This is a genomic window from Rhodospirillaceae bacterium (assembly GCA_002728255.1).
Taxonomy (GTDB): domain Bacteria; phylum Pseudomonadota; class Alphaproteobacteria; order UBA7887; family UBA7887.
In genome coordinates this window covers 1-57,671 of record PBWV01000006.1, presented here as the reverse complement: position 1 = coordinate 57,671, position 57,671 = coordinate 1, and the positions used below count along the sequence as shown (strand labels likewise).

Genomic DNA, 57,671 nt, shown 5'->3' with positions numbered 1-57,671 from the left:
GTATCGAATAACATTGCNCACTGCCACCTGCCGTAACTGATTGGCAACCTCCAATACCCTTTGGAAGGTTCCACCCCTAACTTCAAACAACTGAACAACTTCGTCAGTGGACAGCCGCATACCATTGCATGCCCGGGATAAAATATTCTCCAACTCGCCCGACACTTCGGACACACGAGAATTACCTTGCAGCACAGGTACCGGAGACGATGCCCCGGGAGACCAATGGCCCTCTCGAGAATATCCTTCAGAATCAGAAGCATCCAACACTGCAGCCACAAGTTCAGGGTCTAGCCATTTCCCTAATTCCTTCACGTACTCTGGGTATATCGCGAGCCGTGGCACCAGCGTTTTTCCAGCCGCATACGTAGCCTGTTCCAAATTTTGCACCTCCGGCCAAGGAGCTTCTGGATTCACATGATCAGGGGTCACTGGAGAAATTCCCCCCCAGTCGTTGATCCCTGCATTTAGCAGCTTGCCGAAAACGGTAGGGGTCAAATTGGGAGGCGCCTGAATGTTCATGGCTGGGCCAAAAGCAATACGGGCTAAAGCAATAGTCCACATAAGTTCATNCAAATCAGGCTCACAGGCATCCTCCATTTTAGTTCCAGTTTTGGCCCTAAAATTTTGTATGATGATTTCTTGAAGATGTCCGTAGCCTTGGTGCAACCGGCGCAGAGCCAGAATGGAGGTGATACGCTCATCTCTGGTTTCCCCCAAACCGATCAAAATTCCGGAAGTAGTAGGAACCGATTGCTCCCCCAAAATTTGGAGAGCCNGCAATCTTACGGCTGGNTTCTTATCAGGCGAGCCATAATGGGNNCCCCCTCTCTCNCATAACCGCTCCGATGCACTTTCAAGCATTATCCCCTGCGAAACGGTCACACGACGCAACTCGGAAACCTCCTCCGAGTTAAGAACTCCTGGGTTAGCATGCGGCAATAAACCGGTTTCTTTGCGGACCAGTNGGCACATTTCAACAAGATACGAAATGGTGCTTTTATGCCCCAACTCCCCAAGTTTTTCTTGAGCCACCCGATACCGCAACTCAGGCTTATCCCCGAGGGTAAATAGCGCCTCNCGGCAGCCGGCAGCCGCTCCCGCNCGGGCNANCNCCAGNACTTCCTCCGGGGTCATATATGGNTCCTCGCCCTTTATTGGTGGGCGAGAAAAGGTGCAATAGTGGCAAACATCCCTGCACAAGTGCGTGAGCGGGATAAAAACTTTCGGCGAATAAGTTTGAATTTTGCTCCGCGCTTCATCCCGCAAAGCACCCGCCCAGTTTACCAGCTCCGCGGTCGTTAATTTCACTGAAATTGACCGCAGCTCCTCCTCAGAGATCAGTTTCTCGTCTTTAGAAGCGGCTATAGGAGATATTAACTTATCCACCATCCCTGCCTTTCGTTGTTATATGAGGCTTGCCCATAGAGTGCCATATGACACTGTACCTTCTCATAGCAATTCTTCCGCCAAAAATCTCAGTGTTTCCCGATCAGAAGCGGGGACNACCATTGTACCAACGTGCTTTCTCCTGGCCGCATCACGCCACGCACCCAACCTATCTCGCACCCGGTCTTTGCTCCCAACCAGGGCAACTTTGTCCACTAATTCATCAGGCACAGCACCAATCGCCGCCCCCTTACGTCCACCCAAGTACAAATCCTGAATCTTAACAGCTGCCTCCTCAAACCCCAGTCGCTTAATATGGTCGTTATAAAAATTCTTTCCGCGGGCACCCATGCCGCCGCCATACAAAGCTAAGAACCTTTTGGTCGGCAAACGACACGCCTCCAGATCATCCCCAATCGTAACTTGCACTAAAGGTAGAATCTCAAAATTCTCCAGGCTCTTTAGCTCTCCAGTTCTAGCGAAACCTTCATTGAGCGGTTGTTCAAAAACACTAAAGTTTTCTGGATCACTAAAAAAGGGGAAAACCCCATCTGCCACCTCAGCACTTGTTCTGAGGCCGCTAGGCCCAATTGCAGCTGTATAAATCCTCAAGGAAGGATCGCCCTTAATGATACTTTTTAAGGGTTTAGCAAGGCCCGTAGCGTCCTCGCCAAAGTATGGCAGTTGATAATGCTCCCCCTTAAATTGCACCGCCTCTTTACGATCAATAATCTGACGCACGATAGAAATATATTCTTTCGTACGCGTCAGCGGTTTACCGTACGGGACACCATGCCAACCTTCAACAACCTGCGGACCTGATGGACCCAACCCCATGATAAACCGATTCCCAGAGAGAGCTTGAAGGGTTATAGCTGTCATAGCCGCCATAGCCGGAGTTCGGCCCGGCATTTGCATGATGGCAGTACCCGCCTTGATGCGACTAGTGTTTGCTAAAACCCAAGTTATTGGGGTAACCGAATCCGAACCATAGGCCTCCCCAGTCCAAACTGAGTCAAACCCTAAGGCTTCCGCCTCACGGATGAGATCCAAGTCTATGGAAAAATCTGGCCCCGCTAGGCTCAACTGCAGTCCCAATCGCATTGCTCTACCCTTTNNTCCTTTCCAATACCTAGCCCATTCAATCGTTTAGTTTTCTCAGACAGGATCCCAATCAAATACATCCTGCGACCTATCGAGCGGGAAAAAATGCTTAGAAAGAGCCGGTATTGCATGCCCCGATATTGATTCTGGATCCCATCCCTCGCTCCTTTGAACGGAACGCAACGGCCGGCTCTGGCTCATAAGAAAAATCTCGTTGTTTCTAACTGCAAAAATTTGTCCAGTCACATTTGTGGCGGCATCACTCGCNAGGTAAACCGCCATGGGGGCTATCTTCCCTGGNGTCATCTGCTTCAGCTTTTCAATCCGCGCCGCCTGTGTTTCATCCTGAATCGGTATAGTNCCAATCATTCTAGTCCAAGCAAAAGGTGAAATACAATTTGAACGCACATTAAAGCGTGCCATATCCAATGCAATTGATTTGGCCAAACCAACAATCCCTAACTTTGCGGCGGCATAATTTGCTTGGCCAAAATTTCCAACCAGCCCTGATGTAGAGGTCATATGCACAAAACACCCCGACTTCTGCTCTCGAAACACCGTCGCGGCCGCCCTGCTGACATTAAAACTTCCTTTTAGGTGCACNTTGATAACGCTATCCCAATCCTCCTCCTCCATTTTATGGAAGATCACATCACGTAAGATCCCTGCATTGTTCACCACTACATCAAGCCGCCCAAATTTAGCGATTGCTGTACCAACGATATCCTTGGCATCTGCAAAATTNGCAACACTCCCAAAATGAGCCGCTGCCTGACCGCCCGCATCATTAATTTCAGCAACAACTTCCATTGCAGGAACCCGGTCTGAACCGTCTCCTCGCTCACTTCCACCTATGTCATTGACAAGTACTTTTGCTCCATGCTCCGCCATAAGGAGCGCCATTTCTTTTCCTATTCCTCTCCCGGCCCCAGTGACTACCACAACTTTATCTTTGACCATCTGGTTCATACCAACGTTCCTATCCACAGTTATTCCCAATTCATTATCAGACCTGCGCCATCACTTCGTCAGCAAACCGTTTTACGTTTTCCACAGTACCCTCGATACGATCAGATAGTACCATAATCGACAAATGGCTAACCCCAACATCCTCAAGTTTTTTTACATCGTCGATAAGATCCTGCGCCTGCCCAGTAAACAAACGCCTGTCCCCAGCGACGCTCTCAGCCACACCCGTCCACGGCCGCATTGCCCAGTAGGCAAAGTCAATTGATGCCTTATCGCGCCCCTGATCGATTGCCAATGCTATAACATCACTCTGAGCCTCAACATACCTCTCTAGCGTATCCAGTGGTATTTTTGGGTTGCTTCCAGTCGGGTACCAACCATCTCCCAATTTTGCTGTCCGCCTACGAGCAGCGCGACTTTCGCCACCAACCCAAATTCTAGGCCCATTCTTTTGAATAGGCTGCGGGGCAAATATTATATTCTCAAAGTCGACATACTCTCCATGAAAGCGAGGGTCCTGCTCTGTCCACAAAATGCGAAAAGCCTCAATATATTCATCTGTAACCTTTCCCCGTCCATTAAAATCTGGGGCACCCACGGCTTCAAATTCTTCGCGCATCCACCCGGCCCCTACACCCAAAATTAATCTTCCACCNGACATCACATCAAGCGATGCAATCATTTTCGCTGCAAGAATCGGTGGCCGGTAAGGAATAACCAAAACCGATGTCAGNAAATTTATTTTCTTCGTAACTCCCGNTAAAAAGCCAATAAGGGATAAAGGNTCTAAAAAATCTCCGATTCGACCAGGCCAACTCCCATCATCTGTGTATGGGTAAAGAGATGCTACGTCTTTGGGNACCACAACATGGTCATTCACCGCTATGTAACTGTACCCATAGGATTCGGCGGCAGCTGCTATGTTGGCCATACCTTCGGGATCCGCTCCCGGGCCACGCACCGGCACGGTAAAACCAAATTCCATTATCAAACCTCCGTCGACATACTATTTTCATTTTATCTTTTCACAGATTGGCGTGACGTCAATACTTCATCACCATTATCGCTTTAACTCTCTATTTGCTGTTCTGTAAACAACTTGTTTTAATAGCGAAATACACAACGTCTATTAAAGGAACCAAAGTCATGGCTAGCGTGCTTCTTGAAAGTTTATCTGATGGGATTTCCACTTTAACAATGAATCGCCCCGAAAGCCTGAACGCCTTGTCGGGAGAAATGATAGAGAATCTATTAGAAGCCCTCCCTCGGCTAGCCAAGGACCCAAATATTGGGGCCGTAGTAATTACCGGAGCGGGAAGAGCCTTCTGTGCCGGAGGTGATGTCAAGGCAATGGCAGAGGGTACGGAGTTTAAAGCCGAAACGCTTGAGGCTAAGGCGCAGGCATTAAGCGCAAGCATGGATATTTCGCGCTGGCTGCACCAGATGCCAAAACCCACCATCGCCATGGTTCCAGGAGCTGCCGCCGGCGCCGGCCTATCTATAGCACTCTCATGTGACATTCGAATTGCAGGGGAAAGCGCTAAATTCACCACGGCCTTTGGAAAGGTGGGCTACTCGGGAGATTTTGGCGGCAGCTATTTTCTCACTCGACTAATTGGGACAGCGAAAGCAAGGGAATTGTACTTTACATCTCCCGTCCTGAGAGCCCAGGAAGCTGCTGATTTAGGCATAGTCAACCGGGTCGTTGCTGATGACAGTTTAGTAGACGAAACTATGAAGATGGCGAGCCAAATGGCGAATGGTCCACAGATAGCTTTAGGCTACATGAAAAAGAATCTGAATGCCGCAGAGACTGGGAAGCTCGANGATGTCTTTGAATTAGAAGCCTGGCACCATACTCGTTGCGGGATGACCGAAGACCACAAAGAGGCAGCACAAGCGTTTCTGGACAAGCGACAACCCACCTTTAAGGGAAAATAACGTTACATTCATAGGCGTCGCTGAAGGGAATACCTAAATTTCTACTTCACCTCTTTCGCGCAGCCTTGGGTTTTAGCCAGTTCTCCTCCAAATTATGGACGAGTGCCGGGCTGAGGTGGCAGTTTACCTGTTCACGACAATACACTGCCATGTATCGTCTGACATCGTCGAGGGTCTCTTGGCAGACCCTGAGGGCCTTACGATTGCCGGCAGCACTTACCACACCTGAGCTCGTTAGCTTTTCAACCGTCGCGGACAGAGCCTGGTCCATTTCCCCATCAGGAATGATCTGGTCTGCAACTAATCTGCCCTCAGGGCTGCTAGCGTCTATGCGCCTATCGAACATAATTGCCTGCCGACTGAGTCGATCTCCAACAAGACGAGGCAACCGCATATTTGCCAAGCCAGGAATAATGCCTTCTTTCCGCGCGGGCAGAGTAAAATACGCGCTCTCCTCTGCCAGTGTGTGGTCCATTACCAACAAATATTGGCAACCGCCCCCTATAGCAAAGGTCTCCACAGCCGCTATCCACGGCTTCTCTGTAGTCGGCATNGGGTCCCTTGGATGACAAGATGGGGTCCAAATCCCGTGCGCCATTTTATTAACAAACCCTAAGTCCCGCGTTATATACCAGAGATAAGGTATTGCTCCATTGTAGAGATGGGTCAAATTGATCCCACTACAAAAGACACCACGACCCTTGTATCGGGGATGAGCAGATTTGGTACCACGCAGCACACAAACCTGACTTTCGGAATCTAGAAGAGCTACATCCACTGCTTGCTCCATTGGATGAAGAGTCTCCGTGTCCTCAGCGTTCAAATACTGAGGGTTGTACATCCGTACTTCCACGGAAGCACCATTTCGCTTCACCAGAGCAGTTCCTAAATCAAGCGAGCCATCCTTGCGAAACTTCTCCAATAACTCCAGTGAGCTAGGTAAGGGCTGAAGCATGGTTTGAATAAGGTGATTGCCGGCATCCGAATCATCAAAAATGTGGGAAAGAAAAATACCGATAGAACGTTCATAACCAACCTTATCTTTTAGGGCCCTCCCCGCATCTTCCTTGATCTGATCCATACTTGATACTAAGCCATCATATTTAACCGAAACCTCTTGAACTAAATCTTCCACACGGATTGATTTCTCAAAATTTTCAGTCAAATCTGCATATATAGTGGCACGATGGGTTAAAAGAAATTGGTGGCGCATGTCAGCCAATACAGAATTAATAAATTTTAATCGTGCATCTCCGTTCTTATCTGGCGCGCTAAACCTATCTTTAGACTTCTGAAGTTCTGCGCCCTCTTTCAAAAACTTACAGACAGTCTCTTTTTCTCGGGGAAAGTCCTCAGACCGAGCTCCAATCTTTGGAGCCCTGAGCGCCCACACTGAGCACTCTTCTGGCACCTCTGAATAACCCGGGTGGTTTTTTAGGTTCATTCCAATACCTGAGCAAGTAGTGGGTCAAAAACTGGCCAGCGCTAGGCTTCTTTCTAACCGATAGAACACAAATCGCCAACACCGAAAAGTCATGCTAATCTTATGGGATAAGGGCGTTGGGTTGGTTGAACTAATTTGATCCCTGCGGTGAAATGCATGATTTATTCCTTGATCGGTAAGATGAGAAAATCGATCCTATGAGGCCACATCTTAAAGAAAAATGGTTTCAACCACCCGTGGNGCAAGCTAAAGTGGCAGATATATGGGCCAATCGGGGTTTTACCTGTTACCTATACGTCGATCCGCCAGGCCAAGAGTGGAATGATTTTGTCCATCGCACCAACGAACTGGTAACAGTTATCAACGGCCAGCTAAACCTTCTGGCCGAAAGAAAAAACTTTGTACTCAACGTAGGCGATGAAGTCTTCATTCCTTACGGAGTTAGACACTCCGTCAAGAACACATCCTCTGGGAATACTTCTTGGCTGTTTGGCTACGACGATTCTTGAGTCATCGCACTAAGAAGAATTAGCAGACTGTTCCTCTAGATATGTTTTGGAATAACCTACATACACGTCCGTTCCACGCTGGAAGTATGCCAACTCCTCGGATTTCACTGGTCTAAATTCTGATGCGGGCCGCCCAGCCCATACATAGCCTTCCTTAACTATGGTGCCGGACTCCACAAAAGCCCGCGCACCTACGATTGCTCCATCTTCAACAACAACGTTATCACAAATTTCTGATCCCATCCCAATTAGACAATGATCTCCAATTTGGCACGACCCCATCCGCACATTGTGTCCAACAGTAACCTCTTGACCGATGGAAATAGGACCGCGGTCTGCACTAGCCACTAAAATTGAGTTGTCCTGTACATTACTATTTTTGCCAAGAGTTATCGATGTCCCCGCCCCTTGCATTACCGTGGAGAACCAAACACTAGTACCAACAGAAGTCCTAACGTCCCCTATTACTGCTGCAGTTGGGGCAACATAACCCTTGGGATCAATCTGAGGGCTTTCGCTGCCTAGAGAATAGAGCGGTCCGCTCCCAGCGGCCTGATTCAAAAAAAGGCTCATATCTAACGATGGCATTTCACCACGCAGGTTCACTGGAGTATCCCCATCCTCGACCAAAAGCCCCTTTCTCCATCTTTCTAGCTCATTTGCTGCAATCTCCCGCACAGGCTTAGCCGGGCTTCCTTCGTATAGCCATCCACCTTCTAGGTTCTTGCCAGGAGGCACCAAACTTCCTGCAGCAATAACGGCGCCCTCCCCGACATGGCTATTATCCATCACTACAGCGGCATCTCCAAGGATACAATTGTCCCCGATAGTACAAGCATGAACGAGAGCGTACCGGCCGACATAAATATTACGCCCCATCTTAGTAGGAAATACTCCGTCGGCAATGTGAACTGTGGAACGATCCATGAAAATGCAGTTATCTCCAATATCGATAAAGTGGCCATCGCCCCTTAAAGCAGACCAAGAGCCTATTTTCACCCCCTCCCCCAACTTAGCTCGTCCAATAAGTGCCGCCCCTTCGCCAGCCTGAAAGCCTGACCCCCAACTTGGCTTGTTCCCTTGGAATTTTATAACAGAAGGCGTTCCCATAATGCTCTCTAAAAGTTTCTCAAATTACTGGCTGTTCACGATAAGTACCCCAAATACCCTTTAGCTTTTCAACTATCTCACCCATAGACGCGCGGGCCTTAACTAAATCAATGGTAAGTGGAATAAGATTTACAGAAGGGTCACCCGCTTGTGTAACCAAATCGTTCAACAGCTTTTCAACCAAAACGTTATCCCTCCTTTGACGAACGGCCACCAAACTAGCAATCTGACGTTCCTCTGTCCCTGGATCATAAGGGTGCAACGGAATGTCTGGTTCACCCTCCTTTTCCTGTACGTATTTATTTACCCCTATCACTGGACGCTCCCCTTTCGCCTTAGCTAGAGCAAATTCATAAGCTGAGTCAGCAATTTCTTTTTGAAACCAACCCGCCTCGATCGCTTTTATGGTTCCGCCCATTTCATCAATTTTCGCCAGAATGGCAAAAATATCCTCCTCCATTTTAGTGGTTAAATGCTCCACCATATAAGAGCCACCCAAGGGATCTACAACAGAAGTTATGTTGGTCTCATCTGCAATAACTTGCTGGGTCCGCAGGGCCAACTGCATAGCTTCTTCACTTGGAATAGTAAAAGCTTCATCCATTCCATTTGTATGCAGACTTTGAGTTCCACCTAAAACTGCTGCCAAGGCCTGCAATGTAGTTCGCACTACATTAACGGTATGCTGCGGCTTGGTTAGGGTTGCCGCCGCTGTCTGAGTATGGAAGCGTAGCCTCATGGACTCAGGGTTCTTAGCACCAAATTTGTTTTTCATAAGTTTCGCATACACCCTGCGAAGAGCCCGAAATTTTGCTACTTCTTCAAAAAAATCCGCCTGGCTAACAAAAAAGAACGACAGTCTGGGTGCAAAAGAGTCAACATCAAGCCCTGCCCTGGTAACCTCTTCTACATAGGTGATGGTATTCGCCATAGCGAAAGCAGCCTCCTGAACAGCAGTCGCCCCAGCTTCTGAAATATGGTAGCCAGAAATATTAATGGGGTTGTAGCGCTTCATTTCCTGGGCGCCGTACATAATACAATCTCTCACTAACCTTACGGATGGCCTAATTGGGTAGATCCACTCCTTCTGAGCCACATACTCCTTTAGGATATCAGCCTGTATCGTTCCTGAGAGTTCGTTCAAATCGTAACCCCTAGCCTGGGCAACAGCTATATACATACTGAAAAGAATCCAAGCTGTCGGATTAATAGTTAANGACACCGATATGGANGTTAGNTCAATNTCTTCGAANAGGGCCTCCATATCGTCTAGAGTGTCNATTGCCACNCCCTCGCGCCCAACTTCCCCGTGNGCCATCGGATGATCTGAATCGTAACCCATCAANGTCGGCATATCAAAATCNGTAGAGAGCCCNGTTTGNCCNGTTTTAAGTAAAAANTTNTATCTTTCATTNGTNTCCGAACCTGTGCCAAATCCAGCNATCTGNCGCATGGTCCAATTTCTNCCNCGNTACATGGTTGGATATGGNCCGCGNGTAAANGGATANCGACCAGGCAACCCGATNTCACTCTCCGGNNTGCNNTCNACATCCAGNNGGCTATANACCCGTTTCAANGGGGTNCCGGCAGCCGTCTCATAACTCTTTTTNNTTTCGGGNTGACGCTTGAGCNCNTGCGCNANCTCATTNGACTCCCAATCGGCNATNGTCTCTTCTAACCCNGANAGNCCNGCCNTNNGGCCAACCNTTCCATTANCACTAGCTTCTTNNCCCATCACCAATCCATCTCTTTCATACTTTTCAGAATTGCGGCCGCCGCGGCGAAGGGCGCAATCTCTCTCCGCACAGCCTGATCAACCAATTCTCGCACCCCAATATGCTCCGCCGATGCAAATTTACCGCGAAGCATACTTTCTGCAATCCTAAGTATACGATATTCGGTAATTTCTCGAGTGCGTTCCTTAATTTTATCACTTTCGATCAAATGATTGGAGTGTTCTAGTATTTGCTGCACCAGTTCCCCCAAACCATCTCCAGAAATAGCGCTCACTGGACTCACGGGTGGCACCCAGTCTTTTTCATAGATAGCGCCTAGGCTTTGGGTTAACATTTGTTTTAATTCCGCTACTGTCTTCGCAGCATCTTCCCTATCCGCTTTNCCAACCACATGAATGTCTGCGATTTCCAATATCCCAGCCTTAATAGCCTGAATATCATCCCCTAAGCCCGGAGCTGAGACAACGACGGTTGTATGGGAACCACGAACAATATCGATTTCGTCTTGACCAACGCCAACTGTTTCAATGATGACCAAATCAAAGCCTGCCGCATCCAAAACATCAACAGCATCGAGTGCGGCATTCGACAATCCGCCCAACGCTCCCCTTGTGGCCATGCTGCGAACAAAAACACCAGGATCAGAGGCAACATCCAACATTCGTATTCGGTCACCAAGAATAGCCCCTCCAGAGTAAGGGCTTGATGGGTCAACTGCTATTATTCCCACAGTCTTCCCTCTATCTCTAAATTCTTCTACTAGACGACGGACAAGGGTTGATTTGCCGCTTCCCGGCACTCCAGTAACCCCCACAATATGTGCCCGACCCGTTTTCATATAGACCTGAGCTAGCGTATCTCGCCGTTCTGGGGTTCCACCTTCTGCCCAGGTGATTAAACGAGCTATAGCTCGTTTGTTCCTTTTCAACACCGAATCGATAAGATTTTCGACATTAGTCATGCAAGATCACCCACTCGAGCCCCGACAGCAAATAAGCCTCAAAGGGCCTCCCGAAGGCCACTAAGAACTTGTACAGAAATACGAACTAGAATTAGTTCAGATACTAAAGGTAGCCGCAATATTCTTGGAAAACCCACTGTAACGCCTGGAATAGCAATAACAACTCAAATTAGAGTCTGTTCAAACAACAAAATTTTTGGGATGATATTATATTAAAAAACCATGAGAATAAAAAGTTTTGAGAAGTGCCATACACGCTGGATTATCTTAAATGAAGGCTAAAGTAGCTCTCGTAGATGACGATCGGAATGTTCTAACTTCCGTCAGCGAAGCTCTGGAAAATGAAGGGTATATGGTTTCAACATACTCCGACGGGGAACAGGCCTTAGCAGGAATGACTGCTAACCCCGTTGACGTGGCTGTTCTAGATATAAAGATGCCGAAAATGGATGGAATGGAACTTCTCCGGCAGATCCGTAAAAAATCCAACCTCCCGGTTATTTTTCTTACCACCAAAAATGAAGAAATAGATGAGCTGATGGGATTGCAAATGGGTGCCGACGATTACATCACCCAACCCGCATCCAACCGGCTCTTAATCCAGCGAATTAATGCACTCGTCCGACGTATTAAACTTCTANAGGAGACCACCGACACGGAGGAAACTNGCCTGCAAATACGTCGTGGCTCTTTATTGTTAGATGAGGCTAAACACTCCTGCACCTGGAAAAACCAACCTGTCACCTTAACAGTAACCGAGTTTCTCATCCTCAGTTCCCTGGCCACTCGTCCAGGTCACGTTCGCTCTCGTGACCAACTTCTAGATGCTGCCTTTGATGGGGAAACCTATGTGAACGACAGAACTATAGACAGCCATATTAAACGCATAAGGCGCAAGTTTGAGGCAATTGACAACAATTTTTCTAATATCGAGACGCTATACGGAATCGGCTACAAATATAGCGACGGGTCGTAGCGGAGGTCTGAAAAGGACCATCAATAAGAGACTTTGCTGATGCAAAAAGAAAAAATAGGCCCCTGGCCCATTGCTTTCTCTAAGTTAACCCGACGGATCTTGGCAATTAACATTGTGGCATTGGCAATCATTGGAGGAGGCATTCTTTATCTAGACCAAAATCGCCATGCTTTAATGCAAGACCGTCTTAAAACCTTACAATCCGATGTGCAAAGTAAAGCGGATAACCTAAGTATGGATTACTTGTTAGGGCGCATTGTTGCTTCGGAACAGGCCCAGGACAATCAAATACTTGATACAAAAAGGTTAGAGCTGTTACTGGAGGAGGCTGCGTTGGGCACTACCAATCGCTTACGTTTATATGATCACTCAAATAAACTCATTGCGGATACAAACACCAGTCCACCACCAGCAATCGAGCTAAGTGAGTTGCCTCCCCCGGGAATAGAAAGTTCTACAAAACACCTTGAAAAATCGGATAAACCTTTTCCTGAGCAATTTCTCGACAAAATTTCGCAACTTATTAGCATATGGCTAGCTCCCCTGGATGGATCGTTCCTTAACAGAGGAACCAACACGTCAGAGCTGTCTAGCAAAGGACAATGCAGCCTGGAACCACCTGTATCCAAAAAGCAAGATGGGCATAGGATTCTAAATGTTTCTTCCCCAGTATTGCCATGGGAATTTGAAGCAAAGCTACTGGTTATGGAGAGGTTGGCCAGAAGAACGGTCTATCCGGATTACAAGACATTAACCGCTAAAGCCGCACTTATCCCTCCCTTTACAGGCTGTCTATTACTAACAGCTAGCATATCCGATATTACTCAGCAGGTTCAAAAAGCTCGGATGGAATTAGTCTGGTTATCCACAATCGCACTATCGATCACTCTCTTACTATCACTCTATTTGGCTAGATCTATCATACATCCCATCCGACAACTTGCAGCAAGTGCAGAAAAAGTGACCCGCAAGCCAACTGTCGAACATAATATCCCTGATCTATCGAGCCGTAGTGACGAAATAGGTGACCTTAGCGTCGCACTCCGCCAAATGGGAGACTCCCTATCAGAAAGGATAAATGCCATTGAACGATTTGCTGGCGATGTTGCTCACGAACTTAAAAACCCTTTGGCCAGTCTCAGCAGCACAAATGAATTATTAGAACGCTATGGAGACGACAATGATTTCAGAAGACATTTGGCAAGACAGGCAGATGATATAAGCAGGATGGACAGACTCATAAGCGAGATCCTAGACGATGCTCGTCTCGAATCTGAGCTGGCCNACGCTTTAACCAAAAGGGTGGAGCTCGATAACCTCCTCAGCACCCTCACCCAAGTATATAATGAAACCGGTTTAGTTGGAAAAACTCGACTAGTTTTCAAGAATGAGGCTAAAACTGCATCAGTGGTGTATGGAGATGAACAGCAATTAGCGCGTGTAATCCAAAATTTAGTAGATAACTCCATAGCTTTCAGTCCTCCGGATGGACTGATTTTGATATGTCTATCTCATCAGAATGGTAACGTCCAAATTCTAGTGGACGACCAAGGCCCCGGAGTGCCTCACGATAATCTCGAAAAAATATTTGAACCATTTGTTACACAAAGCCCAGAAGGCGATAAGTTGGGACACCACTCTGGCCTCGGCCTAAGCATTGCTAAGAAGATAGTTCGGCGGCACAATGGTACAGTTTGGGCAGAAAATAAATACACCGTCCAGGGCGATATTAGTGGAAGCCGCTTTGGAGTGCGGATTCCGGCAGCCCCTTAACAACCATTGGAAAGCTAATCCAAGCTCTATTCATTAGTTTCAATATCAATTCTGCGCGGCTTTGTATCGGGAACCGGGCAGGCAACTGCAATATGTAAAATCCCTTTAGCCAACCACGACCTCACCACCTCAAATCCAGCTGCAAGAAGGAATGATCTCATAAACCGACGGCCAGCAATTCCTTGATGGAGAAAAACACGTTCTTGTTGTTGATCGTCCTGGATGTCCCCTGATACCACTAATCTGTGTCCCTCAACCCTAACATCCAGGTCATTGCGCGCAAACCCAGCCACTGCAAGGGCTATTGAAAACTCTGTCTCAGACAAACGCTCAATATTGTAGGGGGGATACCCATCAGATGATATATTTTCAAGGTCTTCCAACATCCTCTCGATAGCTTCAAAACCCACTAGAGCCGGACTAGCAAATATTCGGGAGCGGGCCATACTAAACTTCCCATCCAACTAAAATATTCATAGCGAATGTGGGGCTTAACCCACTGGGATCAACGTCCACTAACATAGCCCTCCCGCCTAGGATCNGCGGCACCCACCAATTCCCCCTCTACTCGGATTATACCATGTAGCCCACTGTTCATGTCTGCAACTTTCACATTATGTCCCATTTCCTCTAAAACAGCTTTCATTTCCAGAAAAGCACTCCCGGATTCNATCTCGCTAACCGCACCACGATTGCATAAGTTTCCGTCCGAAATAGCGGCCCCTATGTTAGTCCCCCAACCTAAAACATCGATTAATACTTTTGCCACATAGCATATGATCCGGGAACCCCCAGGTGACCCAATAGCCAAAAGTGGATCTCCCTCAGAATCAAAAACTATCATTGGCGACATCGAACTGCGGGGACGCTTGCCCGGCCATACCCCATTAGCCACAGTCTTGCCATCACGAATTGGGTTAAACGAAAAGTCTGTTAATTGATTATTTAATAAAAAGCCTCGCACCATTATAGCCGAACCAAAGGCAAATTCGATACTACTTGTCATTGACGCTACATTGCCCCATCTATCAACCACACTTAGATGAGTAGTAGAAACTTTTTCCGAAGAATTATCATCTCCATCGAAGCTAGANATCAATCCAGGAGGGCTGCCCGGNAAAACTTCCGCAGCCACCCTCGTTCTATCAATGAGCTTGGCGCGGCCATTGAGATAAGTCTCGTCAAGAAGCCCCGATACAGGAACATCTACAAAATCGGGGTCCGCTACATAACGATTGCGGTCAGCAAAAGCTATTCGGCTTGCCTCCATAAATAGGTGAACGGCTTCCGGTGACCACCGTTCTAGATCTTTTATCTGCAAGCGCTCAACCAAACCCAATATCTGCAACACAGCTAGACCACCGGAACTTGGAGGCCCCACACCGCACACATCAAACCCATTATAACCTAGACAAACCGGCAAACGCCGCTTTGCCTCATATCTGGCAAAATCATCAAGGCTTATTTTACCCGGATTGATAGGGTCATTCTGCACCATTGCCACTATGTCGTTTGCTATAGGGCCCTCATAAAAACCTTTTGAGCCAGAACCTGATATAATTCGCAGAGTTTTAGCAAACTTCTTATTTATCAGCTGAGTTCCCGCCGTCTTCGCTAAACCACCATCATCAAAGAAGTAGTCGGCCGCTGAACCCGAACGAGCCAACGTGGGCACCTTGGACACAAGAGCGTTGAGCCTCGCACTAACGGTAAAACCCCCATCAGCCAATTCAACTGCAGGCTCAAACAAGTGAGACCAGGGCAGCTTTCCCGACGCTTCGTGTGCCATCTCCAACATTCGCAGCAACCCAGGCACACCGACACCTCTTCCACCTTCCAGNGCCTCAATGTATCCAGGAACGCTTCCATCAGCTCGCAAAAACATACCAGGAGTAGCTCCCGCGGGAGCCGTTTCCCTCCCGTCGTAAGAAACTAAGGATTTGGCAGCAACGTCAAAATACAACAAGAACGCTCCGCCGCCGATACCCGAAGATTGAGGTTCCACAAGATTTAGCACCAGCTGAGCAGCGATTGCGGCGTCAATCGCACTACCCCCGTCAGCCAAAATCCTAGCCCCGGCCCTTGCCGCGTAGGGATTGGCCGCGGCTACTAACTCTCTCTCGGCACTGCTTACCACACCCATTGAGGACCCGCCTGTTGGCTCTGGGGCAAGCCTCTCCTCAGCAGCCAACCCAACTCCACACATCCCCACCAAAACCCACATCACAGAGAGTTTCTTAAACACCCATCTATTCCTTATCCGCCTCATCCTCAATATTTTATCTTTCTGTATTGCTGGCATGGCCATAACTAAACAAACCACTTCAACAGGATATAGAAAAGCAAAAAGTTGACCTATTCTAATGTCGGACTTAATTTGGCAACTTCCTAAAAACCCAAGCAACGATTCCTTGACCCATGGCGAAGATCGTTCGAACGATAGATACATTACGGGAAACCGTTAGAGCCTGGCAAATGGTTGGGGAAACCACGGCCTTAGTCCCTACCATGGGCTACCTGCACGATGCCCACCAGGCCTTGATCAAGGCCGGAAGAGCACGATCTGACAAAACCGTGGTCAGTATTTTCGTTAATCCAAAACAATTTGGGCCTAACGAAGACTTCGAAACTTATCCCCGGCAAGAAAAAAGAGACCTGGAAATAGTAGAAGCCTGTGGCGCTGATCTCGTATTCCTGCCTGCACAAGAAGAAATGTATCCTTCTGGTTTCTCTGCAACTATCGACATACCCGCTTTTTCCAATAAGCTTTGTGGTATCGGACGGCCCGGTCACTTCTCTGGGGTAGCCACTGTTTGCACCAAATTATTTTTACAATGCATGCCCGACATAGCCATTTTTGGAGAAAAAGATTACCAACAACTTCAAATTATTCGAAGGCTGGTAAAAGACCTAAATATAGATGTAGATATTTGTGGCATCCCTACTGTCCGGGAAGAAGATGGCTTGGCTATGTCGTCAAGAAATGTATATCTCAACCCTGACGAGCGCGCCCGCGCTAGCAAAATTAGTGCTGTATTAGCCGCCAGCGCAAGACGGTTGAGTAATGGGATACCAGTCGACCAAGAACTGCACAACGCTTTTATCAAGTTTGCTTCGCTGGTAGGGGAGACCCCGGAGTACCTAGAATTGTGCGATGCTCAAGATCTAGAAATCATAAAACAAGTCCAAAAGCCTGCCCGCCTCCTGGCTGCAGTAAAAATTGGCAAAACACGCCTAATAGACAATTGGCCGGTATCCCCCATCAACTCCTGAGCCGCCAAGCCCATATTCTTGGACACTATCACTAAGGGAAAATAAGGCCGCAAAACCATCAAAACTCATAAGGCTTGGTCGCCCAAAGCCGTCACAATGCATCCATTAATTAACCATCGGCCATCAGACTGAAGCTCCATAGGGTACTGAGCAAACCAGGCCCCACCCTGCTCATCAGAAATTATTACCCCTTGAATCCAGATACCCTCTATTTCTGTCAACTTCACAAATTCAGAAGTTCGCGAACTATACACTGCCGGATAATATTTCTGCACCATGGACAAGAACTTAGAAGGTGTTTCAAACTTCGCCCGTATAGCTGGCGCGGCATAGGAAAACGCTTTGTCCGCATCCCCAGCCCGAAACGCTTCTAACTGGGCTCCAATCACTGACCGTATCCGAAGTTCTTGTTCTTCGCCAAACCCATTGGCAGCAACGGCCTTAGCTGGCCAAAACTCCCCCGCTACAACACACAAAATAAACGACCAGATAGCGAGCCTAAACAGTCCAGCCAACCGACCAAACCTGCCACATCCCACGCCTAACGGTGATCTATATCGTCGTCTCTCTGGAACGGCTACCTCACCTGATGTAGACCCGAACCTCATTGGCCAGGGCTTGCTCGCTGGTTGACGAACTTAAATTCAATCTGGTTGCCGGTAATCCCATAGCCAGTAATGCCCTCATCACCTTCTCCGCACTCTTCTTTGCCGCACCGGAGCTAGAGGCCACCTCACTTGGCCCCCCTCTATTCGGCGTCACAGCGACTACATCGAACAAAGCAGAAGGTCTGCGTTCGATAGCTTGACTGACAGCTGCATAAAGGGCGCCCTGGTATTCGACATTAGGTTGATCGAACCGTATTACNACTAGCGGTAGTCGCGCCCCTGGACCAGCAGCAACTGAAGCAGACGGCCCCGATGGAGCATGNGCCAAACGGACAGCCTCGTTAAAAGCGAAGGTGCTCAAATTGGGGCCAAAGGCCTCACCATTACTAATAGCCAAGGCGAGAGCTGTTAAATTCCGACGCTCAGCTGTCGCGTAGTTGTTTTGCCGAGCTATAGTCTCATTTACTTCATTCAGTAAACGGTCTATCGAAACAACAGTCCTGCTCACATCATCTTCCAATACCGACAGCTGCCTATGATCCTCGTCCACCGCACCCTGTATGCCGAAAGCAGCCCGGGTTGCCTCTACCAAATAATTTGCAAGTGCCGAATTAGCCGCAACACGATTAGAAAGCTCACTTAACCGAGAAGTATCCTGGAACACCCGGTCCAACTCTGCCTGTGCACTCTGCCATTGGCTATTGAGCACCGGATTCCCTGGGGTGGTACCAATCTGAAGGCGGGCACTAATGGCTGCAATTATGGCATGATAGCGTTGAGAGTTTTGCGTCGTCGTATTCAACAACGCCTGAAACTCATTATTCTGATTGCTCAGTGTCGCTTTTAACACGTTAAGTTCGCCGCTAAGGCTGCTGATTTTACTGCCCACATACGTGCCCGTTACGGGACCCGCCTGGGACTGCATTGTTCTCAATGGCACTACTTCTGGTGCCCCCGGTAATGCATCAACTTCCCTAGTCTGAGTACTAGCAATTGGTACTTCGCTTCGAATTTCCTCCGCTGGCACTGCAGGACTAGCTGCCGGCAGTGCCTCCTGCGTCCGAGTGATCCTGATCGGTTCAGGGTCCTCCCCCATCACCACAGGCCATAACCCTTCATCAACTACGGAACACCCACCCAGAGAGATTGCCGCCCCTATCGCAGTCAAGATCGCTATCTTCCTCGCCATCTTTTCTAATCACCCTCTTGTTCGATTGAAACAATCCTGCCGAATTAGCCAGCGCCGAGCCAATTACAACGGGCCTCGCATTTGGGCAGCTGACACACTACCCAATACTATAGAATGGCCAAAGTTGCTACAAGTCGGATTTCAACGGCGACCAAGTGGACTACTTTCCTCCTAAACTCACCCCTCATCAGGAAACTTGCCACCAACTAGCATTTCGGGGAGAACATCATTAAAAGTTGTTTTTTCGATCTATTTTCGCATTATATTATTTTTTTGTGGTGTTTATGGTCCTTATAACAGCTATTTTCCTGCCCATCACCGAAGTGGGCCTGAGGCGCTTAAGATCAGGTTATAGACCCAAATAGGCAGCTATCACTCAGGAAATTTGAGCAACGTTTCCGTGCAGATGGACCAACGATTGTTTCAGTTAAGGTTCAATTCTTTGGTTTTCAATTGAAAACGTTGATGATAACTATTGCTCGTAAGAGTGCGCCCGTAGCTCAGTTGGATTAGAGTACTTGACTACGAATCAAGGGGTCGGGGGTTCGAGTCCTCCCGGGCGCGCCACTTCACCCAGCGGGCCGTAATGGCATAGAGCATTGATTCCTGGAAACACATGACGCATGAACGATCGGTATTCTGAAGTAGNCTCCACCAAAACCACAACAGCCAAGTTGCTGGAATGTATCCCCAATCTAAGGCCAATAATTCTTAGCTCTTCAGAAAATATAGAACGGGACCGCCAATTACCCGGCCAATTACTAGATGCGCTGCATCACTACTCCCTTTTTCGAATGCTTCTTCCAAAAGAGTTCGGCGGCCTTGAAGTATGTCCCCCTGCCTTCTTNGCTGTCATCGAGGAAATAGCTGCNTTGGACGCTAGCACCGCATGGTGCCTATGCCAAGGCAACGGTTGCGCTATGGCTGCAGCGTTTGTCCCCGATGCCGTAGCCACTCAAATATGGAAAAACGATAACCACTCGGTCCTAGCTTGGGGGCCAGGAACTGGTCAAGCTAAACCAGTCAAAGATGGCTTTCTCCTGACGGGGCGCTGGTCCTTTGTAAGTGGAGGCAAGCACGCGCGATGGTTAGGTGGCTTCGCAGATATACTGGATGAAAATGGACAACCGCGCTTGGATACCACAGGAGAACCCCTACAACGAACGCTCCTGTTCCCTTCGGATAAAGGCAAACGATACGAAACATGGAACGTCATTGGCCTTCTAGGCACAGGGAGCGATGACTTTGCCGCTGAGGACATACTAGTTCCAAGGACCCACCTTCTAGCTCGCGATGACCAATCCACCCGTATCTGCTCAGCTCCACTTTACGCCTTCCCAGCCACCAGTCTCTATGCAACAGGCTTCGCAGGGACGGCTCTTGGCGTGGCACGTGGAGTTTTAGAAGCTTTCGTTAAAACTGTTGCAGGGAAAATACCGCGGGCCCAAACACATAAACTCCGAGACAACAATGCCATTCAAGCTGATGTTGGACGTTCCCAAGGCCGGCTGGCCGCCGCCCATGCATTCCTAAAGCAAGAAATCACTGAAATCTGGGAGGCGGTCTGCACCTCCGGNACCCTCTCTATCGATCAAAGGATGCGTATTCGACTTTCGTCAACTTACGCCATTCATGAAGCCAAAACCGTTGTCGATACTCTCTACGACCATGCTGGCGCCACAGCTATATTTTCGAGCTCCCCTTTCGAAAGACGCTTCCGGGACATCCATACAATCTCTCAGCAAATTCAGGGAAGGCAAACACATTTCCAAACTGTGGGGTCATTTTTACTCGGAAACGAGCCCGACCTTCGCTTAGTATGAAGGTTGTCCACATCTGTACGTTTTGGGGGAGCATTGCCGCACGGGGAACTCTGGAACAAATGTCCCTAAATTATTGACTGAAAAATAGTATAGGAGAAGAAAGTGGCTGGCATTTTAGCAGGAATTAGGGTTCTAGATTTTGGCCGATATATAGCAGGCCCCTATTGCGCCACCCTTCTTGCCGACTTTGGTGCTGAGGTTATCAGGATAGAAAAGGTAGAAGGTAGCGAAGATCGTTTCTATGCTCCCATTTCCACAGAAGGAGACTGCGGCGCGACATACATGCAAATGGGACGTAATAAGCTCGGCCTCACGCTTAATCCTCGGACTGAGGAAGGCAGAAAAATCGTGCGGGAGCTGGTAGCAACTGCCGATATCGTTGTGGCTAATCTTCCTCCTCAAACGCTGAGTTCGATGGNACTTGATTACGAAACCTTAAAACAGATAAAACCTGACATTATTCTTACCACCAACTCCGCTTTCGGGTCGGGTGGCCCGTACAGCGAAAGAGTAGGGTTTGACGGAATTGGGCAAGCGATGTCGGGAGCCATGTATTTATCTGGGTGGCCTGATCAGCCACAGAAAATTTATCCCCCTTATGTAGACTTTGGAACGGCACTCTACTCTGCTCTGGGAACAATGGCAGCGCTCCGCGAACGTGATGCTACAGGCAAAGGTTGTAAAGTGGAGACTTCACTATTTGGAACAGCAATTTCATTTAATAATGCCGCCCTGCTCGAGCAGGCTACTATGGACCTAAATCGCGTGGGCACCGGGAATCGAGGACAGGTGGGCGCACCAATTGACGCCTTCAAAACACTCGATGGATGGATTTTGATACAAGTGATTGGCCAACCCCTGTTTGAACGTTGGGCCCAGCTTATGGGAGAAAGCTCTTGGCTAGATACTGAAAAATATAACACGGACGAGAAACGCGGTAACAACCGTGATGAAATTTGTGAACGAACTCAGACATGGTGCAAACAACGCTCTACTGAAGATTGCCTAAAACTGCTTGCAGAAGCCAGNATACCCTCTGGGCCAATTCTTTCGCCAGAAGAAGCCATCCGCGATAAACATGTTAACGATATGAATTTTCTCAAGCCTTTGGACTATCCAGGATTAAAAAAACCGGCCCCGGTATCTCCGCTACCAATAAAATATAGCCGTGGAGATATTAGTAATAAAACGAGCGAAGAAGCCGCACCCTTCAATAGGCCTCCAAAACTTGGCGAGCATACTGACTTTATTCTTAAGAAATTGGGTTATAATTCGGACAAAATTAAAGACCTCCGGGCAAAAGGAGTTATCTAACCAATCCACCAAAACAAGATGGGGACCCAACTGCGCTCCATGGGTACTACTTTTTTCCGAAGGAAAAATGGTTGAGCCTAACCCCCTTGGTACAAGTCTTATAGCGACAGCTAAAATTCAGTATCCAAGCCTCATTCTATGCCAGGCAGTGCACAATCCGGTGTACATTCGCTCGGGCAGCACCTACAGCGCCAACCATCACTTGTTTAATCGGGAGAAGTTTTTGCACTCTAACAAGTCACAAATTGACCGCCTCAGCGATATGTTGCAAATGTCCAAATGTGCCGTGATTTTTACCGGAGCTGGCATTAGCACGGAATCAGGAATTCCTGATTTTAGGAGTCCTGGTGGGCTTTGGACTGAAAACAAACCCATCCCATTTCAAGAATTTATCCAATCTAAAGAAGCGCGCAAAGAATCATGGAAACGTAAGTTTGCCGTGGATTCTGTCATGGCAAATGCTAGCCCTAATGCCGGTCATATAGCGGTCGCAAAACTCGTTGATCAAAATAAGGTCCACTTGATTATCACACAAAATGTGGATGGCCTTCACCACCTGTCAGGTGTCCCTCAAAGTAAAATTGTGGAGCTCCATGGCAACGCAACCTACGCCAATTGCCTGTCATGTCACCAANATCACTCGCTAGATAAAATTAGAGAACAATTCAAATTAAATAATGAGCCACCGACCTGCATCAGCTGTGGTGGAATCGTAAAGACGGCGACAATCTCTTTTGGGCAACCTATGCCAGAAAGAGAAATGAAGCTGGCAGAAGCCAGCGCCAAGGCATCTGATCTTTTTATTGTCTTGGGATCGTCCCTGGTTGTATATCCTGCTGCAGCACTCCCAGTTTTCGCAAAAACCGAGGGGGCCAAGTTAGTTATAATAAACAGGGAACCGACAGAATTAGATCAACTAGCTGACCTAGTCATTCACGCTGAGATAGGCCCTACCCTTTCGGCCTTACCCCAGCCTTAACTGAGTTACATACAAATAACGGAGGTCGGGTCCGGGATTGGCTGGCTATCTTAAAAGGTCTTCTATTACAGCCACAACGGTTTCCTCTGGTACGGTTCGTTGTTCTCCAGACTCCATATCCTTGATAGTGATTTCCCCCACCGCCTTCTCATCTGGTCCCTGCACTGTAACTAATCTCGAACCTCGCTCATTAGCAAGTTTCATCTGCCTACCTAACTTTCCGGCCTCAACATCCATATCCGCAATCAAACCTTTTCGACGTATACGCCTACAGAGCGCCAAAGCGTCTTCTACATTGCTCTCATCCCAAACAGTGACGTAACAACCAGACCGGGCAGCGGGTTTATTAGCGGCTTTATCCGATAAAAGCAGGATTATCCGCTCAATACCGAGTGAGCCACCGCATACTGGCACACCTTCCTTCATAAATAGCTTTGATAAATCGTCGTAGCGCCCACCTCCAGCAATGGAGCCAACGCCACCTTTAGCAACAAACTCAAATATAGGACCTGTATAATAGTCTAAGCCCCGCGCCAAGAACGGGTCCACTATAATAGATGCCTGGCTGCCCAAAAGAGGGGCAACTCTATCCCTAATAGAGTCAACAAGCGCTATACCATCGCGGCCCTCTTCAGTCCCTTGTATACGTGACCTCAAGGCCAACTCAGGATTCGACATTCTAATATCCGCCACTAAATCGCTCATAGCGCCAAAACCTGGGTCCAACTCAAGCAAGCCTTCCGCTACTCCCTCAACACCAATTTTGTCCAACTTATCCAACACCGTTAGTACTGCTGCATGGGAGTCGACCGGCAGGCAATATGCTTTCATTAGGCCACGCAGCGCTCCGCGCGAATTTAAGCGAATTGTGAAGTCATCTAATCCCAGTTCCTCCAGGGCATCGCTGAGTGTGAGAAGAACCTCAATATCTGATAATGGAGCTCCACCACCTATAATGTCCACATCGCACTGGCAAAATTCCCGGAACCGACCCCGCCCAGGTCGGTCCGCCCGCCAAACAGGCCCTATTTGATACCGTTTTACAATGCGCGGCAGTTCATTCCTACGATGCGAAAAAAGCCTCATCGTCGGAACCGTAAGATCATAGCGAAGAGCCATATCCGCCTCTCCTGAGGCTGCTTTGTCACCGCGCTTTANGATCTTATATATAAGTTTCTCTCCCTCATCGCCGTACTTGCCTGATAAGGTTTCCAACCTTTCAAAGGCGGGCGTTTCAAAAGGTTCAAAGCCATGGCGAGCNAAAATTGTTCTAACAGTCGAAAAAACTTGGGAGCGGAATTTTGCCTCGCCAGGCAAAAAATCTCTCGTGCCTGAGGGGGGTTTCAAGGTTGGTCTCGTCACGCAGTTACCTCATTTTAACAGCTTAGTACTAACGTAAGCGCCTATAAACTACACTTGTTAAGCAGACTTAGCCAGTNGTGCAAGAAAAGCTACACCCGTGTAAGTTGCCATCGGAACTGGAGCGGGCGAGGAGAATCGAACTCCCGTCGTAAGCTTGGGAAGCTTCTGCTCTGCCATTGAGCTACGCCCGCTCTTTTGACAAAACATTCAAACCAATAGCCTATAAATTATCCTGTGGCCATAAGAAAACATTGCTTGATACCCCCCTTGTCTGTAGGACTGAAGCTAATCTTTCAACTAGGATCCTGCATAATCTGACTATGAAAAACACTCTAAAAACTGAATGTTTTGATAATAAATTCGTGAACCCCGAGTACACTGCGGAAGGAGAACCACGTGCGCAGGTGACCCTATCTGAGCTTAGCACACTTTGGTTCAATACTGGCACAATCTGTAATTTGACTTGCACAAATTGCTTCATGGAATCGAGCCCAGTTAATGATGACTTATCCTTCCTTAAACTTGACGAAGTGGAAACTTTTCTTAACGAAATCGAAGACCTAGGCCTCCCTACTCGCGAAATTGGATTTACTGGCGGAGAGCCGTTTATCAACCCGGATCTAATTTCTATGTTAGAGCTTTGCTTAAGTAAAAAGTTCCGTGTCCTAGTGCTAACTAATGCTATGAAGCCCATGATGAAAACTACATCCGCATTGGAAAAACTGCGGCAAAATTTTCACGATAATCTGGTATTTAGGATTTCAATAGACCATTATGACAAGAAAAGACATGAAATGGAAAGAGGTATAGGCACGTGGGAAGCATCCATCAGCGGCTTAATTTGGTTGTTAAATCAAGGGTTTGAATGCCGAGTTGCGGGAAGACGCACTACCCTTGAAACAGAAGAACAAAGCCGCCTTGGATATGCTAAGTTGTTTGCTGCTCACTCCATTCATGTCAATGCACAAGACCCAGAGAAGCTGGTCCTCTTCCCGGAAATGGATTTATCAAAACCAACACAAGAAATAAGCACCGCCTGCTTGAGTAATCTGAATGTGGAACAGGATCAGTTGATGTGTTCGAATTCTCGGATGGTGATTAGACGAAAAAACACGAATAAGCCAACTGTAGTTGCGTGCACCCTCATAACCCAAGATCGACACTTTGAATTAGGCTCGGATTTGGCTAGAGGCAGTAAAACCATCGCTTTGAATCACCCATTTTGTGCGCAATTCTGTGTTCTTGGCGGCGCGACTTGTTCAAATGGTTGACAACCGGCTATATTAATTTAATTAACTGATTTCATCGTAAACAAAATTCCAATGCGTTGTATCTAGTCTAAACTCAAGTTCGATAAGTCTAGTGAGGGCTATCCCTCCTATAGCGAGGAAAGAAAATATATGTACGAGGAGACCACCAGGTCGATTCGAATAACTGTAAAATCCTTCTTTTTGGATGAACGGTCGTCGCCTGAAGACGAGCACTATGTGTTTGCCTACCAAATAAAGATTGAGAACCAAGGTGCTGAGACAGTCCAGCTTCGTAATCGGTACTGGAAAATTACAGATGGGTATGGGCAACAACAAGAAGTTAGAGGTGAAGGAGTAGTGGGCGAGCAGCCTGTGCTAAACCCCGGGGAGTCTTATGAGTACACCAGCGGCACCCCTCTCGGAACACCTTCAGGAATNATGGTAGGTAGCTACGAAATGGTAACGTCGGAAGGTGAGAGCTTTGATGCTGCAGTTCCCGCCTTTTCCTTGGATAGTCCATACACCCCCAAAAGACTACACTAGGCTTCTCTGCCACTTACAAACTTACTGCTAAAGAATGGAAATTTCGCTCCCATGAACAGGTCAGATACCCACAAGAGGTCCACAAGAACTCCGGGAGAACCAACCGCCACTCGCGAAGAAGCTGAGGAAGCGGTTCGCGTCCTTATGCGCTGGGTCGGGGAGGATCCAGCCCGGGAAGGGTTATTGGGAACACCTTCAAGGGTTGCCCGAGCATACCGCGAACTATTCTCTGGGTATGGTGAGGATCCAAAAGAGATTTTGCGCCGCACCTTCGACGAGGATGAGGGGTATGATGAGATGGTCGTCTTACGGGGCATACGATTTGAATCACACTGCGAACACCATATTTTACCCATCATTGGACGTGCCCATGTTGCCTACCTCCCGAGCCGTCGGGTTATAGGTATCAGCAAGCTAGCCCGCATTGTCGACATATACGCCCGTAGAATGCAGATCCAGGAGAAGTTAACTGTCCAAATTGCGGATACAATTGATGAAGTGCTGAGACCTAAAGGTGTCGCAGTGGTTATAGAAGCCTCCCATGAATGCATGACTACCCGAGGAGTTCACAAAACTGGAGTAAGCATGGTAACAAGCCGTATGACTGGTGACTTTAGATCTGACGCCCGGACGAGGCGGGAGTTTTTGAATATGATTGGGAACCCCACTCACAAGGACTTATAAAAAAATGAAAAGGCTCCGGAGAAGTAGATTTTTAACGGGGTCCCCACATCAGGGAAGTTTGAGATTATAGGTATACTNTGGCTAATATCCGCTCTACCTTCTTCGTGGTTGGCCTTCTACTCGTAATTCTATCCATATCCATGGCGATACCAGCTATTGCTGATGCAGCCTCTGACGGCCAGGNATGGCCCTACTTCCTAATTTCAACAGCCATGACCCTTTTTAGTGGAATGGCTTTAGTGCTGGGAGCCCGAGGAGGTTCCCTGGTTGTCGGAGTTAAAGAGGCATTTATTTTAACCTCCGTCAGTTGGATAATTGTAACAGCATACGCAAGCCTTCCCATCCTCCTATCAATGCCAGAATTAGGCTTTGCTAGTGCGTTTTTCGAGTCAATGTCTGGCCTTACCACAACAGGCTCTACAACACTTACTAACCTCGATAACGCTCCCGTCGGGATATTACTCTGGCGCGCAATTCTCCAATGGCTGGGTGGAATAGGTATCATCGTGATGGCAATAGCTGTGCTACCTGTCCTAAGCGTAGGCGGGATGCAGATCTTTCGCACAGAGCTGTCTAATCACTCTAAAAAACTCTTGCCAAGGGCAGCACCCACTGCAGCATGGATCGCTATTACCTATGCCACTTTGACTCTAATATGGGCAATAGCCCTCTGGGTCGCTGGCATGAAACCCTTTGATTCCATCTGTCATGCGATGGCCACAATTGCCACAGGCGGGTTCTCCACATCGGATGGATCTATCGGATCATTCAATAGCCCTGCGATAGATTGGATCATTATAGCGGGAATGTTGGTTGGAGGCTTGCCGTTTATGCTTTATCTGCAAGCCGCACGCGGGCAGCCCCTTGCGGTACTGCGCGATAGCCAAGTTCAATGTTTTATTGGGATTTGTCTAGTAGCAGCCGCTTTAGTAACGGCCTGGATAGTCCACCAACTGGATGCGCCATTCTCAGCGGCTATCCGCTACGCAACATTCTCCACCACATCCATAATTACGGGAACGGGGTTTACCACGACACCATTTGACAACTGGGGAAGCTTCCCCGTAACCATACTATTCTTCCTCATGTTTGTGGGAGGTTGTACAGGAAGCACTACTGGGGGCATCAAAGTATTTAGATTTCAAGTATTGTTTGGAAATATCACCTCAGAGCTCTCACATTTTGTTCGGCCACACATGATAACTTCCCCTCGCTTCAACGGCGAACCTATCCCAGATTCCGTGGTTAACGCAGTAAAAGCTTTCTTCTTCGTGTTCATTCTTAGCTTTATTTGCACGACCCTACTACTTAGCCTTCATGGTTACGATTTTTTAACTAGTGTAAGCGCTGCTGCCACTGCCATCTCCAATGTTGGACCGGGCCTCGGACCAATAGTAGGCCCGGCAAGCAATTACGCCCAGATGGAAGATTCGGCCAAATGGATCCTATCTGCAGCTATGCTTCTTGGCCGACTAGAACTCTTTACCATACTGCTGTTGTTCCTGCCGCGATTTTGGAGAAGCTAANCCAAAAACTTTCGTAAAATCTGCCTGGATAGCAATTAATGCTGGAACAACAAACAACACAAGTATTGTTGTTGCGGCCAAACCAGAAACAATGGTCAGAGCCATAGGCTTCAAAAATTGTGCCTGAAGACTAGTTTCCGATAAAAGTGGCAACAAACCCCCTATAGTTGTTAATGAAGTCAAAACTACAGCTCTAAGTCGATCACACGCCCCACCCACTATAGCATCATCAAAAGCTTGCCCCTGCTTTAGTCGGTCATTGATCGACGTCACTAGAATTATAGAACCATTAACTACGATTCCAGAAAGTCCTAGGAGCCCAACCAAGCTAAGAATTGTTAAATCATAGGCGAGTAACCAATGCCCAAACACTGCCCCAACAACCGCGAAGGGAATTATCGACATAACTACGAGCGGCCGAAAATAACTCGCAAAAACCCAGGCCAAAACAATATAAATCGAGATCAACCCCACAAGGGCTCCAACCCCCATATCTGACAAAGTATCTCCCTGCTCTTCTGCCTTACCAGCAAACCTATAATCTACATCATAGCGCTCCGCTATCTCTGTCAGGCCCTCCTCACTTAATCTCGCAACTAATTCCGTCGGATTAATGATGTCTTCGTCCACCTCAGCTGTAACGGCTACTTCCCGAACCAAGTTTTCGCGCCTTATCATGGCAAACCCTTGACTGTTCTGTATAGCGACAACCTCCGAAAGAGGCACTCGCAAACCCTCTTCACTCTGTATGTAAAGTTCACGTAACCGCGCGGAAGATATAACTGTGCGTGGGAATTGCACTCGAACTTTTACTTCCTCTCCGTGTTTAACAAAACGATGGGCAACTCGCCCATCAAAGGCATCACGAACCTGGGTCGCCACCGCTTGTGTGGTAAAACCTAAAAATCTCCCATAGTCGTTGACCGAAAAAACTAATTCTTGCTTACCCCACGGCAGATCATCAGCGATATCGCGTACACCCTCAAATCTCTTGATTAACTCTCTTGTTTCAAGAGCCGCCTGTTTTAGTGCACGTGCTTCACCTCCATACAGTCGGATGTCTAAATCTCTCCCGGGTGGCCCCCCCTGACGGGCACGGATAGTAATACCATCAATACCCTGAACCTCTTGGATATTGGACCTCCACGTCTCTATAACTGTTCCTGTCCGGGTATTTCGATTTTCAGATGGGGCTAATTCGACCATCATACCTCCCATATGGTCTCCCCACGCCTTATTCCACTGAGCGAAGCTACCTACAGGAGACCCTACGATACCCAATGCAACTCGCACCAACCCTTCTTCCTCACCAAAACCTTCCTGAACTTCCGAAAGCGCGCGCGAAAGTTCAGCAACCATCTCTTCAGATTTTTCGCGAGGTGTCCCCGGGGCGAATGAAAAGTTACAATAGATGATATCGCTTTCCGGCGAAGGAAAAAAAACGAACTGAACCCTCCCGCCTAACATTAGACCAATAACAACTATAAGGGAGCCGAAAACACAACTCAGAGTAGTATATCTCCACTTGATAGCGGCTTCTACCATCTGACGAAAATGCGTGTCCCGGAACTGCACGTATAGTTTATCAAAACGTTGTCTAAAACTCGAGACGTGTTGGCGTCCCATACTAAAGGCCGTACGCATATGACCAGGCAGTATTAAAAAACATTCCACTAAACTAGCAAGGAGAACCGCAACCACAACTAGCGGGATGGCTACTATTATCTCCCCTATAATACCTGAAATCATCATCACTGGTAGAAAAGCAGCTATAGTGGTTAGGCTAGCAGAGACAACGGGCTTCATCATATATTGTGCACCAGCTACCGCAGCATCTGAAGGTTGAAGACCGGAAGAATATTTCACCAATGCNTGTTCTCCAACAACGATGGCGTCGTCAACGACGATCCCAATCATCATGATCATCGCAAACAAGCTAACCATATTTATGGTTTGGCCCGTTACCAGCATGATGGCTAGTGAACCTAAAACAGCTATAGGGATACCGACAGCNATCCAGAAGGCAACCCGGGAATTCAAGAAAACAAACAGAATACCAAGAACCAAAATTAAGCCGCCCACGCCATTTCTAAGGAGCAAGCTTATGCGTTCTCGAATCAAGTCAGCGGCAACGTCAAACTGCAATACCCTTAAGNCCTCCGGAAATTTGGAAGAGAGCNCGTCCACGTACTCGCTAACCTTATCCGCCAATAGCAACGCATCCTGACCAACTACTCGTTGAATATGCAGTTCGACCGCAGGAAGACCATCGAAAACTAAGCTTGGGCCGGGTTCCATCGCATTCCTTAGCGATGCTATATCGCCTAGGTAAACCTTTTTACTTCCTGTCCTTGTCGTAACCTTAAGACTTTCTAGATCGGAAACGCTTTCTCTGAGCCCTACACCCCTAAGCTGGCGGTCTGAAAGCCCCTTAGTATCCCCCGATGGCAAATCTTGGCTATCTGCTCCAATTTGAACGGCTATTTCACCTAGGGTCATTCCGAGCCCTATTAAAGTAGATGGATCTACGTCTACATGAATCTCTTCAGAGCGCGAAGGGAAAATAGTTACTTTGTCAATGCCAATCGCTAGCAAATCATCCCTAACTCGCCTGGCCTGCCGCTTAAGCTCANCCTCGGAAAATGGCCCATACAGCACTAAACGACTGATAGTGTCATAGCGCACTACTTGGGTAATAACTGGACGTTCAGAGCCTTCTGGTAGAGTAGTTACCTTGGAGACCGCACTTTCTACGGCCCCCAAAGCCGCTTGCATATCAGCACCCGCCTCGTACTCCACATACACTCCTGCCCATCCCTCCCGAGCCGAAGAGGTCACCTTGGCAACACCGTCAAGAAAACGCACCTCAGCCTCTAAGGCTTTCACAACATTGTTTTCCATATCCTCAGCGCTGGCTCCCGACCAAACCACCGATACTGTGACAATATCAATGCCAAAATCCGGGAAAAATTGGGTATTCATGCGGGTCAACGACAACAATCCCGCAGCTAACATAATAACCATCAACAGGTGAGCCGCGGTTGGATGAACTACAAAGCGTTTAAGCACTCGGCTACCCCTCGCATACTAGGGTTGCATCTTGACCGCAAGCCCGTCCATGGTACCATCAAAGCGAGTTACTGCTACAAGTTCNCCCTCCACTAATTCGCCTTGAACAAGCACATGATTATCGTCACGGCCCACCAAAGTTACACTTCTTCTATTCAAGCGCCCTCCGGCAACAACATACACTGTTCCATCATTGTGCAAAACTCCTTCAGGTAACCGTGCGACTTGTTCGTAGAGCCGATCTTGGGCCAAGATATTTACTACCGCTCCGGGTCTCAGCAAGCCTTCCGAAGCTTCTCCGCTGAGGCGACCATAAACATGCACCCCCCCAAGCGAACTATTAATTTGGCTCTCCATTCGATCAACAACCGCATCGAATATAAATTCTGTACCCCCAACATTCCACGTTACCTTCAAAGGTAAGAAAATAGGCGACNCAGAAAAAGCTCTGCCAAACTGAGCGTTGCTTAAAAATACCTTTACTTCCAGACGTTCTGCATCAATGAGCTTGGCTAATGGATCCCCTATATTCAAATGCATCCCTTCAGCGGCCCTTATATCGGTTAAGTAACCATCAAAAGGAGCAAAGACTTTAGTATCCTTTAAGTCTTCCTCTGCGCGCTCCATAGCAGCACGATACCTATCAATAATTGCCTTCTGCTGGTCAATTTGCGCACCTATTGAGAGTAATTGCTGATCCCGCGCTAAGAAGCTTTCCCTTGCCCTGCTGACAGCCAAACGCTTCTCGTCCATTGTTTGTTCTGAAACTATACCAGTCTTAAGTTGCTCATACCGCCTAAAATCACGCTCTATTATATCTAGCTGCCTCCTGTCTTCTTCGAGAAGAAGTGCAATAGATTTCTGAGCAGCAGACAATTCACCATTGCGGGCCCTGGCCTCGGCCAATAGAGCTTTTTGCTCGGAAAGCCTACGACTATGGGTAAAAGAATCTACGAATAGGAGTTTCTCTCCCTCCCTTACACTGGCGCCATCCACAAAGTTAGCCCCCACAGAAGCAACAACGCCCATAGATAAGGACCGCACATTTATTTGCCGGCCAGCAACAACTTCTCCATAAAGGCGCAGACGTGGCCGAACATCCTCTATCTTCACTGGAACAACGTCTACGGACCAGGCTCGCTGTTCATGGCTACTGATACTTGCGTCCTGCTTCGTCGCCTTGAGCATCCCTGCTGTCAGGATAGATAACAAGAGAATACCCAGAGGGATTAATAACTTTTTATAGGGCACTGGCCTATCCACTCCCCCAAATTTGTTCCTACATTAATCGTGGCGCAGCCTCAGAAAGCTACTTAGTTTTCCAACTGAAATTAACTAACTACACTTTTCCTTCTTAAAGTAATTGGTAGATGCATCTAATAGTCTTCTTGTATAGGGGCTAAGGGTTGGCCCTTCCATAACAAAGTTTACAGTTCTTTGCATATCAACCAGTTGCCCCTCTTGCACTACTACACACCACTCACATAACTCATTGATAACCGCAATGTCATGGCTAACCACTAGGAATGTTAGTTGCTCCGTTTCCCTCAACTTATTGAGCAACCCAATAACCTCCTTTTGGGCCAACATATCAAGTCCCGACGTAGGCTCATCCAGAAGCAGAGTTGTTGGCTTAACAACCAAGGCCCGTGCCANGGCAACCCGCTGCCGCTGCCCTCCCGAAAGCTGGTGGGGATAACGAGACAACACCCAACTGTCGAGCCCCACTTGATTAAGCACATGCATAATTCGTGTGGACACCTCAGGAATCCGATTTATTTTTAGTGGCTCTTCGAGAATAGTANTAATTAGGTGCTTGGGATGCAGCGACGCGGAGGAGTCCTGGAACATTAGCTGTACTTTCCGGCGAAAGATCTTGTTAGAATTCTTATTAGGCGTTTCCCCGTCAACTTTTATGGTCCCTGTCCAATTCTGGTTCAAACCTGCTATCGCATGAAGTATGGAAGTTTTGCCACTACCACTTTGACCCACTAGACCAAGGCTCATCCCAGACCCAATACGAAATGAAACCTCCTGAACCACAGCTTTATGGTAGCGTCTTCTTCCATAACCAACGCTGAGATTTTCCACAACGATCACGTCAAACAGCTCCATCCACTCGGTTCAATAAGCGCGGTTGTGCGGCCAACAAAGACCTAGTGTACGGACATAATGAGTCGTCCAATTTACTTGCTGGAAGGGTTTCAATATCCTTGCCATCCTTGATAACCACCACCCTATCACAAAAATTTTTTACCACGCCAAGATCATGACTAATAAGTAGAAGCCCCATCCCCCTTGATTCAACTAGCTCATCCAGTATTTCTAAAACTGCCTGTCGCGCCAATACATCTAGGGCCGATGTGGGCTCGTCCGCAATAAGAAATTGGGGGTTACATGCTAACATTAGGGCTATCATGGCNCGTTGTGCCATCCCTCCTGAAAGCTCGCGGGGATAACTGTTCCACATTAAGGATGGATCGGTTATGTGAACCGCCTCTAGTAATTTGAGACCATATCTGCGGGCAGCAAGCGTTTCATGACCTATGTGCCGTTTATATGTCTCTGTTATCTGGGAGCCAATTTTCATTATGGGATTCAAGGCAAGATGAGGATCCTGGAAAATCATAGCAACCTCCCGCCCTCGCCAAGAAGCTGCGGACTTTTGGTCGCATTTTAGTAGATCACGACCACCAAAAGACATTTCCTTTGCCGTGATCGCTGCAGTATCAGGAAGTAGCCGCATTATGGCCCTGCCTAAGCTCGATTTTCCTGAGCCAGAAACACCAACGACCCCTAGCTTCTCTCTACCACACGTCAGGCTTAACCCTTTTAAGCCATTTACCATGCCCAAGTCCGTCCTGTACCGCACACTCAAATCCTTAATTATCAGCATAACTCAGATCCTTGGGTCAAACATATCCCGGAGCGCATCACCAACCAAATTGAATCCCAAGCTCACTGCCAAAATTGCCAGACCGGGCATAGTAACGAGCCACCATTGATCAAATATATAAGGATGCCCGCTGGCAATCATAGCACCCCATTCAGAAGAAGGGGGATTCGCGCCAAGCCCCAAAAACCCAAGGCCAGCCGCGGTCAAAATTATCCCTGCCATGTCCAAAGTAATACGCACGCAGGCTGAGGGCAAACACATTGGCAGAACATGAATAAAGATGATTCTCCAACTTGAAGCCCCTTGCAACTTCACCATGCTTACGTAGTCACTATCTCTAACTAAAAGTGCTTCCGCCCGGGCGACCCGTGCATAGACAGGCCATGAAGTCAGCGCGATAGCTAAAATGGCGTTCTCCAGCCCCGGGCCAAGGGCGGCCGCAAGCGCTAAGGCAAGAACCAANCGCGGAAAGGCAAGAAAAGCGTCCGTCAGTCGCATCAAAAACACGTCTGCCCACCCACCAACGTATCCGGAGGAGCATCCCAGCAGTATTCCAATTGGCCCACTAATAACCACGACTAGAACGACGATAAGCAGAGTAACGCGGGCACCATAGAGCAACCGAGATAAAATATCTCTCCCAAGTTCATCGGTCCCTAAATAATATACTGCTCCTGGCGGGGAAAGCCTCACCGAAAGATCCTGAACATATGGATCAAAGGGTGCAAGAACAGGGCCGATGCAGGCTGCAGCCAACAAAAATAGGATAGTACCTATTCCTAAGATTCCCAAAAAATTAAGCCTGGTAACTGGGAACTTCCTCTCAAAATATCTCCTGGCTCTCATTGCCATTCCCGTCAAATGTTTGTGAGGGGTGCTTTCTATTTCCATGTGCTCCGAAACTTTTGACAACAATTAACTAACACGAGGATCTATCTTTGAGTACAGCACGTCCGTTAGAAGATTTAAGAACAGAAATATCGCACCGATAACCATAGTAGCACCCAACACGGCGTTCATATCTGCACTGAGCAGTGCGTTAGTCAGGTATAGCCCCAGACCGGGCCAAGCAAAGATCGTCTCCGTCAACACGGAACCTTCCAACAAACTTCCATAACTGAGGGCAATAACAGTGATAAGGGGGACCAATGCGTTGCCCAGTGCATGCTTCCAAATCAGCTGCCTCTCACTTATTCCTCGGGAGCGGCCAGCGAGGATATAATCCTGGCCAAGCTGCTCGACCATAAAGGCTCTAGTCATTCTAGTAATATAGGCAGTTGAAAAATATCCAAGTATTGATGCCGGAAGGACAATATGGCTGCAAGCATTAAAAAAAACCTGTACGTCTCCAGCAATAAGTGAATCAACCAGAATCATTCCTGTCACTGATGGCACCAGCCCGTGATAAAAGATGTCAAGTCGACCAGGTCCTCCGACCCAACCCAATTGGGCATAAAGAATCATGAGGCCAATCATCCCCAGCCAAAATGTTGGCATTGAGTAACCCAAAAGAGAAACAAGCCGGACCACGTGNTCAACAAACCTATTTCTTTGCACAGCTGCCAATACTCCCATTGGTACGCCGAAGAGCACTCCTAGCAAGGTTGCTAAAGTCGCTAACTCAAATGTTGCTGGAAAATAATTAAGCAAATCCTCGGAAACCGGATTCTGAGTGAAGCTACTAACCCCAAGGTCTCCGCGCAAAACTTGCCCAAAGTACAAGCCCAGTTGAGTGTATAACGGCTGGTCTAGACCCATTCTAGACCGAGCAGCAAGATAAGTCTCTTCGCTTGCATGATCTCCCACGATAGCCAAGACTGGATCTATGGGCATAACCCGGCCTATCACAAACGTGATAAGAAGTAGTCCGATCATAGTTACACTTGCCAGCAAGCATATCCGACCTAATCGATATAAACTGTAAGAAATGTCCACGCGCCCCCCAAACCAAATTAGCCTAGCTCGCTACCGAACAGTCTGCATGATTATCCTGAATCATTTAAGCAGGGCCCTATTTTACAATATCTGCATACAAAGTCTGGTCCGAAGTTAGCCCTAGCTTAAATCCCTTTACCCGATCGGTTGTTGCAGTTAGCGCCTTCTCCTGGAACACAATAATGAAAGGAGAATCCGCTTGGACTTGACGTTGTATATCTCTATAAGCCTCCTCCCGCATTCTTTGGTCATGAATCAAAAGGGCATCATCCGTATCTTTGGTAAGCTCAGGCATTGTCCAATGGTTTCTCCACGCGAGTGTTTTTTGTTCGGCGTCGTCCGTATTATCGGGGTTGCTTGCAAATGCAGCAGCGTTGGAATGTGGATCAAGGTAGTCAGGGCCCCAATACCCCATATAAATATCATGACGCCGTGCCCGATACTTTGTTAGCACTTGCTTGCCATCAGAAGGGCGAATCTCGAGTTTTATCCCAATTTTCCCTAGGTTCATCTGAAGTGCTTGGGCAATCTGTAAGGCAATGGGATCAGATCTAACATCAACAGAAAAGGTGAGATCCTCACCAAAGCCGGCTCGGTCGAGTAAACTTCTTGCAGTCTCAAGATTCAGTGAAAAGGGCGTTTCCGTCAGAGAACCCATAAAACCCAACGGAAGAAATGCTTGATGCACCCTTGCCCTGCCAGGAAGCAAATGACTGGCTATGCCTTGGTAATCTATTGCTAGCCTCAGCGCCCCACGAATTGAGGGGTCGGCCAACAGAGGGTTACTCTGGTTTAAGGCCAGGTAAAATATTCTAGCCTGGTCGGTCGACCAAGTAACTGTATCCGTCTTTTTCGCCAGAGCAACAATATGATCAGGAGTTAAGTTTCTTGCAATATCTACGTCGCCCCGGCTCAACATTAGACGCTGGGTCGCAGGCTCCCTAATATCACGAATAATAATACGTGTTATCCGTGAACGACTGGTATCCTTTCTGTCTAGCACTAGGTGCTCTCCGACGCCCCATTTGCTCACGCGAAATTCCCCAGATCCAGCAGTATTAGACCGAAGCCAATTAGCTCCCCAGTCTCCATCCTTGAAATGCTCGGATAGAGAGGACTCATCTACTACAGAGGTCACAATAGCACTCAAAATGTTTAAAACCACTGATGGGGAATAAGGTCGATCTACGCCTAGAACGAGTGACTGCTCATCCAATACTTTGATTTTTTGCTCCACATTTCCACGGTGGAGACCTAACTGGTTAAGGATAAAGGCCGGAGTTTTATTCAAGAAAACTGCACGTCGCAGCGAGAACACCACGTCACGAGAAGTGAGAGGCCGACCCCCATCAAACACCGCGCCTTTCCGGATGAAGAATTTATACTCAAGCCCATCATCACTGCGCCACCACTCTTCGACCAAGCCCTTTTTCGGCTCAGAAGGCGTCTCCGGGTTCGCAATGAATAGTCTGTCGTATACATTGGCCAGGATCTCAGTGCTGGAAAACTCGAATGCTTCAGCGGGATCTAAAGTTATTAGATCATCTAGCGCTTTTGCCATCACAATTACATTCTTTGGGGTGGATGCCATACAATTACACCCCAAAACACTTACAAACATAGTGCAAACTAGAAACGACATCCTAATTTTAGGGAACTCAAACTTATTCAACGCATTACTTCCAAAACATTAACCTTGGTGTCCCATTTAGAGGTATCAGCTATAGTATCATTTAGGTCNACAATTCCAACTAAATGCATTTAGATTAGAGCTATAGGTGTGCCGATCTACACACCCTACGAAATGATCGATAAATTGGCGTATTTTGACACAACGAGTNGAAATTCGAACCTTAATCTAATGAATTTTGTATCTGATTACTTACCCCAACATGGCGTTGAGAGCCATATTATCAATGATAATAGCGGCACCAAGGCTAATCTTCTGGTAACAACTCGACCAAAAGTAGCTGGGGGGATAATGCTCTCAGCCAACACGGATATGGTGTCAGTTGACGGCCAATATTGGGACACCAACCCATTCATCGCAACCAGAACCGATGACAGAGCCTATGGCCAGGGAACAACTGACATGAAAAGGTTCTCCACAATTTTCCTTGCCCATCTCCCCAGACTTTGTGCACGCCAAACTTAAACGGCCCATCCATTTAGCTCTTTCTTACGATGAACAAGTTNGCTATTTCGGTGTANCCACCCTACAGCACCCTCCATATCGGCTTGATAAAAGCTTGTACTTTTGATTCGGAGGCACGTGCGCTCCCCAGCGATGATATTATAACCTTGGTTCTGATGCCCCTAGCGCAATTTATACTGCCGAAGTGACGCCTCAAATGAAAGCAGTGTCTAAAGCCGCCACCTTGCAAACCACAGTTTTTGGAAAACTCCCTGGGCTTGCCCCCCAAATCTGACACCGGCCTAGAGGATCTCTTCTGTTAGCTCACTGGCTACAATTTCGAACCGGATTCAATTGCATTTGCCACTGAAGGAGGGTTGTTCCAAGGACAAAACTTGCCGACTTTAATCTGTATGCCAGGAACCATTCTTCAAGCTCATAAACCCAACAAATACATAGAATTGTCTCAGATTCAAGTATGTGAGCAATTCATCGGGCGACTACTCAATCACTTAAGTTAATGGCAAAGCCACCTAAAGGTTCTGACGACCTTCAGTTACGAGTCTAGCTGTTTCCGAATCTATTTGATCTGACAATTCAGCAAGAAACTCCTTCTTCGATAACCCTTGGCGAACAGCTGGAAGAAAGTGCACAACAATTTTTCCTTTGTGCTTAATAAACTTATTCCGACCCCACACGAGCCCCGAATTGAGAGCAACTGGGTGAACAGGGACATTCAATTGGCCATACAAAGCTGCAATTCCTGCCTGGTATGGTTTACTAGCGTCAACCTCCACTCTTGTCCCTTGCGGAAAGACCACTACTTGCCGCTCTTCAGCCATGGCCTTTTGAGCCTGCCTTAACAGCACTTTGAGCGCAACCATGCCGGCGCCACGATTAACGGAAATTTGCCGGTTCCTGGCAATATACCAGCCAAATATTGGGATATAAGAAAGCTCTCTTTTTAAGACAAAGCAAGGATCCGATAATATACCTAAGAGTCCTATAGTCTCCCACGCAGATTGGTGCTTAGCAGCAATTACACAAGCCCCCGAAGGCACCTCTCCCCTCACCTCAATCGATACCCCCAAGGAAATCCAGAGCCATTTTCTAAGCAAAATGGCCCATGCTCTGCCGCACCACCGGAGCGCCACAGGCCCAATCAATAACGCAGGAGACCACACAACCATGAGAACAAAAGTCCCCACAAAAAAGCCGACATTAAAAATAGAGCTTCGAACCAAAGCAAGCAGTCCCTCAAATCCTATAATTTGAACAAGTGTCTTAAAGTTGAAGCCAGAAATTTAGCATACTCCCCCATGAGCAACCCGGTAGTACCCGGCCAACGCCACCAATCATTAAGATGAACATTCTCAGGGAAAACCGGATAAGGAATAATTTCCGTATCTGTCATCTGGCGATCAAACTCGCCCAAACTTCGGGGCATATGGTAACTCGCGGTTACCAGGTAAAAGCTTTGGAAACCCCGCCGCCTCATCCAGCCCGCAGTCTCCACAGCATTCTCTAACGTATTCTGGGCTCCATATCCCACTTCAACAGACCCCAGCAACGCTTCTTCCCGGGAAGTTTCCAGCTTGAATAAATCTCTCGCTGTAAGGCCCTTATTCACCCCACTTACAAACATAGCAGATGCCCGACCATCCTTGAGTAAATCAAATCCGATTTCTAGGCGCATGCTGCCGCCTGTCAACACGACTACCGCATCGGTTACTGATGCGCGGCTTTGCACCTCCCTTGGGACATCACTTACAAAAACCAAAAAGCCCACAATCCACATCACCACCACCAAAGAAAAGCTCCAACAAACCAAGCACCTTAAGGAAGTGAGACATTGCACTACCACGCTCACCAGCGCGGCTTTTTCAGAAGTGTTAATTCACGACCGATAATTGTCGGCGTCAATATCCAAGTTAGAAGTGGCCCACCAGCAAAGCCCATTATAACGAGGAATAATAGGAAAAAATTAGAACTAGACAGCATTAACTCATTAATCCCAAGATCAGAGGAAACCAGTAGGATAAACAATATCGTACCTAGCATCCCTATTGACCCTATACAGCCTCCAATTATCGCTGGCCTAAGCATATTAAATCTAAACTCCTGGATCAAAATAGAATTAGTAGCACCCAGGAGCCGAAGTATGTTAACTAGCTCACGATTCAAAAATATATACATTTGGGCAACTAACAAAACCACGGCACTCAAAAGTAACGCCAACATCGCAGAACACACGAGCCCACGAATTATAACTGCCCAAAAACTTTGCACTTGTTGGCCAACCTGTAAGTTCATAAGGACACGGCCCTGGACCTCTTTTATGGCCGCCTGTAGTTCCTGCCCATCCAACTCACTCCTACCATCTGTGGTTATTTCTACCAAGATAGGAAAGAAAGCGAGCTCGCTCAACACTTCTTCCGAGAGCCACGGCTCCACCAAATCGTGAAGCTCTCTTTCCGATAAGATACTTACCTCCGCAACCCCAACGATATAATCTAACGACGTTATAAATTTCTCAATATCTTCTGGCGCCGATTCACGAGGAAGTTGAGCAATCACGGGTGCAGAGTTCAACTCATTTACTGTCGCATGAGTGCCGGCCAAAAGGGTGGTTGCAACAGCGCCGAGAAGCGAAAGATACACCCCAAAAGCGAATGCCCAACAAAGCAAATATTCTCTTTTTGAGTCTCCAAGCAACAGACCTTGACCAATGTTCACTTTACCGCAACTTCAGTATGAATTGCACTAGAAGACAGCCCAGCTCCCTCAATCTGCTGCAATCGCCCATTCTCTATGAATAATTGGGAAGAACACGCATACTGGGAAATAAGCCAGTCATCAGTTGTCGCAATAACCACGGCTGTTCCCAGAGCACAGAGTTCTGCAAAAAACTGCAACACTGAAGCTTTTTGTCTAGCGTCCAGTGATGCTGTTGGCTCATCAGCCAGCACCAAATCAGGGCGGCAAACAAGCGCACGGGCTATTGCTAGCAATCGCCTTTCCCCTGCAGATAATGAGTCTACTGCTTTAGCCCCGGTGATCCCGGGACCCAGCCATTCTAGAAGTTCTGAGATGGGTTCTTCTAGTTCTTTTCCCTGGGCCCCGCCTATGAGCAGAGGCAAAGCCAAATTTTCTCTGGCTGTAAGGTGCCGCAACAACCTAAGCTCTTGAAACACTATTCCAATACGGGGGCGAGTTTCATTTCTCCCTTCGCCTATCCCAGATAGTAATTCAGAACCGAAAACCTTAATCCTTCCAGTCCAAAATTCGCAATCGCCTCCCATAAGTTGCAATAAGGTAGTCTTGCCACAACCGCTGGCTCCTGTAACAAAATTTAAGGATCCCTTTTCAAGGACAAAATTCAAATCATGNAAAAGCTTNATTCCGTTTTCCAGAGTTAAACCAACATTTCTAAAATTGACTACGCTCACTTTGATCCTAATCCATTAATCGAACACACCCCTAATCCGCGCCGGCACAGCCAAACTAGAGNTCCATCATACCTTGCCCAATCCACTCCGAGCTTGCCGCTCTATAAGAATAGGTCCACTTGCCTATGCTACCATCATGGTTTACCCCATATGCTAACAATTATATAAAGTTGAGTAACTAATTTCCATGATCGTAAGTTGTCCATCATGTTGCACCCGGTTTTTATTTAAGCGATCAGCCTTTTCCAGGACAACCAAAAGGCAGGCTAAATGCATAAAATGCGCAACTCTTTTCATTATTGGGCCNCTTCCGCCTTTAATCCATAACTCAAGAGCCAAAGATCTCAAATCCCCGGCAAGCCAGCATGAACGGTCAACCCCGAAGCCCAACGCGACAGGAACCTGGTCAAATAAGTCTAAAAGAGTAGCAGGGGCGCTTGCCGGCCTTCTCACTCTTGCTTTGTTGCTCACGGGAGGTTATTTCCTTGAAGGCTCTATAGTTCAAACATCGCTGAAGCTCTCCCCATCTCTTCCTGAATTAGGAAATGTCGCCGTTTTAGAAATTCAAAATTTGGAACTAGGTTGGGAAACTAATAGAAATATTACTCAACTGTCGGTAAAAGGAGAACTCTTAAACCCCTCCAACAAAATGGCAGAGCCTACGGGCTTAATAATCACTCTACTAGACGAGAATGATCTGCCGGTACTTCTTTGGGACTATGAACTCCCCACGAAGGTAATTGATCCAGGACAACAAGTTAAGTTTGAAACTTCCGCTGACGATCCCCCTGGAAAGGCTGTGTCAGTTTGGATACGCGTTAAATAACACCAGCACTTTATAGATTATAGAGACAAGACTGCCCCATATTCTTTATCTAGTACCAGTGCAATAGCCGTTCAATGTACTCTCTCTCCTTTTGAGACCGTCCAGCGTCACCCGCCCGACGATATAATTCATCAAGTATAACTCTACTCTGNTGCACCTCAGACATCTGGGGAACATCAACAAATCCTCTGGGACTCCCCAGAATATCCTGGTTCTCTCTGCCAAACGGATCACGTCCTGATTCCGCTGTTTGCTGACCATTATTTTGGCTGGGCGCGGCGGCCCCAGACTCCCCTGACCTGGATCCCTTCAAAAGGGCGACACCCTGCCTTAATTGATGCAAGGCCTTTGTCTGAGCCCTCACCGCACGATCGGGTCTTTCTCTTCTAAGTGCCTCACTAGCATCACGCATATGCTTTTCGGCGCGCGCCAACTCCGTCGGCACTCTCTCCCCTGCTAGACCCTCGCCACGNAGGATATCAGACAGATCCTCTCTTATTCGATCCTGCCGATCCATGGGTTGCTCAGGCCTGGCTTGGCCAGCCAACTCACCAGAGATTGGATCATTCCCCGATTCGGCGCTAGTACCCTCACCCGGGCCCGCGCCAGGGCTATTTTGGCTGCTTGTTCGACCATCCTGTTCTTCCCCTACTTGCTGTTCGGCCTGGTCGCTCAAACTAGGCGGAGTCATGCTAGCTGCCATATCACCTTGCTGCCCCTCGCCACTAGTCTGGGTCCCCGCAGCCGAATTCTGATCTGGAATTTGAGGCTCCCGCGACTGCTGTACAGAATTACTCTGTCTAGATGCAGTCGGGGCCGGTTGACCCCCAGACAGGTCATCCATCCGCTCAATTTCATCATCTCTCATGCCAGGCGGCTCGTGCCCAGCAGCCACTTCCTCGGAGGACAGCTCAGCTCCTGTTTGCCCAACATCCCGCGCAGGATCCACAGATTCTAATTCGGAAACATCACTCGGGTCATCCCGCATCTGACTAAAGGTCTCGTTAAGGAGGGCATCCTGCCTCCCCATGAGATCTTCCAACGCTGCTATATCNTCTGCATCCGCCGCCTGTTCGTCGGCACTCTCACCGCTGGCATTTTGCCCTGCCAAATTCTCTATCGTCTCCTGCAATTGATCAAGCATGGTCTGAGCAGCCTCTCTTGAACCCGTAAGAGCAAGGTCCTCAACCGAGCGAGCCATATCCTGCAATAGCTGATTCCCGACCGCGTCTCCAGAGGGGGGGTCCACTGGAATTCCGGCGTCTCGCATAGCCTGATCAGTAGGAGTGCCGGCACCCTCTTCCGGGTCACCGAATAACTCACGCTCGATCTCCACTAACGACCTTGCCGAAGCCCCATCCCGTCTATCATCCAAATGCTCTAAAAAGTCTGTCAAAGCACTCTGCAGGTTCTGGGAGAGTTCCAATATTTCTTCATTAGGTGCGTTATGATCTAATGCGCGACGTAGCGCCGCCTCAGCCTCCCGCAGAGCCCTTTCCAGGCCTGCGCGAGCTCCATCCTCCGCCCGAACAGCCGCTTCCCAAAGCAAATCTATTATCTCAGACGACGAGTTTTCATCGCCTTCAAATTCAAGCCTCACAGCGGCTACCCCCAGCGCCTCCCTCACAAAACCTGGATCCTGCAGAGACGCGAGTTGCGNTTTTATCTCTTCAAGCTCCGATCTAGTTTCAGGAGGATCAGCCAAGCCCTGAGCATAACGCCTACGCAAATTAATTATGGATTGAGCTAACGGGTGGCGGAATTCACGCACAGGCAGCTGGAACTCAATGGGCCCACTTTTCCCCACTCCTCCCCGAGCATCCTTGCCGAAAAGTTCAATGCTGGCTGGGGAGCCTGCCCAGGGATGGGAGGCTATGTCATAAAAGCCTACTTCCTCAAAGAAAGCGAGCGAGCCACTTGGAATATCTAGACTTAACTTTACCGAGCTGAATCTCCCATCAATTGATGACACCTCAGCAAAAATCTCCTCAACACCATAGTCGTCCTCCCCTCTGTAAGTAAGCTTCAGAGAAGCACGAGCGGTTGCTTCAGGGGGGTTGATAAAACTGACAACCGGGATCATATCCATTTCAACAAAGATGTTCCAATCGCCATGCTTGTGAGCTCCTTGTTTTATGGTCAGATTACCAGAAGCCAGCAACTCATGCTCTATGCTGTAATTATCTTTGTCAGCCACCTCAAATTTCTGATCCACTAGGGCAGGGGTATCGTCTTTCTCTGAATCAACTTGATAGCCTAATGTGGGAATGAGTCCACCTCCATACACGCGGCCAACAAATGTGCTCCCCTCAGCGATAACCATTTGCCGCCCATTCTCAGCAGAAGAAAACAAGCCATCGCTGTCAGCCAAAAAGACGGGGGCTCTATTAGTGTACTTGGGTGGGCTAATCCAGGCCACAAGATCCCCNGGCGGGGGCTCTTGGAAATACGGCAAATCCACCTTATGCGCCGCAGTAAGCCGAGCAGAAGCGTCATCCCCCGCAACTAAAAATGCCAACATCGTAAACGCAGACAACGTCAATACCAGGCCAAAGGGGTCCCTGCTCGAGGCACCCATAGGAGGCCACACTGCCTCTAACCCCTTGACCGCACCCGTGCTACGACTTAGGTGCGCCTTCCACAACAAATTTGTACGCTGGGACGATCNTGGCCTACCTGCAGGANGGTCCAACAAAGTCATAATGGGTCGATGAGGCAGTTTATTTCGCACCTCCAAGCGCCGCACGCTTTCCGACACATTTGGGATTTTGATTACCCTCGCCAAGCTTATGGCTGGGATTATTACCGAAAGACAAAATGGTATTACCAATACAAGATGCAACCATCCCTCAACTAGTTGCCACAAACCAAATAGCGATACCATAAAGAAACTTAAGACTGTTGAAAAAAGCACCAAAAGGTGGCCCCAACATTTTTCAAGAAACAAACCCGCTCCGCTAAGATAAACTAACAGACGAACACGGCCCCACGAACCACCCAATTTATTTAGATCTCGCCAACAAAGGTCGCTCGTAGCCCTACTCATTTGACAACATTACTCCCTTTTTTAGATCCTTAGCGAACACGTGTTTTACAACAATCGAGCTAGGTTCCCGTCCACAGCAAAGACTGGGGGCCTTAGTATTTTATTTTATCGTGGAAGTGCTACCTATACCTACAATTATGTTTCATTATCATGAAGATATCCAATCAGGAATATGGTCGTGGCCGATTAAAACATCTAGATCCTGACGCGGCCGGATCACAGAGCTCCTTGTTTCATGAACCAAAACTTCTGCGGCTATTGGTCTAGTATTATATGACGACGCCATGACGGACCCGTACGCTCCGACGGAGCGTATAACAAGCAAGTCTCCCGGTGCCAAGTGGGGCAAATTTCTTCGCCGTCCCAGCACGTCCCCGCTTTCGCAGACAGGACCCACTATGTCCACCACCTGCCTCCGAGAACTTTCCAAGTTCTCAACCACAGGCTCAATAGAGTGCCAGGCTTCATAAAGANCGGGTCTCAGCAAATCGTTCATGGCCGCATCTACAACCACAAAGCGGTGATCCCCGTCTCCCTTTACTTCAATCACCTGACACAGGAGTNTCCCGGAATCTGCTACCACGGCCCTGCCTGGTTCTATAATAATTTGGCAGCCGAAGGGTCCAAAAACTTCCCTGATAAGTTCTGCGTAAGCGACCACTGACGGCGGATTCTCTTCCTCATAACAAACCCCTAATCCCCCACCCAGATCAGCCTGAGTTATCTGATGCCCTGAGCCTCTCAACTCCTTCAAAAGATCAGCCAGTCGATAAAAAGCGACCCTAAATGGGCTTAGTTCAGTTAACTGGGAACCAATATGCAGGTCAACGCCAACAACCTCTAGCCCGGGTAAAATTTCTGCCATTTTATAGAGCGAAGAGACCTCGCCAATGGGAACACCAAATTTATCTGCTCTACGACCCGTGGAAATTTTATCATGGGTCCCGGCATCTACATCAGGATTAACGCGGATCGCAACCCTCGCAGAAGTCCCAACCCTTCCAGCGACATCAGAAAGCAATCGCAACTGGCTCTCGGACTCTACATTAAACTGTTGCACACCTGCCCGCAAACCAGCTTCCAGCTCCTCTCCTTTCTTACCCACTCCCGAAAAAACTATCCGGTTGCCGGGGATCCCGGCAAGCAATGCACGCTTAAGCTCACCCTGGGAGACAACATCTGCCCCCGCCCCGAGACCCGCCAAAGCTGCAATTACCGCCTGGTTAGAATTGGCCTTGACCGAATATGCTATCAACGCCTGTTGGTTCTTAAAGGCATCGGCGAACCGTTTGAAGCCACTTCTAATCCCCGAGAGCGAGTAAACGTAAGTCGGCGTCCCACACTGTTCGGCTATCCGCACCAAGGACACGGACTCCGCGTGTAAAATTCCATCTCTATACCGAAAACTAGTATCACCCATCAGCTATTGTCCAACCGCTCAACACCGTCTTCGTTAGGCACCATAGGGGGGCCTTTCTTGCCACAACCAACAGCTAATAGCATTATCAGGAATAGAGCGAGAAGACCCCTAGTTTTCCCAAAACTGCCCATCGAACTCACAGGTACTTAACCTTCGCTCTACTCAGGGCCTCAGACACTTTTCCGGGAGCCGTCCCACCATGGCTGGTTCGGCTTGCAACAGATTTGTCCAAAGATAATACTTCAAAAACTGTTTCGTCTATCCGTGGATCAAAGCCTTGTAGATCTTCAAGAGATAGATCCTTTAGATCACAATCCCGAGCTTCAGCCATTTTTACTATTCCACCCGCTATGTTATAGGCATCCCTAAAGGCCACGCCCAGAACTCTAACAAGCCAATCGGCCAAATCGGTGGCCGTCAAATAGCCTGTATTGGCAAGCTCCCGCATGCGGCCCTTACTAACTTCCAACCCATCGACGANACCAGTCATAACCCTCAGACATAAAAGAAGGCTGTCTAGAGAGTCGAAGGTAGGTTCCTTATCTTCTTGCAGATCCTTTGCGTAGGCTAACGGCAGACCTTTAATTAAAGTAAGCACTGTTAATAGGGCCGACATCATACGCCCACTTTTACCACGAACCAGTTCCGCTGCATCTGGATTCCTTTTCTGTGGCATAATCGAAGAGCCAGTAGAAAACGCTTCGGGAAACTTCACAAACCCAAACGCAGGACTAGACCACAACACTAATTCCTCAGATAAGCGAGATAGATGGGCCGCCGATATAGCTGCCATCGCTAGAGATTCAGCGACAAAGTCACGGTCTGACACTGAATCAACAGAATTTGCGGTGGGCCTATCAAAACCTAGCGCTTTCGCTGTGACGTTCCTCTCAATCGGGAACGACGTGCCAGCCAAGGCTGCGGCGCCAAGCGGACACTCGTTCATGCGATGCCTTGCATCAGCTAACCTACCCCGATCCCGCCCGAACATCTCAACATATGCCAGCAAATGGTGTGCAAAGACTATAGGTTGAGCCGGCTGAGAATGGGTAAAACCCGGCATTATGGTACCCAAGTGACTTTCGGCCAACTTTAGAAGGGACCCTTGCAAGTCCTTTAATGCTGTGTCCGTTATATCAAGAGTGTCCCGAACCCAGAGCCGAAAGTCCGTGGCCACCTGATCATTCCTAGACCGTGCCGTGTGAAGTTTTTTTCCAGCTTCTCCCACGATTTCAGTTAATCGTGCCTCAACGTGCATATGTATGTCTTCCAGAACCGGGTCAATTGCCAGCGCTCCGCTCTCGAATTCTCGCAACACCTGCTCTAAACCGTCTTCGATAACGTGGCCATCCTCCTCTGACAATATCCCTTGAGCAACGAGCATGCCGCAATGGGCTTTAGAAGCCCTTATATCTTGCTCATACAAGCGTTGATCAAACGATATAGAGGCATTAATTTGATCCATGATATCCTTTGTGCCGCCCTTGAAATGGCGCCGCAATAACCCTACTTTCTTATTTTCTTCCAACTGTTTAGATGGCATGATTTATTACTCTATAAGTGTCATATCTAGATCTACGCCTCGACGCTAATGCCTCACTGGGCTAAAATGCGGCAGACTACATTACTTGTGCTCCTATTAATATTTATAGCAGCTATTGTTGCTTTTTGGGTCACCCAATCAAGCCCCACCAGCAATTTTACCCAATCAGAGCAGCCCCCCACAGCCCTCCAAAAGTTACATTGGCACCCATCTCCAACAAAAGTTCCACCCATCACATTCAAAGGCAAGGACAGCGAAGACATCAGTTTGAACCACTTTTTGGGAACACCCGTATTGCTAAATCTCTGGGCCACCTGGTGCGCCCCTTGTGTAGCTGAAATGCCAGCACTCGATCAGTTACAGGCAAGCCTGCCTGAAGCCTCTCTCACCATTATTGCACTAAGTCTAGATCGCGAAGGGTTGGCAGAAATTGAGCCGTTTTGGAAAAAAACACAACTCACAAGCCTTAAGATATACTTTGACACAACAATGGGTGCTGGACAAACATTAAGTGCTCGCGGACTTCCAACAACCCTCCTAATAAATCGCGAAGGTCAGGAGGTGGCCAGAATAGAAGGGCCTGCGGAATGGGCCAACCCAGAGGTAATAAGGTACTTTCGAGAAATTACGGACCGTCTCTAGAGACACGACCGCAAAGCACTACAACTGGCGTCCGAAAAATTCAATCCGCCCCCCAAGTTCTTCATGGTCATTAGCTACCTCAAGGTCAGGGTGGCTCTCGACGACTACCTCCGGCGGTCTAAAAAGAAGGCCAACATCTGCATGCTGTAACATTGAGATATCATTGTAGGAATCGCCAGCCGCGATAACCGAAAGATTCATCTTCTTAAACGCATCCACAGCATGGAACTTGGGATCTTCCTGCCTTAGCTCATACCCAGTGATTACATCTTCGGACAGAGTTAATCGATGACATAGCAAAGTAGGCCAACCTAAAGGCTCCATGAGTGGCATAGCAAGCTCGTAAAATGTGTCTGACAAAATAACAATCTGAAATTGTTTTCTTAGGCGCTTAATCATACCTACTGCCCCATCCAATGGGGACATATCTGCCACCACCTCTGTCAAAGCATTCATTCCAAGATTATGCTTTCTAAGAACGGCTAACCGATGTCGCATCAGATCATCATAGTCAGGGTTCTCGCGGGTAGTGACTTTTAATTCCTCTATCCCCGTTTTCTCTGCTAACCCCAACCAAATCTCAGGGATTAATACCCCTTCTAAATCTAAACAAACCAATTTCACGAGTAACCCTTCCTGTTATATTTGGCCCACTCAATGTCTGACCGAATGCCATCTGTAATATGTAACGTTGTTGATAAAAACACCAGCCCTCCATCCCTTAATAAGCTAAGAAAATCNGTCAACAAGACCAGGAAATAGGTTTGGTATATGACAAAGCTAACCGTAACTTTTTAGGGGAGGGTCACACGCCCACCGGAGGCCACATAACATTGACCAGTAATAAAGCTTGCTCTCTCAGACAAAAGGAAGGCAGTAAGCTCTGCGATCTCATCAGGCTGACCCAAACGTTTCATGGGAGTAGCCTCTGCAATAGCACTCCGTTGCTCTGCCGACATTACTTGAATCATATCTGTCTCTATCAAACCTGGAGCTATTGAATTTATTCGCACCGCAGGAGCCCAACCCTCCGCGACGTTCCTTGCAAGCGCGATCACCGCCGCCTTGGAGACCCCGTAGGCAGCTTGGCTAGCGCGCGGTCTTAGCCCAGCAATAGAAGCAATGCAAACCACTCTCCCAAAGCCGCGGGATCTCATCCCCTTACCAACCTCCATTAAGGGAAGATACGTGCCATCAACATTTACCTCCATCATCCTTTTGAAAGCCTCAAAATGCATCTCATTAGGCGATTCCATCTCCGCTATCCCAGCATTGGTTACCAAAAAATCGATGGGACCCAGTCTACTCTCTGTGTCTCGGACCATACGCGTCACCTCGTCAGGCTTACCAACATCCGCCTGTATAACAATGCCCTCACTGCCCATATCCTCAACATCAGCCAATGTAGCCTCGGCGGCCCTTTGATTGCCTTGGTAGTTTACAGAAATTCTGGCGCCCTCTGAGGCCAAACGATGACAGATAGCTCTACCTATCCCGCGAGATCCACCCGTGACAAGGACAACCTTGCCCTCAAATTCCTTTGCGCTCATCTCAACCCTCCTTAGAAATACAACCACACCATTAACGTCAACGCCACTAGGGCCTATTATAACCTTCATCAATACAGTGCCGGTCAAAAGGCCAGCAGATGTTACAATTACAATGATTTTCAGTGTAACATACTTCCATCGTATTTTTTGCTTACCAAGCGGGTCATCATGAAGAAGCAAATTCAAGTTGGAAATATTCAGGTTAACCGAATTATCGAAACAGAGGCTCCCGATTGGGCTCCCTTAACGTTCTTCCCAGATTTGACGAAAGAGATGCTCGAATCACAACTAAATTGGCTGCAGCCTCGCTTTATTGATCCAGCTAGTGGGAACCTTATATTCACTACCCAAAGCTACCTTTTGCAAACGACACACCACAATATCCTAATCGATTCTTGTGTGGGCGAGCAGAAAACAAGAAAGTATAGTCCTGAGTGGAACCTCAAAAGTAATACGGGTTACCTCGCTAAACTGTCAGCAACTGGGCTATCACCTGATTCGATCGATTATGTATTGTGCACTCATTTGCACCCTGATCACGTCGGGTGGAACACCAAATTAATTGACGGAAGATGGGTCCCAACTTTTCCTAACGCAAAATACCTGTTTTCGAAAACTGAGCATGCGTTTTGGAAAGCAAAGTCCTCTAAACACCCAACAAAATATGACGACGGCTGTTACCAAGATAGCATCTTACCAATCGAAGAAGCTGAGCAAGCCCTAATAGTTGATGACACCCATAGCTTAAACGACGAGATTTCTCTTGCACCATCCCCGGGTCACACCCCTGGGCACACTATCGTTAAGCTAAGATCCAATGGCGCCCAAGCCGTTTTTTCCGGGGACCTGATGCATAGCGTGCTACAATGTGTCTATCCGGACTTGGTGTCACAAGCATGCTTTAACAAAGATCTCGCCCGCGCAACCAGAAAAGCGTTCCTCCAATCAGCTTGTGAATCTCAGACACAAGTATTTACTGCCCATTTTCCATCTCCCTCGACTGGATATATTAGCCGTTCAGAGGAAGCTTACAGTTTCGTGTACGCTGACTAGCAAAGAAACCTTGGCGGTAAGAGCTGAAATATAGGGCATTCCAGGGATTCCAACAAAACAGGGGATTAGCTCCTGCTCAAAAATCCAAAATAACAACTTCCTTCTAGCCACGTGTTCCGTTACTCTGGGGGCCGTTTTTTTGGCAGCATCTTTGGCGAAGAGTAGATTTCGACATAGATGACCTAGACGCCAAGTACTTAAACGGCCTAAAAGGCCAAGAAGGGAAATAGCTGCTGAGCCTCTGCCATCTAAAAAAGTAGTCAGAAAATAATATTGGGATGAGCCCAAAGAACCTATAAGCACTTTGCAGGAACATGATAGGCAATGAATTATAAGTCACCGAACTCAATTGAGGAAGCCACAGCTCTATTAGTAGCTGCTAATGGCAATGCCCGTATTTTGGCGGGTGGAACCGATTTGTTAGTTCAGATTCGCGGAGGATTTGCGGATCCAGACCTAATAATCGATGTTAAAAACATTCCAGAACTGCGGGCAATAACGTCCGGAAGTGATGGAATTCAGATAGGCGCTGCCGTGAGTGGTGCGGAACTTGGAGAACACCCCATCGTTTCAAAAGTTTGGCCCGGCGTGGTAGAGGCGACAGAACTGATTGGCTCCACACAAATTCAAGGCCGCGCCTCTCTGGGTGGAAACTTGTGCAACGCNTCTCCCGCCGCTGACACGGTCCCAGCCCTTGTTGCNGCAGGAGCNACTTGCCGNGTGGCGGGCGCCAAAGGGGAACGAACGGTTCCTGTAGAAGAAATTACGACGGGGCCTGGCAGCACCTCTCTCGGGAATGACGAATTCGTTGTGGATTTCAGCTTCCCGGCAAGGCCAGAGCNCTCTGGTGATGCATACCTGAGATTTATTCCGCGAACCGAAATGGACATCGCGGTTGTTGGTGCCGGGGTGAGCCTTACATTAGCAGAAGATGGTTCGTGCAAAGCCGCTAGAGTTTCCCTGGGCGCCGTCGCTCCAACTGTAGTGGTGCTAGAAGACGGAGCCAATGCGCTGATTGGGACCAAGCTAGATGAGGATGCTCTGGGTAAGCTGGACATCGCTGCACGAGCAGCGTGTAATCCTATTGATGATAAACGCGGCACTGTGGAGTTTAGAACCGATGTGGCCGGTGTACTTGCAAAACGGGCAGCATTAATTGCGAAAGAACGTGCGGAGGCTAACTAATGGCAAGACAACATATAACTACGGAAATTAACGGTGAACCTCAGGACTTTCTTTGCGATACGGAGGAAACTCTACTGGACGTGTTGCGAGATGAGTTTCAACTAACCGGAACGAAAGAAGGATGTTCTTCAGGCGATTGTGGTGCGTGTAGCGTTATGGTGGATGACCGACTCGTATGCTCCTGTTTAGTATTAGGCGTAGAAGCACAGGACAAGAAAATCGAGACGATTGAAGGCATGGCTGAGGGCGACAACCTTCACCCGTTGCAGACAAAATTTCTGGAGGAAGCGGCTCTTCAATGCGGGTTTTGTACCCCCGGTTTTTTGGTAGCCGCTAAAGCCCTGCTGGATAAAAATACCAATCCAACAGAAACAGAAGTGCGGTTCTGGTTAGCTGGAAACTTGTGCAGGTGCACGGGTTACGACAAAATTGTAAGAGCGGTAATGGATGTAGCAGCCGACATGAGAGGGTCTTAAGAAATGACAACTGAAAAGCAAGAATTTAAATGGGTCGGAACTCGACCAGTACGCCCCGACGGAATGGATAAAGTCACCGGCCGCGCTAAATTTGGGGCGGACCTCCACTTGCCCGGCATGTTAGTAGGAAAGGTCCTACGGTCGCCCCACGCTCATGCCAGGATTATATCGATCGANAGTAGCGCAGCNGAAAAACTNCCAGGCGTGAAGGCCGTTGTGTCAGGCGANGACTTTCCACCTGTGCCTCCNGTCGTATGGGANGCCTCTGGGGAGACCCCAGTAAACTTNCGTGACCTAGCAAGAAANGTCATGGCNAGAGACAAGGCATTNTACGATGGCCANGCNGTAGCGGCNGTCGCCGCAACNTCTGCNGTCATCGCAGAAAAAGCATTGGCCCTTATTAAAGTCGAGTATGAGGTTCTACCCCATGTGATTGACGTAGCCGAAGCGATGAAGCCTGACGCGCCAGTGCTCCATGANGACATGTTCACTGACGGAGTTTCGCCGACCCCAGACAANCCTTCAAATATTGCTAAAAAAATGGAATTTGTTTTAGGAGATATCGAGAAGGGCTTTGAGGAAGCGGACATTATAGTCGAAAGAGATTTTGCGACGAAGCCAGTCCATCAAGGCTATATCGAACCTCACGCCTGTGTGGCAGATGTATCCGAAGACGGCAAAATTTTTATTCACTGCAGTAGCCAGGGCCAATTTATGGTGCGCCAATTTACGGCGCGGACATTAGACGTCGATATCTCCAAAATTTCTGTTAACCCTGCAGAAATTGGAGGTGGGTTTGGTGGAAAGACAACTGTGTACCTGGAGCCAACTGCCGCACTTCTGTCGCGCAAGACCGGAAAGCCTGTCAAAATGGTGATGAGCCGCACCGAGGTCTTTAGGGCTAGTGGCCCAACATCGGGCGGAATAGTGAAGGTCAAGGTCGGCGCAAAAAAAGATGGCACCTTAGTCGCAGGACAAGCCGATTTAGCTTATCAGGCTGGTGCCTTCGCNGGCTCCCCAATTGGCCCGGGTTGCATGTGTGCTTTTGCACCTTACGATATTAAAAACGTTCACGTCGTAGGCTACGATGTAGTTACAAATCGGCCTAAAGTTGCCGCGTACCGAGCCCCTGGCGCACCTATCTCTGAGTATGGGGTAGAGTGTGTAATAGATGAAATTGCTACTAAAATTGGCATGGATCCTCTTGGGATGCGGGAACACAATGCAGCTCGACAGGGTACTAAAGCTGCCTATGGACCAACATTTGGGCCTATCGGCTTTGCGGACACCCTGGAAGCCGCTAAATCGCATCCGCACTATTCTGCCCCCTTAGGTAAAAACCAAGGGCGCGGAGTAGCGTCTGGATTCTGGTTTAATATCGGCGGAGACTCCACAGCTAGCGTTCACATTAATGAGGACGGGACGGCTTCCGTAATGGAGGGCAACCCAGATATTGGCGGTAGCCGGGCCTCTATGGCGCTAATGGCCGCCGAAGTTTTAGGGATCGATTATGAGAAAATCCGTGTGACTATCGGAGATACTAGCTCGGTCGGCTATAACTTTCTAACCGGCGGCAGCCGTGTCACGTTTGCTAGCGGAAAAGCTGTTGTAGAGGCCGCTAAAGGAGCTGTGGCTGAATTGTGTAACCGCGCCGCAAAGATCTGGGAGATTGATCCAGATGCTGTCGAATGGGTAGACGGTGAAGCCCGACCAGCCGGGGATAACGCAGGAAAGTTTGACCCTCTTCCCCTCAGCACTCTCGCCGGAATGGCAGGTAAAACTGGTGGTCCGATTGGAGGACACGCTTCCCTTAACGTAAAAGGTGCAGGACCAGGTTTTGGGACCCACATTTGCGATGTTGAAGTAGATGAAGAAACGGGGCGAGTGTCTGTTGTTCGCTACACGGCCGTTCAGGACGTGGGCCGCGCAATTCACCCAAGCTACGTGGAGGGACAACTCCAAGGCGGTGTCGCTCAAGGTGTAGGTTGGGCNCTAAACGAGGAATATATCTATGACAAGGATGGACGATTAGACAATCCAGGGTTTCTTGACTACCGGGTTCCCGTTGCCTCTGACTTGCCAATGATTGATACGGTCTTGGTCGAGGTTCCCAACCCTAACCATCCATTTGGGGTGAGGGGGGTAGGCGAGGTTCCGATCATTCCTCCCATGGCGGCTGTCGCAAATGCCGTGTCNTCGGCACTAGGCGGCACTCGTATGATGGAACTCCCCATGTCGCCACCGAAGGTGCTAGCAACACTCAGGAATGGGAATGGAAAGGCCGACTAAAAATATGGCTAAAGTGGTAATTCCCGCCGGTCTAAGCAAACAATATACCGGCGGGAAAGCCGAATTTGACATAGATGCAGCGACTGTCCGCTCAGTCATTGAAAAGTTGGAAAGCCAATACCCAGGTATTGGGAAGGCAATAGAAATAGAAATGGCCGTGGCCGTGGACGGGGAAATCTATCATGACCCTCTCCTAGAAGCTGTTGNTCCAGACAGTGAGGTCTATTTCTTGCCCCGGATTGGGGGTGGCTAGAAGTGCTCCCATCCCCACCCGACCCATTTATCAAGTAACCTCCACTGGACTGGATGACCTAAGCGCCGTTCAGTTTTTTGTCCAGCCAGCATACAGTTGATAGCTAGTACTGGAGAGATAGCCCGCATCTATGGGCAAAATGCTACCCGTAATAGCCTGGGCCGCCGAAGAACAGAGAAAGTATATTCCATCTGCAATTTCCGATGGCTCAACCATTCTTTGTAAGGCGCTTTGCTCTTTCATTTTACCCTCATCCCGAAAGCCTTGGTCAATCCTCAATTGCATTTGCTCGCTTCGAACATAACCTGGGAGCACCGCATTGACACGAATACCATTCGGGCCCAAATCTGCCGAAAGTATTTTGGTTAATTGATCAATTGCTGTCTTACTCGGAGAGTAGGCAAGAAGGGGAAAAACTCTCACGGCAGACGTGGACGAGATATTAACAATCGCACCTTCACCTAACTCGATCATATCTGGAACAAACTTACGGCAACACATGAAGGTACCTCGGTAGTTGACAGCCCAAATCCTGTCATGTTCCTCAATATCCAGATCCACTAATCTAGTTGGGTTTTGAAGTATTCCGGCAGAATTCACGAGCACTGATGCTGCACCGCACCGGTCACGCACCCGTCTCACCAACTCGGAAATGGATTCATCGTTGGAAACATCTACGTGTTCAAAAAAAGATGTTCCCCCATTCTGGGATATCTCATCCACTACACCCATACCTCCCGCCTCATTAACATCCGCTACAACTACAGAATCGCCCTCTTGGGCGAACCGCAGCGCCGTAGCCCGGCCAATTCCGCTACCTCCACCAGTAACCACTACAACTCGGCCTGAGTCCATGAGTCGCATTCCTCCCCTTGCACGCTATTGAAAATTTTCCTTGGACAAGACATCTGCGTCGCAGTCAGCAAGCATCCGATCTAGACCACATAGTGAAAGTTTCAGCTAGTAAGATGGATCAGGCCACATCAAAGATACCTAGTGATGTGGCCTGTTTCCTCCTAAAACATTCAGATAGTTCGCTCCTACGCAGCGTCCTCGAAACTAATCTTCCCGGGTTGAGAGAGAACTTCCATGCGACTATCTCCTTGCAAATCCTTCAAGATGGGCTCAGAGACCTCAATCTCCCCAAGACTTAGGGTATTACGAATTCGCACAATCCGTGCATCCTCAGGCTCAACACCTATCAGAGTCTTAACTGCCAAGCGCACCGCGTCCTCAGCCGTTTTCATAGGAATGGGCACCCGTGCGCCTTCCAAAGCCGTTGCCGTCACCATATTCGCATAGGTTGAAGCAAAATCTACGCGCCGTAACAGCCGATGGGTAATGACATGGGCGGAGCCGATGCCCGCTGCGTTCCCATGAGTCTTTTCGGTAAGATCAAGAATTACAATTTTCTTCACCCGAGGAACTTCAAATCCCGGGGT

Annotated in this window: 53 protein-coding genes and 2 tRNA genes (1 of these 55 running past the window's edge); 21 read left to right on the top strand and 34 right to left on the bottom strand. The window is 48.3% G+C overall.

Features of this window, described 5'->3' with window-relative positions; all coding sequences use genetic code 11:
* The 4 genes from fbiC to CMM32_01885 all read right to left on the bottom strand — a co-directional run.
* Positions 1 to 1,392: the 5' portion of a 7,8-didemethyl-8-hydroxy-5-deazariboflavin synthase gene (fbiC, locus tag CMM32_01900; GenBank protein ID MBT05659.1), read on the bottom strand. 1,056 nt of this gene lie to the left of the window's left edge; the window shows 1,392 of its 2,448 coding nt (coding positions 1–1,392); it begins with the start codon at positions 1,390 to 1,392; its stop codon lies beyond the left edge, outside the window.
* A 60-nt stretch (positions 1,393 to 1,452) separates the two neighbouring features.
* On the bottom strand, positions 1,453 to 2,493 hold the full coding sequence (locus CMM32_01895; protein ID MBT05658.1) for an LLM class F420-dependent oxidoreductase: 1,041 nt from the start codon (positions 2,491 to 2,493) through the stop codon (positions 1,453 to 1,455).
* A 54-nt stretch (positions 2,494 to 2,547) separates the two neighbouring features.
* Positions 2,548 to 3,462: a 3-hydroxyacyl-CoA dehydrogenase gene (locus CMM32_01890; GenBank protein MBT05657.1), complete on the bottom strand. Its 915-nt coding sequence runs from the start codon at positions 3,460 to 3,462 to the stop codon at positions 2,548 to 2,550.
* Between the two features lie 37 nt (positions 3,463 to 3,499).
* A complete protein-coding gene (locus CMM32_01885) occupies positions 3,500 to 4,447 on the bottom strand; it encodes an LLM class F420-dependent oxidoreductase (GenBank protein ID MBT05656.1) in 948 nt (315 codons plus the stop codon).
* 161 nt (positions 4,448 to 4,608) lie between these two features.
* On the opposite strand from CMM32_01885, the gene CMM32_01880 reads away from it, so the two are divergent.
* Positions 4,609 to 5,403: an enoyl-CoA hydratase gene (locus CMM32_01880; protein MBT05655.1), complete on the top strand. Its 795-nt coding sequence runs from the start codon at positions 4,609 to 4,611 to the stop codon at positions 5,401 to 5,403.
* Between the two features lie 46 nt (positions 5,404 to 5,449).
* Here the strand turns inward: CMM32_01880 and CMM32_01875 are convergent, their stop codons facing one another.
* Entirely contained in the window at positions 5,450 to 6,847 is a 1,398-nt protein-coding gene (locus tag CMM32_01875) for an enoyl-CoA hydratase (GenBank protein MBT05654.1), read from the bottom strand.
* Between the two features lie 197 nt (positions 6,848 to 7,044).
* Here CMM32_01875 and CMM32_01870 point away from each other — a divergent pair, with 197 nt between their 5' ends.
* Positions 7,045 to 7,356: a cupin domain-containing protein gene (locus CMM32_01870; protein MBT05653.1), complete on the top strand. Its 312-nt coding sequence runs from the start codon at positions 7,045 to 7,047 to the stop codon at positions 7,354 to 7,356.
* Between the two features lie 9 nt (positions 7,357 to 7,365).
* Here the strand turns inward: CMM32_01870 and CMM32_01865 are convergent, their stop codons facing one another.
* The 3 genes from CMM32_01865 to CMM32_01855 form a co-directional block, all read right to left on the bottom strand.
* Positions 7,366 to 8,466: a hypothetical protein gene (locus CMM32_01865; GenBank protein MBT05652.1), complete on the bottom strand. Its 1,101-nt coding sequence runs from the start codon at positions 8,464 to 8,466 to the stop codon at positions 7,366 to 7,368.
* A 19-nt stretch (positions 8,467 to 8,485) separates the two neighbouring features.
* Positions 8,486 to 10,201 (bottom strand): methylmalonyl-CoA mutase, encoded by a 1,716-nt coding sequence (locus CMM32_01860; GenBank protein ID MBT05651.1) that lies wholly within the window; start codon positions 10,199 to 10,201, stop codon positions 8,486 to 8,488.
* A complete protein-coding gene (locus tag CMM32_01855) occupies positions 10,201 to 11,163 on the bottom strand; it encodes a methylmalonyl Co-A mutase-associated GTPase MeaB (protein MBT05650.1) in 963 nt (320 codons plus the stop codon). The genes CMM32_01860 and CMM32_01855 overlap by 1 nt, the downstream gene beginning before the upstream one ends.
* A gap of 271 nt (positions 11,164 to 11,434) precedes the next feature.
* Here CMM32_01855 and CMM32_01850 point away from each other — a divergent pair, with 271 nt between their 5' ends.
* Positions 11,435 to 12,139: a DNA-binding response regulator gene (locus CMM32_01850; protein ID MBT05649.1), complete on the top strand. Its 705-nt coding sequence runs from the start codon at positions 11,435 to 11,437 to the stop codon at positions 12,137 to 12,139.
* Positions 12,140 to 12,178: 39 nt separating this feature from the next.
* Entirely contained in the window at positions 12,179 to 13,912 is a 1,734-nt protein-coding gene (locus CMM32_01845) for a hypothetical protein (GenBank protein ID MBT05648.1), read from the top strand.
* A 26-nt stretch (positions 13,913 to 13,938) separates the two neighbouring features.
* Here the strand turns inward: CMM32_01845 and CMM32_01840 are convergent, their stop codons facing one another.
* Entirely contained in the window at positions 13,939 to 14,358 is a 420-nt protein-coding gene (locus CMM32_01840) for a heat-shock protein Hsp20 (GenBank protein MBT05647.1), read from the bottom strand.
* Between the two features lie 59 nt (positions 14,359 to 14,417).
* On the bottom strand, positions 14,418 to 16,181 hold the full coding sequence (gene ggt, locus CMM32_01835; protein MBT05646.1) for a gamma-glutamyltransferase: 1,764 nt from the start codon (positions 16,179 to 16,181) through the stop codon (positions 14,418 to 14,420).
* Between the two features lie 149 nt (positions 16,182 to 16,330).
* Between ggt and CMM32_01830 the strand changes: the two genes are divergently transcribed.
* On the top strand, positions 16,331 to 17,185 hold the full coding sequence (locus CMM32_01830) for a pantoate--beta-alanine ligase (GenBank protein MBT05645.1): 855 nt from the start codon (positions 16,331 to 16,333) through the stop codon (positions 17,183 to 17,185).
* 65 nt (positions 17,186 to 17,250) lie between these two features.
* Here the strand turns inward: CMM32_01830 and CMM32_01825 are convergent, their stop codons facing one another.
* The gene (locus tag CMM32_01825) at positions 17,251 to 17,793 is read right to left on the bottom strand and encodes a hypothetical protein (GenBank protein ID MBT05644.1); all 543 of its coding nucleotides are present in this window, start codon (positions 17,791 to 17,793) and stop codon (positions 17,251 to 17,253) included.
* Entirely contained in the window at positions 17,768 to 18,982 is a 1,215-nt protein-coding gene (locus tag CMM32_01820; protein MBT05643.1) for a hypothetical protein, read from the bottom strand. Before CMM32_01820 ends, CMM32_01825 begins: the two co-directional genes overlap by 26 nt.
* Before the next feature lie 489 nt (positions 18,983 to 19,471).
* On the opposite strand from CMM32_01820, the gene CMM32_01815 reads away from it, so the two are divergent.
* The 4 genes from CMM32_01815 (at position 19,472) to CMM32_01800 (ending at position 23,098) form a co-directional block, all read left to right on the top strand.
* Positions 19,472 to 19,549, top strand: a tRNA-Arg gene (locus CMM32_01815).
* Between the two features lie 56 nt (positions 19,550 to 19,605).
* The gene (locus CMM32_01810; protein MBT05642.1) at positions 19,606 to 20,805 is read left to right on the top strand and encodes an acyl-CoA dehydrogenase; all 1,200 of its coding nucleotides are present in this window, start codon (positions 19,606 to 19,608) and stop codon (positions 20,803 to 20,805) included.
* Positions 20,806 to 20,907: 102 nt separating this feature from the next.
* Positions 20,908 to 22,119, top strand: a complete 1,212-nt coding sequence (locus CMM32_01805; protein ID MBT05641.1) for a formyl-CoA transferase — start codon at positions 20,908 to 20,910, stop codon at positions 22,117 to 22,119.
* Positions 22,120 to 22,381: 262 nt separating this feature from the next.
* Positions 22,382 to 23,098 carry an NAD-dependent deacetylase gene (locus CMM32_01800; GenBank protein ID MBT05640.1) on the top strand — a complete coding sequence of 239 codons (717 nt, stop codon included), beginning with the start codon at positions 22,382 to 22,384 and terminating at the stop codon, positions 23,096 to 23,098.
* Between the two features lie 45 nt (positions 23,099 to 23,143).
* Here the strand turns inward: CMM32_01800 and hisS are convergent, their stop codons facing one another.
* Together hisS and CMM32_01790 are read right to left on the bottom strand one after the other, a co-directional pair.
* Positions 23,144 to 24,460: a histidine--tRNA ligase gene (hisS, locus tag CMM32_01795; GenBank protein MBT05639.1), complete on the bottom strand. Its 1,317-nt coding sequence runs from the start codon at positions 24,458 to 24,460 to the stop codon at positions 23,144 to 23,146.
* 117 nt (positions 24,461 to 24,577) lie between these two features.
* A tRNA-Gly gene (locus tag CMM32_01790) sits at positions 24,578 to 24,651 on the bottom strand.
* A 129-nt stretch (positions 24,652 to 24,780) separates the two neighbouring features.
* Here CMM32_01790 and CMM32_01785 point away from each other — a divergent pair.
* The 4 genes from CMM32_01785 to CMM32_01770 all read left to right on the top strand — a co-directional run bounded on the left by CMM32_01785 (position 24,781) and on the right by CMM32_01770 (position 28,463).
* Positions 24,781 to 25,731 (top strand): radical SAM protein, encoded by a 951-nt coding sequence (locus CMM32_01785; GenBank protein MBT05638.1) that lies wholly within the window; start codon positions 24,781 to 24,783, stop codon positions 25,729 to 25,731.
* A 129-nt stretch (positions 25,732 to 25,860) separates the two neighbouring features.
* Positions 25,861 to 26,253, top strand: coding sequence for a Co2+/Mg2+ efflux protein ApaG (locus CMM32_01780; protein ID MBT05637.1), 393 nt, complete (start codon positions 25,861 to 25,863; stop codon positions 26,251 to 26,253).
* Between the two features lie 51 nt (positions 26,254 to 26,304).
* Complete coding sequence (folE, locus tag CMM32_01775; GenBank protein ID MBT05636.1) at positions 26,305 to 26,937, top strand: GTP cyclohydrolase I FolE; 633 nt, start codon at positions 26,305 to 26,307, stop codon at positions 26,935 to 26,937.
* A 140-nt stretch (positions 26,938 to 27,077) separates the two neighbouring features.
* The gene (locus tag CMM32_01770) at positions 27,078 to 28,463 is read left to right on the top strand and encodes a potassium transporter TrkH (GenBank protein MBT05635.1); all 1,386 of its coding nucleotides are present in this window, start codon (positions 27,078 to 27,080) and stop codon (positions 28,461 to 28,463) included.
* Here CMM32_01770 and CMM32_01765 read toward each other — a convergent pair.
* The 7 genes from CMM32_01765 to CMM32_01735 form a co-directional block, all read right to left on the bottom strand.
* Positions 28,410 to 31,532, bottom strand: coding sequence for a hypothetical protein (locus CMM32_01765; GenBank protein MBT05634.1), 3,123 nt, complete (start codon positions 31,530 to 31,532; stop codon positions 28,410 to 28,412). The two genes, CMM32_01770 and CMM32_01765, sit on opposite strands and share 54 nt — an antisense overlap.
* Positions 31,533 to 31,550: 18 nt before the next feature.
* Positions 31,551 to 32,795: a hypothetical protein gene (locus tag CMM32_01760; protein ID MBT05633.1), complete on the bottom strand. Its 1,245-nt coding sequence runs from the start codon at positions 32,793 to 32,795 to the stop codon at positions 31,551 to 31,553.
* A 72-nt stretch (positions 32,796 to 32,867) separates the two neighbouring features.
* Entirely contained in the window at positions 32,868 to 33,647 is a 780-nt protein-coding gene (locus CMM32_01755; GenBank protein MBT05632.1) for an ABC transporter ATP-binding protein, read from the bottom strand.
* On the bottom strand, positions 33,634 to 34,428 hold the full coding sequence (locus CMM32_01750; protein ID MBT05631.1) for a peptide ABC transporter ATP-binding protein: 795 nt from the start codon (positions 34,426 to 34,428) through the stop codon (positions 33,634 to 33,636). The genes CMM32_01755 and CMM32_01750 overlap by 14 nt, the downstream gene beginning before the upstream one ends.
* A 3-nt stretch (positions 34,429 to 34,431) precedes the next feature.
* Positions 34,432 to 35,319, bottom strand: coding sequence for a D-ala-D-ala transporter subunit (locus CMM32_01745; GenBank protein MBT05630.1), 888 nt, complete (start codon positions 35,317 to 35,319; stop codon positions 34,432 to 34,434).
* 24 nt (positions 35,320 to 35,343) lie between these two features.
* Positions 35,344 to 36,303, bottom strand: coding sequence for a peptide ABC transporter permease (locus CMM32_01740; protein ID MBT05629.1), 960 nt, complete (start codon positions 36,301 to 36,303; stop codon positions 35,344 to 35,346).
* A gap of 136 nt (positions 36,304 to 36,439) precedes the next feature.
* Positions 36,440 to 38,035, bottom strand: a complete 1,596-nt coding sequence (locus CMM32_01735; GenBank protein MBT05628.1) for an ABC transporter substrate-binding protein — start codon at positions 38,033 to 38,035, stop codon at positions 36,440 to 36,442.
* Positions 38,036 to 38,167: 132 nt separating this feature from the next.
* Between CMM32_01735 and CMM32_01730 the strand changes: the two genes are divergently transcribed.
* Entirely contained in the window at positions 38,168 to 38,518 is a 351-nt protein-coding gene (locus CMM32_01730; protein ID MBT05627.1) for a hypothetical protein, read from the top strand.
* A 512-nt stretch (positions 38,519 to 39,030) separates the two neighbouring features.
* On the opposite strand, the gene CMM32_01725 is transcribed toward CMM32_01730, so the two are convergent.
* The 5 genes from CMM32_01725 to CMM32_01705 form a co-directional block, all read right to left on the bottom strand.
* On the bottom strand, positions 39,031 to 39,741 hold the full coding sequence (locus CMM32_01725; GenBank protein ID MBT05626.1) for a 1-acyl-sn-glycerol-3-phosphate acyltransferase: 711 nt from the start codon (positions 39,739 to 39,741) through the stop codon (positions 39,031 to 39,033).
* A 20-nt stretch (positions 39,742 to 39,761) separates the two neighbouring features.
* Complete coding sequence (locus CMM32_01720) at positions 39,762 to 40,295, bottom strand: hypothetical protein (protein MBT05625.1); 534 nt, start codon at positions 40,293 to 40,295, stop codon at positions 39,762 to 39,764.
* A gap of 68 nt (positions 40,296 to 40,363) precedes the next feature.
* Entirely contained in the window at positions 40,364 to 41,233 is an 870-nt protein-coding gene (locus tag CMM32_01715; GenBank protein ID MBT05624.1) for a hypothetical protein, read from the bottom strand.
* Positions 41,230 to 41,958, bottom strand: coding sequence for a cell division ATP-binding protein FtsE (locus CMM32_01710; GenBank protein MBT05623.1), 729 nt, complete (start codon positions 41,956 to 41,958; stop codon positions 41,230 to 41,232). The genes CMM32_01715 and CMM32_01710 overlap by 4 nt, the downstream gene beginning before the upstream one ends.
* A 141-nt stretch (positions 41,959 to 42,099) precedes the next feature.
* Positions 42,100 to 42,399 (bottom strand): hypothetical protein, encoded by a 300-nt coding sequence (locus tag CMM32_01705; protein MBT05622.1) that lies wholly within the window; start codon positions 42,397 to 42,399, stop codon positions 42,100 to 42,102.
* A gap of 7 nt (positions 42,400 to 42,406) precedes the next feature.
* On the opposite strand from CMM32_01705, the gene CMM32_01700 reads away from it, so the two are divergent.
* Positions 42,407 to 42,772: a hypothetical protein gene (locus CMM32_01700; protein MBT05621.1), complete on the top strand. Its 366-nt coding sequence runs from the start codon at positions 42,407 to 42,409 to the stop codon at positions 42,770 to 42,772.
* A 49-nt stretch (positions 42,773 to 42,821) separates the two neighbouring features.
* On the opposite strand, the gene CMM32_01695 is transcribed toward CMM32_01700, so the two are convergent.
* The 3 genes from CMM32_01695 to argH form a co-directional block, all read right to left on the bottom strand.
* On the bottom strand, positions 42,822 to 45,818 hold the full coding sequence (locus tag CMM32_01695; protein ID MBT05620.1) for a hypothetical protein: 2,997 nt from the start codon (positions 45,816 to 45,818) through the stop codon (positions 42,822 to 42,824).
* A gap of 148 nt (positions 45,819 to 45,966) precedes the next feature.
* The gene (gene lysA, locus CMM32_01690) at positions 45,967 to 47,238 is read right to left on the bottom strand and encodes a diaminopimelate decarboxylase (GenBank protein ID MBT05619.1); all 1,272 of its coding nucleotides are present in this window, start codon (positions 47,236 to 47,238) and stop codon (positions 45,967 to 45,969) included.
* A gap of 136 nt (positions 47,239 to 47,374) precedes the next feature.
* Positions 47,375 to 48,781: an argininosuccinate lyase gene (gene argH, locus CMM32_01685; protein MBT05618.1), complete on the bottom strand. Its 1,407-nt coding sequence runs from the start codon at positions 48,779 to 48,781 to the stop codon at positions 47,375 to 47,377.
* Positions 48,782 to 48,829: 48 nt separating this feature from the next.
* Between argH and CMM32_01680 the strand changes: the two genes are divergently transcribed.
* Entirely contained in the window at positions 48,830 to 49,423 is a 594-nt protein-coding gene (locus CMM32_01680; GenBank protein ID MBT05617.1) for a thiol:disulfide interchange protein, read from the top strand.
* Positions 49,424 to 49,441: 18 nt separating this feature from the next.
* On the opposite strand, the gene CMM32_01675 is transcribed toward CMM32_01680, so the two are convergent.
* Together CMM32_01675 and CMM32_01670 are read right to left on the bottom strand one after the other, a co-directional pair.
* The gene (locus CMM32_01675; GenBank protein ID MBT05616.1) at positions 49,442 to 50,047 is read right to left on the bottom strand and encodes a bifunctional phosphoserine phosphatase/homoserine phosphotransferase ThrH; all 606 of its coding nucleotides are present in this window, start codon (positions 50,045 to 50,047) and stop codon (positions 49,442 to 49,444) included.
* Positions 50,048 to 50,217: 170 nt separating this feature from the next.
* Entirely contained in the window at positions 50,218 to 51,159 is a 942-nt protein-coding gene (locus CMM32_01670; GenBank protein ID MBT05615.1) for a beta-ketoacyl-ACP reductase, read from the bottom strand.
* Between CMM32_01670 and CMM32_01665 the strand changes: the two genes are divergently transcribed.
* Positions 51,142 to 52,026 (top strand): MBL fold metallo-hydrolase, encoded by an 885-nt coding sequence (locus CMM32_01665; GenBank protein MBT05614.1) that lies wholly within the window; start codon positions 51,142 to 51,144, stop codon positions 52,024 to 52,026. The genes CMM32_01670 and CMM32_01665 overlap by 18 nt on opposite strands.
* Here CMM32_01665 and CMM32_01660 read toward each other — a convergent pair.
* The gene (locus CMM32_01660) at positions 51,991 to 52,329 is read right to left on the bottom strand and encodes a hypothetical protein (protein MBT05613.1); all 339 of its coding nucleotides are present in this window, start codon (positions 52,327 to 52,329) and stop codon (positions 51,991 to 51,993) included. The two genes, CMM32_01665 and CMM32_01660, sit on opposite strands and share 36 nt — an antisense overlap.
* Positions 52,330 to 52,350: 21 nt before the next feature.
* Here CMM32_01660 and CMM32_01655 point away from each other — a divergent pair, with 21 nt between their 5' ends.
* The 4 genes from CMM32_01655 to CMM32_01640 all read left to right on the top strand — a co-directional run bounded on the left by CMM32_01655 (position 52,351) and on the right by CMM32_01640 (position 56,229).
* A complete protein-coding gene (locus CMM32_01655; protein ID MBT05612.1) occupies positions 52,351 to 53,211 on the top strand; it encodes an oxidoreductase in 861 nt (286 codons plus the stop codon).
* Positions 53,211 to 53,687 carry a ferredoxin gene (locus CMM32_01650; GenBank protein ID MBT05611.1) on the top strand — a complete coding sequence of 159 codons (477 nt, stop codon included), beginning with the start codon at positions 53,211 to 53,213 and terminating at the stop codon, positions 53,685 to 53,687. Before CMM32_01655 ends, CMM32_01650 begins: the two co-directional genes overlap by 1 nt.
* A 3-nt stretch (positions 53,688 to 53,690) precedes the next feature.
* Positions 53,691 to 55,976: an oxidoreductase gene (locus CMM32_01645; protein MBT05610.1), complete on the top strand. Its 2,286-nt coding sequence runs from the start codon at positions 53,691 to 53,693 to the stop codon at positions 55,974 to 55,976.
* Positions 55,954 to 56,229, top strand: a complete 276-nt coding sequence (locus CMM32_01640) for a molybdopterin synthase sulfur carrier subunit (protein MBT05609.1) — start codon at positions 55,954 to 55,956, stop codon at positions 56,227 to 56,229. The genes CMM32_01645 and CMM32_01640 overlap by 23 nt, the downstream gene beginning before the upstream one ends.
* A 69-nt stretch (positions 56,230 to 56,298) precedes the next feature.
* Here the strand turns inward: CMM32_01640 and CMM32_01635 are convergent, their stop codons facing one another.
* Both CMM32_01635 and CMM32_01630 read right to left on the bottom strand, forming a co-directional pair.
* Positions 56,299 to 57,093, bottom strand: coding sequence for a short-chain dehydrogenase (locus tag CMM32_01635; protein ID MBT05608.1), 795 nt, complete (start codon positions 57,091 to 57,093; stop codon positions 56,299 to 56,301).
* A gap of 176 nt (positions 57,094 to 57,269) precedes the next feature.
* A partial coding sequence (locus tag CMM32_01630) for a hypothetical protein (GenBank protein ID MBT05607.1) occupies positions 57,270 to 57,671 on the bottom strand: 402 nt, incomplete at its 5' end.

Bases quoted from the DNA above. Each gene is read 5' to 3' on its own strand.
- CMM32_01825 (MBT05644.1), bottom strand. From the start codon at position 17,793: ATGAGGTTCGGGTCTACATCAGGTGAGGTAGCCGTTCCAGAGAGACGA.
- folE (MBT05636.1), top strand. From the start codon at position 26,305: ATGAACAGGTCAGATACCCACAAGAGGTCCACAAGAACTCCGGGAGAA.
- CMM32_01680 (MBT05617.1), top strand. From the start codon at position 48,830: ATGCCTCACTGGGCTAAAATGCGGCAGACTACATTACTTGTGCTCCTA.
- CMM32_01840 (MBT05647.1), bottom strand. From the start codon at position 14,358: ATGGCCCGCTCCCGAATATTTGCTAGTCCGGCTCTAGTGGGTTTTGAA.
- CMM32_01665 (MBT05614.1), top strand. From the start codon at position 51,142: ATGAAGAAGCAAATTCAAGTTGGAAATATTCAGGTTAACCGAATTATC.
- CMM32_01720 (MBT05625.1), bottom strand. From the start codon at position 40,295: ATGTGGATTGTGGGCTTTTTGGTTTTTGTAAGTGATGTCCCAAGGGAG.
- CMM32_01785 (MBT05638.1), top strand. From the start codon at position 24,781: ATGAAAAACACTCTAAAAACTGAATGTTTTGATAATAAATTCGTGAAC.
- CMM32_01865 (MBT05652.1), bottom strand. From the start codon at position 8,466: ATGGGAACGCCTTCTGTTATAAAATTCCAAGGGAACAAGCCAAGTTGG.
- CMM32_01650 (MBT05611.1), top strand. From the start codon at position 53,211: ATGGCAAGACAACATATAACTACGGAAATTAACGGTGAACCTCAGGAC.
- CMM32_01635 (MBT05608.1), bottom strand. From the start codon at position 57,093: ATGCGACTCATGGACTCAGGCCGAGTTGTAGTGGTTACTGGTGGAGGT.
- CMM32_01830 (MBT05645.1), top strand. From the start codon at position 16,331: ATGGCGAAGATCGTTCGAACGATAGATACATTACGGGAAACCGTTAGA.